Source organism: Arthrobacter sp. R3-55 (assembly GCF_054161505.1).
The window spans coordinates 2,458,896-2,516,043 of record NZ_CP096423.1 but is presented as its reverse complement, the minus strand read 5'-3'; the positions used below and the strand labels follow the sequence as shown (position 1 = coordinate 2,516,043).

The 57,148-nt window shown below is 62.1% G+C and carries 52 protein-coding genes (2 of these 52 only partly in view); 25 read left to right on the top strand and 27 right to left on the bottom strand.

Annotated elements, in window-relative coordinates; translation table 11 throughout:
• The 6 genes in view from M1D51_RS11675 to M1D51_RS11650 are tightly spaced (at most 13 nt apart) and all read right to left on the bottom strand, a layout consistent with a single transcriptional unit that may run on beyond the window.
• Positions 1-1,246, bottom strand: partial view of a glycoside hydrolase family 2 protein gene (locus M1D51_RS11675; RefSeq protein WP_458106586.1) — the start only. Its footprint begins 1,301 nt before the window's first position; 1,246 of the gene's 2,547 nt are visible here — the first part of the coding sequence; its start codon is at positions 1,244-1,246; its stop codon lies beyond the left edge, outside the window.
• Positions 1,247-1,254: 8 nt separating this feature from the next.
• The gene (locus M1D51_RS11670) at positions 1,255-2,169 is read right to left on the bottom strand and encodes an ABC transporter ATP-binding protein (RefSeq protein ID WP_458106585.1); all 915 of its coding nucleotides are present in this window, start codon (positions 2,167-2,169) and stop codon (positions 1,255-1,257) included.
• A complete protein-coding gene (locus M1D51_RS11665; RefSeq protein WP_458106584.1) occupies positions 2,166-3,065 on the bottom strand; it encodes an ABC transporter ATP-binding protein in 900 nt (299 codons plus the stop codon). Before M1D51_RS11665 ends, M1D51_RS11670 begins: the two co-directional genes overlap by 4 nt.
• A complete protein-coding gene (locus M1D51_RS11660; RefSeq protein ID WP_458106583.1) occupies positions 3,062-4,057 on the bottom strand; it encodes an ABC transporter permease in 996 nt (331 codons plus the stop codon). The genes M1D51_RS11665 and M1D51_RS11660 overlap by 4 nt, the downstream gene beginning before the upstream one ends.
• 13 nt (positions 4,058-4,070) lie before the next feature.
• The gene (locus M1D51_RS11655) at positions 4,071-5,060 is read right to left on the bottom strand and encodes an ABC transporter permease (RefSeq protein WP_091551603.1); all 990 of its coding nucleotides are present in this window, start codon (positions 5,058-5,060) and stop codon (positions 4,071-4,073) included.
• Positions 5,061-5,063: 3 nt separating this feature from the next.
• Positions 5,064-6,764, bottom strand: coding sequence for an ABC transporter substrate-binding protein (locus tag M1D51_RS11650; protein WP_458106582.1), 1,701 nt, complete (start codon positions 6,762-6,764; stop codon positions 5,064-5,066).
• 150 nt (positions 6,765-6,914) lie between these two features.
• On the opposite strand from M1D51_RS11650, the gene M1D51_RS11645 reads away from it, so the two are divergent.
• Positions 6,915-8,186: an ROK family protein gene (locus tag M1D51_RS11645; protein WP_458106581.1), complete on the top strand. Its 1,272-nt coding sequence runs from the start codon at positions 6,915-6,917 to the stop codon at positions 8,184-8,186.
• 17 nt (positions 8,187-8,203) lie between these two features.
• Complete coding sequence (locus tag M1D51_RS11640) at positions 8,204-10,375, top strand: alpha-galactosidase (RefSeq protein WP_458106580.1); 2,172 nt, start codon at positions 8,204-8,206, stop codon at positions 10,373-10,375.
• A gap of 11 nt (positions 10,376-10,386) precedes the next feature.
• Here the strand turns inward: M1D51_RS11640 and M1D51_RS11635 are convergent, their stop codons facing one another.
• The gene (locus M1D51_RS11635; protein WP_458106579.1) at positions 10,387-11,259 is read right to left on the bottom strand and encodes a LacI family DNA-binding transcriptional regulator; all 873 of its coding nucleotides are present in this window, start codon (positions 11,257-11,259) and stop codon (positions 10,387-10,389) included.
• A gap of 59 nt (positions 11,260-11,318) precedes the next feature.
• Between M1D51_RS11635 and M1D51_RS11630 the strand changes: the two genes are divergently transcribed.
• Entirely contained in the window at positions 11,319-12,542 is a 1,224-nt protein-coding gene (locus tag M1D51_RS11630; RefSeq protein ID WP_458106578.1) for an ROK family protein, read from the top strand.
• Here the strand turns inward: M1D51_RS11630 and M1D51_RS11625 are convergent.
• From M1D51_RS11625 to M1D51_RS11595, 7 genes are all read right to left on the bottom strand, one after another.
• Entirely contained in the window at positions 12,539-14,608 is a 2,070-nt protein-coding gene (locus tag M1D51_RS11625; protein ID WP_458106577.1) for a glycosyl hydrolase, read from the bottom strand. The genes M1D51_RS11630 and M1D51_RS11625 overlap by 4 nt on opposite strands.
• 140 nt (positions 14,609-14,748) lie before the next feature.
• Entirely contained in the window at positions 14,749-15,129 is a 381-nt protein-coding gene (locus tag M1D51_RS11620) for a DMT family transporter (RefSeq protein ID WP_172323820.1), read from the bottom strand.
• The gene (locus M1D51_RS11615) at positions 15,129-15,443 is read right to left on the bottom strand and encodes a DMT family transporter (RefSeq protein ID WP_458106576.1); all 315 of its coding nucleotides are present in this window, start codon (positions 15,441-15,443) and stop codon (positions 15,129-15,131) included. The genes M1D51_RS11620 and M1D51_RS11615 overlap by 1 nt, the downstream gene beginning before the upstream one ends.
• Before the next feature lie 182 nt (positions 15,444-15,625).
• Positions 15,626-16,843, bottom strand: coding sequence for a trans-sulfuration enzyme family protein (locus tag M1D51_RS11610; protein WP_458106575.1), 1,218 nt, complete (start codon positions 16,841-16,843; stop codon positions 15,626-15,628).
• Positions 16,844-16,873: 30 nt separating this feature from the next.
• Positions 16,874-17,344, bottom strand: a complete 471-nt coding sequence (locus M1D51_RS11605; protein WP_458106574.1) for an Lrp/AsnC family transcriptional regulator — start codon at positions 17,342-17,344, stop codon at positions 16,874-16,876.
• 4 nt (positions 17,345-17,348) lie between these two features.
• Positions 17,349-18,098, bottom strand: a complete 750-nt coding sequence (locus tag M1D51_RS11600) for a B3/B4 domain-containing protein (RefSeq protein ID WP_458106573.1) — start codon at positions 18,096-18,098, stop codon at positions 17,349-17,351.
• A complete protein-coding gene (locus M1D51_RS11595; protein WP_458106572.1) occupies positions 18,091-18,693 on the bottom strand; it encodes a helix-turn-helix domain-containing protein in 603 nt (200 codons plus the stop codon). Before M1D51_RS11595 ends, M1D51_RS11600 begins: the two co-directional genes overlap by 8 nt.
• Positions 18,694-18,772: 79 nt before the next feature.
• Between M1D51_RS11595 and M1D51_RS11590 the strand changes: the two genes are divergently transcribed.
• Positions 18,773-19,720, top strand: coding sequence for a LysR family transcriptional regulator (locus tag M1D51_RS11590; RefSeq protein ID WP_458106571.1), 948 nt, complete (start codon positions 18,773-18,775; stop codon positions 19,718-19,720).
• On the opposite strand, the gene M1D51_RS11585 is transcribed toward M1D51_RS11590, so the two are convergent.
• The 6 genes from M1D51_RS11585 to M1D51_RS11560 all read right to left on the bottom strand — a co-directional run bounded on the left by M1D51_RS11585 (position 19,696) and on the right by M1D51_RS11560 (position 25,263).
• A complete protein-coding gene (locus M1D51_RS11585; RefSeq protein ID WP_458106570.1) occupies positions 19,696-20,628 on the bottom strand; it encodes an EamA family transporter in 933 nt (310 codons plus the stop codon). The two genes, M1D51_RS11590 and M1D51_RS11585, sit on opposite strands and share 25 nt — an antisense overlap.
• Before the next feature lie 55 nt (positions 20,629-20,683).
• A complete protein-coding gene (locus tag M1D51_RS11580; RefSeq protein ID WP_458106569.1) occupies positions 20,684-21,412 on the bottom strand; it encodes a B3/B4 domain-containing protein in 729 nt (242 codons plus the stop codon).
• A 77-nt stretch (positions 21,413-21,489) separates the two neighbouring features.
• Positions 21,490-22,362 carry a LysR family transcriptional regulator ArgP gene (locus M1D51_RS11575; RefSeq protein ID WP_458106568.1) on the bottom strand — a complete coding sequence of 291 codons (873 nt, stop codon included), beginning with the start codon at positions 22,360-22,362 and terminating at the stop codon, positions 21,490-21,492.
• 95 nt (positions 22,363-22,457) lie between these two features.
• Entirely contained in the window at positions 22,458-23,267 is an 810-nt protein-coding gene (locus tag M1D51_RS11570) for an amino acid ABC transporter ATP-binding protein (protein WP_458106567.1), read from the bottom strand.
• Positions 23,264-24,253, bottom strand: coding sequence for an amino acid ABC transporter permease (locus M1D51_RS11565; RefSeq protein ID WP_458106566.1), 990 nt, complete (start codon positions 24,251-24,253; stop codon positions 23,264-23,266). Before M1D51_RS11565 ends, M1D51_RS11570 begins: the two co-directional genes overlap by 4 nt.
• Positions 24,250-25,263, bottom strand: coding sequence for an ABC transporter substrate-binding protein (locus M1D51_RS11560; protein WP_172323832.1), 1,014 nt, complete (start codon positions 25,261-25,263; stop codon positions 24,250-24,252). Before M1D51_RS11560 ends, M1D51_RS11565 begins: the two co-directional genes overlap by 4 nt.
• A 627-nt stretch (positions 25,264-25,890) precedes the next feature.
• On the opposite strand from M1D51_RS11560, the gene M1D51_RS11555 reads away from it, so the two are divergent.
• Positions 25,891-26,991, top strand: coding sequence for a ferredoxin reductase (locus tag M1D51_RS11555; protein WP_458106565.1), 1,101 nt, complete (start codon positions 25,891-25,893; stop codon positions 26,989-26,991).
• Positions 26,992-27,004: 13 nt separating this feature from the next.
• On the top strand, positions 27,005-28,165 hold the full coding sequence (locus tag M1D51_RS11550; protein ID WP_458106564.1) for a fatty acid desaturase family protein: 1,161 nt from the start codon (positions 27,005-27,007) through the stop codon (positions 28,163-28,165).
• Between the two features lie 33 nt (positions 28,166-28,198).
• On the opposite strand, the gene M1D51_RS11545 is transcribed toward M1D51_RS11550, so the two are convergent.
• Entirely contained in the window at positions 28,199-29,491 is a 1,293-nt protein-coding gene (locus M1D51_RS11545) for a GAF domain-containing protein (protein ID WP_458106563.1), read from the bottom strand.
• Between the two features lie 173 nt (positions 29,492-29,664).
• On the opposite strand from M1D51_RS11545, the gene M1D51_RS11540 reads away from it, so the two are divergent.
• Together M1D51_RS11540 and M1D51_RS11535 are read left to right on the top strand one after the other, a co-directional pair.
• Positions 29,665-31,455 (top strand): NAD(P)-binding domain-containing protein, encoded by a 1,791-nt coding sequence (locus M1D51_RS11540; RefSeq protein ID WP_458106562.1) that lies wholly within the window; start codon positions 29,665-29,667, stop codon positions 31,453-31,455.
• Between the two features lie 81 nt (positions 31,456-31,536).
• Positions 31,537-32,592 carry a 2,3-butanediol dehydrogenase gene (locus M1D51_RS11535; protein ID WP_172324024.1) on the top strand — a complete coding sequence of 352 codons (1,056 nt, stop codon included), beginning with the start codon at positions 31,537-31,539 and terminating at the stop codon, positions 32,590-32,592.
• Positions 32,593-32,617: 25 nt separating this feature from the next.
• Here M1D51_RS11535 and mtr read toward each other — a convergent pair whose 3' ends face one another.
• Positions 32,618-34,027: a mycothione reductase gene (mtr, locus tag M1D51_RS11530; protein ID WP_458106561.1), complete on the bottom strand. Its 1,410-nt coding sequence runs from the start codon at positions 34,025-34,027 to the stop codon at positions 32,618-32,620.
• Between the two features lie 175 nt (positions 34,028-34,202).
• On the opposite strand from mtr, the gene M1D51_RS11525 reads away from it, so the two are divergent.
• From M1D51_RS11525 to M1D51_RS11500, 6 genes are all read left to right on the top strand, one after another.
• Positions 34,203-34,988: an ATP-binding cassette domain-containing protein gene (locus tag M1D51_RS11525; protein ID WP_458106560.1), complete on the top strand. Its 786-nt coding sequence runs from the start codon at positions 34,203-34,205 to the stop codon at positions 34,986-34,988.
• The gene (locus tag M1D51_RS11520; RefSeq protein ID WP_458106559.1) at positions 34,985-35,863 is read left to right on the top strand and encodes an ABC transporter ATP-binding protein; all 879 of its coding nucleotides are present in this window, start codon (positions 34,985-34,987) and stop codon (positions 35,861-35,863) included. The genes M1D51_RS11525 and M1D51_RS11520 overlap by 4 nt, the downstream gene beginning before the upstream one ends.
• Positions 35,864-35,898: 35 nt before the next feature.
• Positions 35,899-37,425 carry an ABC transporter substrate-binding protein gene (locus M1D51_RS11515; protein ID WP_458106558.1) on the top strand — a complete coding sequence of 509 codons (1,527 nt, stop codon included), beginning with the start codon at positions 35,899-35,901 and terminating at the stop codon, positions 37,423-37,425.
• Positions 37,425-39,191, top strand: a complete 1,767-nt coding sequence (locus tag M1D51_RS11510) for an ABC transporter permease subunit (protein WP_458106557.1) — start codon at positions 37,425-37,427, stop codon at positions 39,189-39,191. The genes M1D51_RS11515 and M1D51_RS11510 overlap by 1 nt, the downstream gene beginning before the upstream one ends.
• 97 nt (positions 39,192-39,288) lie before the next feature.
• Positions 39,289-39,654 (top strand): ArsR/SmtB family transcription factor, encoded by a 366-nt coding sequence (locus M1D51_RS11505; RefSeq protein ID WP_458106556.1) that lies wholly within the window; start codon positions 39,289-39,291, stop codon positions 39,652-39,654.
• On the top strand, positions 39,651-40,709 hold the full coding sequence (locus M1D51_RS11500) for a cation diffusion facilitator family transporter (RefSeq protein WP_458106555.1): 1,059 nt from the start codon (positions 39,651-39,653) through the stop codon (positions 40,707-40,709). The genes M1D51_RS11505 and M1D51_RS11500 overlap by 4 nt, the downstream gene beginning before the upstream one ends.
• Here the strand turns inward: M1D51_RS11500 and M1D51_RS11495 are convergent.
• Positions 40,703-42,430 carry a prolyl oligopeptidase family serine peptidase gene (locus M1D51_RS11495; protein ID WP_458106554.1) on the bottom strand — a complete coding sequence of 576 codons (1,728 nt, stop codon included), beginning with the start codon at positions 42,428-42,430 and terminating at the stop codon, positions 40,703-40,705. The genes M1D51_RS11500 and M1D51_RS11495 overlap by 7 nt on opposite strands.
• The gene (locus tag M1D51_RS11490; protein WP_458106553.1) at positions 42,427-43,647 is read right to left on the bottom strand and encodes a hypothetical protein; all 1,221 of its coding nucleotides are present in this window, start codon (positions 43,645-43,647) and stop codon (positions 42,427-42,429) included. The genes M1D51_RS11495 and M1D51_RS11490 overlap by 4 nt, the downstream gene beginning before the upstream one ends.
• A 105-nt stretch (positions 43,648-43,752) precedes the next feature.
• On the opposite strand from M1D51_RS11490, the gene amiA reads away from it, so the two are divergent.
• From amiA to M1D51_RS11455, 7 genes are all read left to right on the top strand, one after another.
• Positions 43,753-43,854, top strand: coding sequence for a streptamidine family RiPP (gene amiA, locus M1D51_RS11485; protein WP_242703463.1), 102 nt, complete (start codon positions 43,753-43,755; stop codon positions 43,852-43,854).
• A gap of 82 nt (positions 43,855-43,936) precedes the next feature.
• Positions 43,937-44,671 (top strand): hypothetical protein, encoded by a 735-nt coding sequence (locus M1D51_RS11480; RefSeq protein ID WP_458106552.1) that lies wholly within the window; start codon positions 43,937-43,939, stop codon positions 44,669-44,671.
• Positions 44,671-45,771 carry a CocE/NonD family hydrolase gene (locus tag M1D51_RS11475; protein ID WP_458106551.1) on the top strand — a complete coding sequence of 367 codons (1,101 nt, stop codon included), beginning with the start codon at positions 44,671-44,673 and terminating at the stop codon, positions 45,769-45,771. The genes M1D51_RS11480 and M1D51_RS11475 overlap by 1 nt, the downstream gene beginning before the upstream one ends.
• A gap of 16 nt (positions 45,772-45,787) precedes the next feature.
• Entirely contained in the window at positions 45,788-47,179 is a 1,392-nt protein-coding gene (locus M1D51_RS11470) for a YcaO-like family protein (RefSeq protein ID WP_458106550.1), read from the top strand.
• Positions 47,179-48,348, top strand: coding sequence for a hypothetical protein (locus M1D51_RS11465; protein WP_458106549.1), 1,170 nt, complete (start codon positions 47,179-47,181; stop codon positions 48,346-48,348). Before M1D51_RS11470 ends, M1D51_RS11465 begins: the two co-directional genes overlap by 1 nt.
• Positions 48,335-50,113: an ATP-binding cassette domain-containing protein gene (locus M1D51_RS11460; protein WP_458106548.1), complete on the top strand. Its 1,779-nt coding sequence runs from the start codon at positions 48,335-48,337 to the stop codon at positions 50,111-50,113. The genes M1D51_RS11465 and M1D51_RS11460 overlap by 14 nt, the downstream gene beginning before the upstream one ends.
• On the top strand, positions 50,110-51,774 hold the full coding sequence (locus tag M1D51_RS11455; protein ID WP_458106547.1) for an amino acid ABC transporter ATP-binding/permease protein: 1,665 nt from the start codon (positions 50,110-50,112) through the stop codon (positions 51,772-51,774). The genes M1D51_RS11460 and M1D51_RS11455 overlap by 4 nt, the downstream gene beginning before the upstream one ends.
• Before the next feature lie 108 nt (positions 51,775-51,882).
• Here M1D51_RS11455 and M1D51_RS11450 read toward each other — a convergent pair whose 3' ends face one another.
• Genes M1D51_RS11450 through M1D51_RS11440 form a run of 3 tightly spaced genes read right to left on the bottom strand, consistent with a single transcriptional unit; the run spans position 51,883 to position 54,894 of the window.
• Positions 51,883-52,902, bottom strand: coding sequence for an ABC transporter substrate-binding protein (locus tag M1D51_RS11450; RefSeq protein WP_458106546.1), 1,020 nt, complete (start codon positions 52,900-52,902; stop codon positions 51,883-51,885).
• A 37-nt stretch (positions 52,903-52,939) separates the two neighbouring features.
• Complete coding sequence (locus tag M1D51_RS11445) at positions 52,940-53,779, bottom strand: ABC transporter ATP-binding protein (protein ID WP_458106545.1); 840 nt, start codon at positions 53,777-53,779, stop codon at positions 52,940-52,942.
• Positions 53,776-54,894: a FecCD family ABC transporter permease gene (locus M1D51_RS11440; protein WP_458106544.1), complete on the bottom strand. Its 1,119-nt coding sequence runs from the start codon at positions 54,892-54,894 to the stop codon at positions 53,776-53,778. The genes M1D51_RS11445 and M1D51_RS11440 overlap by 4 nt, the downstream gene beginning before the upstream one ends.
• A 154-nt stretch (positions 54,895-55,048) precedes the next feature.
• Between M1D51_RS11440 and M1D51_RS11435 the strand changes: the two genes are divergently transcribed.
• From M1D51_RS11435 to M1D51_RS11420, 4 genes are all read left to right on the top strand, one after another.
• Positions 55,049-55,453: a VOC family protein gene (locus M1D51_RS11435; protein WP_172326114.1), complete on the top strand. Its 405-nt coding sequence runs from the start codon at positions 55,049-55,051 to the stop codon at positions 55,451-55,453.
• The gene (locus tag M1D51_RS11430; protein ID WP_458106543.1) at positions 55,450-55,734 is read left to right on the top strand and encodes a winged helix-turn-helix transcriptional regulator; all 285 of its coding nucleotides are present in this window, start codon (positions 55,450-55,452) and stop codon (positions 55,732-55,734) included. Before M1D51_RS11435 ends, M1D51_RS11430 begins: the two co-directional genes overlap by 4 nt.
• A 103-nt stretch (positions 55,735-55,837) precedes the next feature.
• Positions 55,838-56,218: an STAS/SEC14 domain-containing protein gene (locus tag M1D51_RS11425; protein ID WP_458106542.1), complete on the top strand. Its 381-nt coding sequence runs from the start codon at positions 55,838-55,840 to the stop codon at positions 56,216-56,218.
• 55 nt (positions 56,219-56,273) lie between these two features.
• Positions 56,274-57,148: the 5' portion of an alpha/beta fold hydrolase gene (locus tag M1D51_RS11420; RefSeq protein WP_458106541.1), read on the top strand. It continues 19 nt past the right edge of the window; the window shows 875 of its 894 coding nt (coding positions 1-875); the start codon lies at positions 56,274-56,276; its stop codon lies beyond the right edge, outside the window.

Here is a 57,148-nt window from a genome sequence, read left to right as displayed (position 1 = left end):
CGTTTTCGCGGGCTTCAGCCTCGATCTCCTCCCACAGCGGTGACTCCTCCGGGTACGCGGCGCAGGCGAGCAGGAAGTCCTGCCATACCAGGATTCCCCGCTCATCACAGGCCGAGTAGAAGTCCTCGGTTTCGTAGATGCCGCCACCCCACACGCGAAGGAGGTTCATGTTGGCACCGAGGGCCTGATCCAGCCGGCGGTTGATCCGGTCCCGGGTGATCCTGGTCAGCAGGTGGTCATCTGGAATCCAGTTGGCACCCTTAACAAAAACAGCTTGCCCGTTGACCAGGAGCGTGAACGCCGTGCCGTTCTCGTCCTCGCTGGTGTCCACCTGCACCGTGCGGAAACCAATCCGCCGTTCCCACGCATCCAGTTCTTCGCCGTCAGGTCCTTGCAGGGAGAGTTGCAGGGGGGCCAGTGGCTGCTCGCCGTAACCGGCAGGCCACCAGAGCGGAGCGTTCGGCACGTCCAAGGTAATGACCGTTGCCTCACTGTCGGCAGGGAGCTGCGCTGTGACTGCCTGACCCAGCACAGTGGCTGTCAGGGTGAGCTCGCCTGCTTGGCCCAAGCCTGAGCGTTCAACGGAAACTCGAAGCTCCACGTGTCCCGTACCGTCCGAGCCAACCCTCACCAGGGGGATGACCTGGGCGAGCCGCGCCACGGACCACCGCTCGATCCTGGCTTCCTTCCACAGTCCTGCGGTCCTCAGGTCCGGGCCCCAGTCCCAGCCGAAGCTGCACGCCATTTTCCTGACGAAGTTGAAGGGAACAGGGTGGTAAGCGCTCGGCCGATCACCCAGGCTGGAGCGGAGTTCCTCTGCATAGGCAGTTGCTGACCACAGGGTAACGGCCAGTGTTTGCTCACTGCCATCGAGGAGGGTGCCATCGGCGGCGGCACGGCAGTCGAACCTGTAGGAGCGGTGCATGTTGGCCGTGCGGCCCAACTCGTGTGCTCCCAAGGCAATGCTGCTGACGGTGTCCACGCCGTCGAACACCAGGTCAACGCGCTCCTCAGCGCCTGGCGCAGGCAGCGTCAGGGGGAGTTCGTAGCGCCAGTCGACGTGGTGCATCCACTGCAGCTTCTTCTCGTTCCCATCCAGATACGGATCCGGGATGAGCCCGGCACGGAGCAGGTCAGTGTGTGCTGAACCGGGGACTTCGGCAGGGATGCTTGCCGGAATGTTGGCCGGTACCGGACCGGCAACGGGGGATACTGTCCATCCGGCGTTCAAGGGTGTGGAGATCATTGTGTGTCCTAGCGGTGTTCGAGAGTTGAAAGATCTGCGCTGATTTCATCCATGTGTACCCACCGTTTGCTGAAGTGGTTGAAACACACAGTGTTGTCTATGGCCTCACGGTCCGGAGGAAGCTCGCTTGCGGCAACCTTTCCGAGTCGTTCCGGATCAGGGGCAGCTTGGGCCAGAAGCTGTGTATAGGGGTGCTGTGGGTTCAGGATGACATCATCCGCCGGCCCGCGCTCCACTACCCGCCCCCGGTACAGGACCAGGATTTCGTCCGAGAAGTGCCGGGCCGTGGCAAGGTCATGCGTGATGTAGAGAACTGCGAGATTGTCCTCACGCTGCAGGCGGCCCAGCAGGTTCAACACGCCCAGACGAATGGACACATCCAGCATGGAAACCGGCTCATCCGCGATCAGCACCTGGGCTCCCGGGGCCAGCGCCCGGGCAATGGCGACGCGCTGGCGTTGTCCCCCCGAAAGCTCGTGCGGACGTTTGGCCGCGATGATTTCGGCGGGGGTCAGATTGACGCGTTCCAGCATTTCCAGCACACGCTGATGTGTTTCGGCCGGCGTGCGTGTCCTGCCGTGGATCCTCAAAGGACGGGCAATGTGGTGCTCTATGGAATGGAACGGGTTCAATGACGCGAACGGGTCCTGGAACACCATCTGGACGTGCCGGCGGTAAACAGACCCCAGCACGGGAGTCTTGTCATCCAGCCGCACCGAGACCGAGCCGGAGGACGGTTTCTCCATTTTTGTCAGGAGCTTGGCGATGGTCGATTTACCCGATCCTGATTCGCCTACGAGCGCCACCGTTTTGCCCGGCAGCAGATCGAAGCTGACGCGATCCACCGCCCGCAGGTTCCGCCGTCGGATGCCTTCACGAAGTGTGTAGTCCTTGGTCAGGTTGGTCACCGAGACAGATGTCATGGCTGCTCCTCAAAATCTGATACCTCGCCGGAACGGATGAACGCCCCTCTGCCGCCGCTCAGGCTGGGAAATGAGGCGAGCAGTTTACGGGTGTAGGGGTGTGAGGCGGAACGGTATAGGGCCTCGGCCGTGTCCAGTTCCACAATTTCTCCGCGAAGCATTACGGCAATGCGGTCGCTGATTTCCAAGAGCAGAGGGAGGTCATGGGTGATGAAGATGACGGCGAAGTTCAGTTCCTCCTTCAGCCGCACGATTTCCCGCAGGATGTCCCGCTGAACCACTACGTCCAAAGCCGTGGTGGGTTCGTCCATGATCATGACCTGTGGTTCCAGCAGCATGGCCATGGCGATCATCACCCGTTGGCGCATTCCACCGGATAACTCATGCGGGTATGAACGCAGGCGCTTGGGGTCTACGCCCACCAACGTCAGGACCTCTGCGCACCGGTCCTGGCGGGCTGCCTTCCGGAGGCTTGGGTTGTGGGCCCGCAACGTGTCATCCAGCTGATTTCCAATGGTGCGCACGGGGTTCAGGGCGTTCATGGCGCCTTGGAAGACCATGGACAGTTTGGACCACCGGAAACGGCGGAGTGCCTCGTCCTCCAAAGCAAGGAGATCGATGTCCTGGCCATCGCGGTCGTGGAAAGTCACCTGGCCGGACGAGATCCTGGCCGGCGGCTGGTGCAGGCGGTTGATGGCATAGGCGAGGGTGGTTTTACCGCAGCCCGATTCCCCGGCGAGGCCCAGGATCTCGCCGCGGCCAAGCTCAAAGCTTGCGTTCTTGACGGCCGGGACAGGATGTTCCGATTCATAGACCACGCTCAAGTCCCTGACCGAGAGGACAGGCCCGCGGTTTGTCAGCCCGGGCGCGTGCTCCAGGGAGAGATCTGCGCTCATGATGTGACTGCTTTCTTCTGGATCCTGGCTGTTTGGCGTGCGCGTTTACGTACCAGCCGGGCGTTCTTGAGCTTGGGATTGATGATCTCGTCAATGGAGAAGTTGATCAGGGAGAGCCCCATGCCGAACAAGGCGATCATCAGGCCCGGCGGCAGGAACCACCACCACGCGCCCAGCGGCAGGGCGAAGCCGTTCTGGGCGTAGAACAACATGGTTCCCAAGGTCGATGAGCTGGACGCCCCAAGCCCAAGGAATGACAACCCGGCTTCGCCGAGAATCGCCGCGATCACCGCGAAGACGAACTGGGAAGCCAGCACAGGCAGGAGATTGGGCAGGATTTCGACGGCGATCACCCGCCAGGCGCGCTCGCCGGAGACCTTGGAAGCTGCAACGTAGTCCCTGTTCCTCACGGACAGTGTTTGCGCCCGAAGAACACGGGCCGAGGCTGCCCAACTGGTCAACGCCAGAACCACGGCGATGGTCCACAAGCCGCGGCTTTCGCGCGGAACGAAACCGGAGATGACGATGACCAGCGGAAGGCCGGGGATCACCAGGAATACGTTGGAAAGCAGGGAGAAGGCTTCATCCGCGAATCCGCCGATGTAGGCGCCGTAAATGCCGAAGAATGCCGACAGGACTGTGGCAAGGACGCCTACGAGGAACCCGATCTGAAGTGAGCCGCGGGTGGCGTGCGCAAGCTGGGCCAGGACGTCCTGGCCGGTTTGGGTGGTGCCCAGCCAGTGTTCGGCGGAGGGACCGCTGAGCCCCACGTTGCTGATGGCTGCGGGGTCGCCCACCAACAGCGGACCTATGGCTCCGAACACGATGATGGATCCGATGAGAACCAAGCCCGTGATCAACCAGGGAGTAGGGGTGGGGAGCATGAGGCGCCAAGCCGGCTTGGGGCGCTGGCCGCGGCCCCGCGAAATGGTGGCCGGCTCGTCCGTGGGATCGGCCGGCGCCTGTCCCGTCATGGATTGAATGTTGGTCATGTGAATCTGCTCCTTAGCCCCTGGCCCGTGTGCGGGGATCGACCAGGCTGTAGAGGAGGTCGACCAGGAGGTTCGCCGCCAGGACAGCGATGGTGATGTAGAGGAACACGCCCTGCATGAGTGCGTAATCGTTGTTGGTTACTGCTGCCAGCAACCGGGATCCGATTCCCGGGTAGGAAAAGACCTGTTCGGTCACCACGGATCCCGAGACGACGAACCCCAATGAGATGGCAAATCCAGCTACGGATGGGAGAACTGCATTGCGGGCTGCGTAGTTACGGAGGATCCAGCGATCCGGAAGTCCTTTGGCCCGGGCCGTCAGCACGTAGTCTTCGGACAACGTGGAAACCATCATGTTGCGCATCCCCAGAAGCCATCCGCCGAGGGAGGCGATGACAATGGTGAGCGCCGGCAGGATCGCGTGTTCTATTGCCGAGAGGATGAAGGGCCCGTTGAAGCCGGGGTCCAGCACCACGTTGTAGCCGCCTTGTCCCGGGAACAATCCCAGTCCACGGGACAGGATGTACACCAGGACCAAAGCCAGCCAGAAGTAGGGAACAGCTGCAAGGAGCGTGGTTGCCGGAACCAATGAGTCCAACCACGTGCCCGGCCTCCAGCCCACAAAGGCGCCGAGCAGGATCCCAAGGAGGGCTGCGATGATGGTGGAAACGCCCACCAGGATCACCGTCCAGGGCATGGATGCTCCGATGACGTCTGTTACCTTGGCCGGGAAGTAGCTGATGGACACCCCGAGGTCGCCCTGGAAGATGTTGACCAGGTAGGTCCAGTACTGGGCGAGGATGGGCTGCGTGTCATCGCCGCCCAGGAGGATGGCGTAGGACTTTCGAGTCTCCTCGGTGATGCTTCCTCCCCGCTGTTGAAGCTTGGCCAGCAGGATGTCTACGGGGTTGCCGGGAAGCAGCCGGGGAATGATGAAGTTCAGGGTCAGTGCCGCCCACAGAGCTGCGGCGTAGAAGCCCAATTTTCGGATGACGTAGTTCACGGTTTAGCCTTCGGCGGGCTTGAGGGACTTGTAGATCTGTGCCGCGTCCAAGCGGGACCACACTGCGGGGAAGGCGTACATGTTGTCCTCGCTGGGCCAGCCACTGAACTTGGCCTTGTTCCAGATGCTGGTGGTGCCGCCTGTGACAACCGGGATGTAGGGCATGTCCTCAACGATGGCTGACTGGATGATGTCGAACTGCTGCTGCCGTTCCGACTTCTTGTCGAAGGGCAGATTCTTGACTGTTTCCAAAGCCGCATCGACTACGGGGTTCGAGTACCGCGCATAGTTTGTTCCTGCCGACTGCCCCACAGGGGCGGAAGTGGCGGAGGAGAAGAAGTAGTTATAGACGTAGTACGGGTCAGCGGCCGGCCCTTGGTAGAGGGAGTCAATGGCCAGCTGGAACTTGCCCTTGGTCCGCTTGTCCGTCCACTCGTTCCAGGAAGATTGTGAAGCCTGAACGTCGATGCCTGCCGCCTTGGCCTGCTCTGAAATGGTTTGAATCGCCGTGATGTAGTCGGTCCAGCCAGTGACGACTTCAACGGTCAGGGTCAGCTTTTGGCCGTCCTTGGCATAGATTCCATCGCTGCCCTTGGCCCAACCGGCGGCCTCCAGGGTCTTTTGCGCGGAGGAGGCGTCTGCCGTTTCGGGGGCAACGGCGGGCTTGACCGCCGTCGAGATCCATTCGGACTGCGTGTCTGTCAGGGCGAACGACGGCGAGATGGGTGAGGCCGTGTTTTCGTAGGCCAGCTTGTTGAGCTGGGTTCGGTCAATAGCAAGGTAGAGGGCCTTGCGGACGGCAGGATCCGTCTGTGGTCCCGTGCAGCCCAGCTGGACATTGGCGCAGGCGGCGAGGACCTGCTGGCTCTGGGCGACTGTTTGCTTTTCATATTTGGGGAAGTTCTTGGACACGTTTTGGATGTCCGGAACAGGCCCCGTCTGCCAGTCGATGGTGCCCGAGGCGATAGCGTCGGCGCCGGCGGTGTTGCCCGAAAGTGCGATGTACCGGACGTTCTTGACGGCTGGTTCGCCGCCCCAGTAGGTGGGGTTGGCTTTAAGGGTGAACGCTTGGGGCTTGAAGTCGGCCAGCTGGTACGCGCCGGTACCCACAGGCTTTTCCACGACGTCGGTTTCAGGGTTGATCTTTGACCAGATGTGTTCGGGAACGATCACGGCCTGGGTGAGGATGTCCGGTCCGGTGACGAAGGCCGGAGTGTCCCAAACGAACGTGATGTGGTTCTGGTCCACCACGTTCACCGTGCCCTTGAAGCCCAAGCTGTTCAGGGCCGGATGCTGCTTGAGGAGATTGAACGTGAAGGCTACGTCATCTGCCGTGAAAGCTTCGCCATCGCTCCACTTCACACCCTCCCTGAGGGTCACGGACAGCTCTGTACCGGCCGCATTCCAGGCGTATTCCGTGCCCAGCAACGGCTCGGGCTTGGCATCGGCCGAAGCCTTGTTTTGGTAGAAGAGCGGTTCGAAGATTGCTCCCGGCCCAGCAACTTGCGAGGGGGAGAAAGGGTTGAAGTTGATTTGGTAATCGCCGGCCTGACCGGTGTAGGCGATCAGCGTGGAGTCGTTTGCTTCAGAGTTTCCGCCGCCTGAGCAACCACTGAGGAGGAGGCCCAGTGCCGTTGCACCGGCAGCCAAAGCGAGGGTACTGCGCCGGAAGCCGGCAGCCCGGTTTCGAGAGGTGAGGAGCATCTCTGGTCCCTTTCATCTAGCCGGACCGCTGTGACCGGCTGGGGTTTTTATGTGCCGTGGATCACGACCTATGAAAAAGTTAGGTGATTAAATTAAGTCAGTCAAGTTATTATGGAAACGAATCTCAGGCATCCGACCGAAAAGGAAAGAGTGACTACCATCACCACGCATCCACCCCCGGCCGCCTCAACCAAGGCCAGGCTGCTGGACATCATGCGCACCCGCGGAACTGTCAGCAGGGTCGAGCTTGTGGGCGCTACCGGCCTCACCCCCGGAACCATCACCAATGTGATCCGCGAACTGCTCGACGACGGCCTGGTGCAGGAAGTGGGACAGGCACGCTCAACCGGCGGGCAACCGCGGCGCCTCCTCCAGCTCTGCGCCCAAGCCCATTACGCAGTGGGCGTCCAGATGGATCGATGCACCAGTTCCATAGTCCTGGCCGACTTCACCGGCCGTCTCGTGGCACAGAAAACCCTTCAAGGCTCAGGCAGTCACGCTCCCGGAGAGATGCTCGACATCATCGCCGTACAGATCCATCAGCTGCTTGAAGCCCAGGAAGTACCGTTCCACAATGTCCTCGGAATCAGCCTGGTCACCCACGGACCACAAAACCGGGCTGAGGGAACTCTCCTCGCGCCACGTCCCACTCCCCGGTGGTACGGCTTTCCGCTGGTGCCCACGCTCTCACGGCTGACGGGCCTGCCAGTCATTCTGGAAAACGACGCCACGGCCGCGGCCATGGGCGAGCAGTGGCTGGGGGACGTGTCCGCGGAGTCCTTTGGAGTGATCTACATGGCCAGCGGCTTAGGCGGCGGAGCCATAGTGAACAGGGAGGTTTACCGGGGCGGAGGATCCAACACAGTGGAACTCGGACACATCACCCTGGATGCCTCCGGACCGCCGTGCGAATGCGGCAACAGGGGCTGTGTGGAGAACATCTGCGGTACGGCGGCAGTGGTGGCCCGCGCAGTCCGGGATCCCGCTCTATTCAGGAGGTTGGAACTCAAAGACAATCCAGCGGAGACGCTCAATGATTTTGATCGAATCTCCTTTGCCGCAGTGGCAGGTGACCTGCCGGCCCGACGCCTTCTCGAGGACGCGGCACGTGGTCTCGGGCACGCCGCAGTGACCTTGGTGAACTTGTTCGACCTCAGCACAGTGGTGCTGGCCGGCCCTGCCTTCTCCACTGCGGGCACGCTCCTGCGGGACCACATCTCAGCCACGGTCAACGCAGCAGCCTTCAACCGTGAACTGCAACCCATCAGCGTCGTCCTGTCCTCACATGGTTCGCTCGCAGCAGCGATTGGAGGGTCTTTACAAGTACTTCGCACCGCCAGCGACCCAAAAGAACGCCGGGCCGTGCCGCCGTCGTTCGCTACCGGGCGCAAGCAACCCCGATTTGCCAACCTCAACCCCTGAAAGATCTGGAGAACAGCATGTCCCAGTCCCTACAGCCCTCACCCACCATCGAGCACGTGCAGCAGTTCACCATGCTGCGCCGCGACGGTGTCAGTGTCGTCCTGCGCCACCTGACCGCTGGCCTTCCTTCCGTGTTGCACTGGGGCGCAGACCTCGGCCCCTTGTCCACGGACGACCTCAACGCAATGGTCCTCGCCGGTGGCAGACAAACGGCGCCCGGAACGCTCGACGCCGCATGGCAGCTGAGCGTCCTTCCTCAGGAAGGTGACGGCTGGGCAGGGCGACCGGGGCTCGCCGTGACGCGGGAGGGAAGGCCGGTCTTTCCGCGATGGACCGTCAAGGAGGTCACCGCCGTCGAACACGAGGCTTTCATCACTGGCTCCGATGCCAACAACGGCCTGGAAATCCACAGCTCTTTCGCGCTGACGCCCGGCGGTGTCCTCACGGTGGTGCATCGTGTGATCAACCGGGGAACAACTCCATTGGACGTCCATTGGGTTGAAGCCACCTTGCCGCTGCCCAAGACCGCGGACCATCTGACATCGTTCACCGGCCGATGGACCAGGGAAAAAGCTCCGTCCACCACACAAATGCCGCGCGGGGCAGTCAGCCGCGAAACGCGGCGCGGCAGGGGCGGACACGATGCACCCCACCTGGAAATTGCCAGCATCGGCAAGCCCCGGAACCGTGTCGGGGAAATGTGGTCCGTCCACTTGGGCTGGAGTGCCGACTGCACCTACCGTACAGACCGGATGACGGACACCGTAACGCTGTTGGGAGCCGGCGAGCTGCTGCGGGCGGGCGAAATCAGGCTCGCTCCAGAGGAAAGTTACAGCACCCCTAAAGCCTGGTTCGCTTGGTCGGACGCGGGGCTTGACGGTCTCTCCGCACGATTCCATGAGGCACTGCGCTCACGCGATCAACATCCGCGGAGCCCCAGGCCGTTGGTGCTCAACACCTGGGAAGCCGTCTATTTCGATCATGATCCGGCCACCCTGACGCGCTTGGCAGAACGTGCAGCCGAGGTGGGAGTTGAGCGCTTCGTCCTGGACGACGGCTGGTTCATGGCCCGCCGCGACGATACCAAGGGGCTGGGGGACTGGACTGTGGATCCCGCCGTGTGGCCGGAGGGTTTGGGGCCGTTGGCGCACCGCGTTCATGAGCTGGGAATGCAGTTCGGCCTATGGTTCGAGCCCGAGATGGTGAACTTGGATTCCGATCTGGCAAGGGCGCATCCGGACTGGCTGCTGCACAACCCTGACCACGTTTGGTCATCCCCGGATGAGCTGTCCTGGCGGACGCAGTACGTCCTGGACCTTGCGAACGCCGGTGCCTATGAGCACGTCCGAAGCCAGATGAGCTCACTCATCTACGAGCTCGGCATCGACTTCATCAAATGGGACCACAACCGGGACCTGGTGGAATCCGTGCATTCCGGACTTCCCGGCATCCACGAACACACCCTGGCCACCTACCGGTTGATCCGTGAACTCAAGGAAAGCCACCCGCGACTGGAAATCGAGTCATGCTCCAGCGGAGGAGCGAGGACAGATCTGGGGATCCTGGAGTTTGCGGACAGGGTGTGGGCGTCGGATTCCAACGATGCCGTGGAGCGGCAGGATATCCAGCGATGGACACAGCTGTTGCTTCCTCCCGAGATGGTGGGAGGACACATTGGACCAACGACGTCCCACAGCTCGGGCCGGACCGTGGACTTGTCCTACAGGGCAGCCACCAGCCTGATGGGTTCCGCCGGCTTCGAATGGAACCTGCTGGAATGCGGCCCCGATGAGCTGGAAGCGGTGCGCGCTTTTGGTGCCCTCTACAAAGAGCTGCGCCACGTCCTGCATACCGGCGTCCCAGTGCACGCAGATGTCCTGGATCCGGCATTGCGGGTCACAGGTGCCGTACTTCAGGATCAGAGCGAGGGCGTTTGGACCATTGCATCCGTTGCCACTTTGGAAGATGCACTGCCGGAGCGGGTCAGGTTGCACGGCCTGGATGTGTCCCGCCGTTATCGGGTAAGGGTCCGGAAGGAACTGGGCGAGGCCCGCCATGGGTGGATCACTCCGCCGTGGGTTTCAGCCGGTGAAATCACCCTTCCCGGGAGCGTCCTGGTGCGGGACGGGCTGCAGATTCCGCTGCTGTGGCCTGCGCAGGCTCTGGTGCTCCACGTCCAAGGGGTGTAGGGCATTGCGCGTCAGGAGGTGCGAACGTGCGCGGGATCTGCCGTGCTGCCCCGTTGCACGATTCGTCCTGTGGGGACGTGAACCACGGTCTGGACCGCGCCCGAGTACGTCTCCATCAGGACATCGGCAACGGTTCGTCCGAGTTCATGGACGTCCAAACTAAGGACGGAAAGGGGTGGGGAGGCGAGCCGGCAAGCCGGCCCGTCATCCCAAGCCAGCAAGGAAACATCGGAGGGAACTTCCAAGCCCAGATCCTTGGCTGCGCCCAATCCAGCTACAGCCATCATGCTGTTGTCATAAATCACTGCGGTAGGGGGAGTGGCAACCGACAGGATCTCCCGGGTCCGCAAATCCCCGGAAGCGGCAGAGTAGTCACCTTCCACCGACAGCCCTGTGACGCCGCGACGCTCAAGGGCCTGGTCGAAGGCCATGCTCCTGGACTTTGTGTGGTGAAGGTGCTTTGGTCCGGAGACCCGTCCGATGACCTTATGCCCAAGACCGGAGAGGTAATTGACGGCCATTTCCATGCCGCCGGAATTATCAACATCAACCAAGGAGGCGCCATCCACGGGCGGCCCGCCCAGGATGACTACGGGCAGGCCAAGCTCAAGGCAAATCTTCGCCCGGGAATCGTCCTCTTGGGAATCGGCAATGACTACGGCGTCCACATCTCCGCTTTCGGCCCATCGTGGATATGCCTCCAACTCCTCGCCATAGGAGGTGAACTGCCGCAGGAACGCGCTGGCACCTGCCAGGTCCAGGGCTTCTTCCATTCCTGCCAGTAGATCTTCAAAGAACGGGTCTGTTCCGTGGGGTCCGTTCTTACTCTGAACGCCCAGACCAAAACGAGGTGGCCGGTTTCTCATCACTGCGGCATTGTCCATGTGCTAAGTATGGCTTCGACCGGCAATACTTAGCACATGAGCCGAGCCCCGAAGCGTCCATGACTGTCCTGCATTCCTCGTCCATTACACCCACCAGCAGGGCCTTGATCCTTGACCGCGTCAGGGCGGAAGGCCCGGTCAGCCGTGTCCAGTTGGCTGAACGAACCGGTCTGACGCAGGCATCTATTTCCAACCTGGTCCGCGCTCTCCTGAGTGAAGGTTTGCTCGTGGAGACGGGAGAGCGGACGTTCACCGGGGCAAAGGGTAAACCCCGTGTTCTTCTTGGGCTCAATCCCCGTGCACGCTGCAGCGTGGGTGTGCAGTTGGGCGCCGACTGGATTGTTATTCTCGTGACGGATGCGGCCGGGTCGGTCCTTGCCAGGACACGAATACGGGGTGCCCGCTCGCGGAATCCCCAGGAAGTCGTTCAGGACGTTGCCGGGCACGTGGAGGTATTGCTCGGAGTTGCAGGCCAAGAGCGGAGCATCGTGTCGGGCATCGGCCTGGTGGCGCCCGGCGCATTGGACCTCGACGCCGGTTCCATTCTGTCCTCGCCCAGCATGCCTCTGTGGGAGGGCTTCCCTGTGAGGGACTCTATGAGTGAAGCAGCTTCCTTGCCCACCTTATTGGACAATGTTGCCACTGCTGCTGCCATGGGAGATTTCTGGAGCGGTGCCATCCCGGACGCCACAGCTCATTGCACCGTGTACATGGGTGCCAGCATCAGTGCGGGTTTACTCATTTCCGGGTCGCTGTATCGTGGTGCCAGCTCCAACGCCGGTCCCCTGGGAAGTGTGCGCTTCCGAGGGGACCGGCGGTCAGGGCTGACGCTGGATGAAGTGGCCGGACCACGCGCTGTTGCCGAGCGCGCCTGGGAGGCCATGTCAGCTGGCAAGACCACCATGGTCAGGCTCTCCAGTGACAGGGATCCGTTCCGGGATTTTGCGTTAATTGCAACAGCAGCCGTCCATGGCGATCCGTTGTCAGCGGCGCTCATCAAGGAATCCGCAGACTATGTGGCCGATGCCGTTCTGGCCTTGGTCAACATCCTGGATCTGGATTCGGTGACCTTCGCCGGACCCTCATTCACCACAGCTGGTTCGTTGTACTTGCCAGTGGTGGAGCAGCGACTCCGTGAGGAGGCTTTTGCCTCACTGAAGCACGGCGTCACAGTGCGGCTGGCAACACAGGTAACGGACGCGGCGTCGGTGGGCGCCGCAGCCTTGATGCTTCAACAGAGCATCAACCAGCCGGCGGCCAACGTATCGGGACAGTACAACTAGCCGGCTTTTAGTTCATCCAGATATATCGTTCCCGTTGTTGTTTGTCCGTCGGGAACCTGGTTGATAAAGATGTTGAATTGGGAGAGATCCTTAAGATCCTCGCTCGTGATCCGCCGCTCGGCGTTGGCCGTGTCCCAAGGAGCTGGCCGGAAATCGGCAAAGGGGATGCTGATGTTCCCGCCTTCCGTTCCGCTGAGGGAGGGATACGCCTCGTATGCCACCCCACCGCAGACCAGCTGGAGAACCAGTTTCTGCTGTGATCCGTCCGCTTTCAGCCACAGGGAAAGCGCGTCGAACCCGGACCAGTCGCCTTCTATCCGGCGGGTAATCCCGGTGTAATTCTGAAGGCGGAAGTCGTAGTCGAAACGCAACGCGCGTTCACCACTTCCCACAGGGCTGCTGGAAAGCGAGATGCTGTTAGCCCCTACCGCGCTGTATGTAGCCCGGAGCTCACTGTCGTCGGCGTATGTCTCGAAGTCGTCCACCACGCCAGGAGCCGCAGCAGGCTTTGCGCCAAGGACCAATTGTTGCTGCGCGGTGAGTTGGGCTTTCCCGGTCAGCGCGGCAGTCACGGTGAGGTTGGTCCGGGTGTTGACCAAGTCAGCCTCCGGCACGGTCAAGGCGCCGGTGAAATACCCGGAAGCAGCGTCATAAGTCAGCTGCTGCCTCGTCCCGTCGTCACCCACGGTGAACCATGCTTCTTTGACCTTTGCATCGCTGACGCGGACGCGGACCGTGGTACTGGTCTCCGTAATCCGTGCTCCATCAACCGGTGACACTACATGCAGGGCGGGTGCATGGTCCGCGGCCTTCACCTTCCGCTGCCAAACCTCACTCCTGGACAATCCTCCGCTGAACACTGTGAACTCATCGGCCGCGAAGGCACGGAAGTCCGGGAGCATTTCGTGCTCGGCCAACTCACCGGTTGCCGGGTAGGGAACAAAGAACTGACCGGTTCCGTAGTTGGTCCATGTCAACATCCAAGCCATGCGTCGGGCATCAGGGTCCGCTTTGAGTGCAGCCAGCACATGGCTGTACCAGGCAGTGTCCGCGTTCTGGCCGTTCTCCTTGAGGGCACCGCTGACACCAACTTCCGTCAGTGCCGCTACCTTGCCCCGCTCCTCTGCCAGACGCGAGATCATGCCCAGATCCGCTACAAGTCCGTCCAGCCACTGCTGCGAGCCGCCGGAACTGTCATAGTTGTCATAGCCAAGCACGTCCACAAAATCGTCGCCGGGATAGGTGCGCATGAACACCTCACTGGTCCCGCTGAAGCCGCCGCCCGGAGAGTAGGAGTAGAGGAAATTGTGGACGTCTTTGGTGTCGCGGAGATATTCCACGGTGTAACGGAAAAGTTCAACGTACTGGGAAGAGGAGGCATGGGCTGCTCCCCACCAAAACCAGGACCCCGCATTTTCGTGGAACGGCCGGAACACCATGGGGATGGGGGCGCCGTTTTCATCTACAGCGGCTTTAGCGATGCGGGCTACGCGGTCGAGGTAATCAGTGAAAGCCTTATTCTTATCTCCGCCGGGCATGATCCGGGGGACCACGCCGCCATCTGTGTCGTCAAAGGCTCCACCTGTAGCGAAGTTGTCCATGTGGGCTGAGAAGGTTTGGATCCCTCCAATCTTGTCTGCGGCTTTGACCAGGCTGACGGTGTGTTGGAAGTTCTCCTCCGGTGTGGGGCTGCCGGGCGCGGATCCGTACCCATCGTGGCCAAAATCCCAGCCGAAGACGGCGGGATGTTCTCCGGTGGCTGCTTTGACGTCAGACTGGAAGCCGTCGGCGCTTTCCGCTGGGAACGTTACGCCAAACTCCGTGTCCTGCTGGTGGCCGAAGAGGATGCCTTTACCCTGCTGGGATTGCAGGTAGGCGAACAGCGATGCTGTCCGGGGCGTCGCTTCGGGATCCACGATTGATACGCGCTCAGGAGGGCCGGAGCTGCCCGGCGCCGGGAGTGGCGCTGCCGAGGCCGTCGTTGCGGTTGAGGACGCCAAAGCGGCGATGAGTACGGTCAGGCCGCATGTCTTAAGGCGGCGAAGAAACTCACTTGATGATTTCAAGGTGGTCCTGTCTTCTCGGGGGATGCAACGGCGCATCGCCTTCGGACCACAGTAAGGGATTAACTTAAGTAGGTAAAGTAATTCTTTGCGAGTTGTAGCTGTTCGGGCGGCGGCCCGTTGGGCGGGGAGGTTTCGTCACCTCAGTAGTTGCCGGCACCGCGGCGTGGAGATTTCCCTGTCGTGTTCGGCGGGGCCTCGACGGTCTTGGCGGGGACAAGTTTCAAGCCGATCACGCAGGCGACGATGCCCGAGAGGAAGAGAATCCGCAGTGCGGTGGGTGTCTCGTTTCCTTCGAGCATTGCCCAGGTAACCGTCAATGCCGCTCCGGTGCCGGTCCACACGGCGTATGCGGTGCTCATCGGAATCCGCTTTGCTGCGTATCCCAAGCCGAGCATGCTGAGGGTGAGGCCCGCAGCGAACACGCTCGTTGCCGCAGGGTTGGTGAATCCCTGGCTTTGGCCTAAAGCTGTGGCCCATACTGCTTCCAGGACGGCGCTGGCAATGAGAACTATCCAGTGCATCAGCTGATCACCTTCAGCCCGACGACGCACCCAATCAGAGTTGTGAGCAGTGCGGCGCGCGACAGGGAAAGCCTCTCCTGCTTGCGGACGACGGCGAGCGCTGCGGTCAGTACAGCGCCGATCCCCACCCAGACGGCGTAGGACGTGCCGGTTGCCAGATCGGTCATCGCATATGCCAGGCCGGCCATGCTAACGGCCATCGAGACGATGAAGATCAGGGTTGGGAGTTTGCGCTTGAAGCCATCCGAGGCCCCGAGCGCTGTAGCCCAGACTGCTTCGAGTACACCGGAAAGTATGAGAACGAGCCACGCCATGAACTTTTCCTTGCTGGAGAGAGAAACGTTATCTGCACCGTGATGCGATGGGATGAGTGAACAATTCGATGCGCCTTGTTACGCACTGTTGGGCAGAAACTGCCCTAGGTTTTAGGCTGCTTTGTCGCCAGGCGCAACCTGGGACGGACGCTGCTTCCAGCGTCCGTCCCAGGCTGTGGTGGCTACTTGTCCCCGAAGGTCTTGTCCAGGGCGCTGAGGATGTCGTCGATGATGTCCTCGGGGTCTTCGAGCCCGATGGACAGGCGCAGGTGGCCGTATTTGTGGAACGAAGCAGGGTAGTTCTCTGAGCCGCCGCGTGCATCCGGGCCAACGTGGACGATCAGCGTTTCATCGTGGCCGAGCGAGACTGCCGAGGTGATGACCTGGAGGTTTTTCACGAAGGTGTTCTGGGTGTTCGAGTCACCTTCCACAGCGAATGCGAGAACACCCCCGAACCCTCGACCTCCAAATTGTTTACCGGCGAGTTCGTGCTGGGGATGCGAGGCAAGGCCCGGGTAGAGCACGTAAGCGATCCGCCAGTCGGCTTCAAGGACCGCGGCTACCTTCTCCGCGCTCGAGAATTGCTGTTTCAGACGCAGCGGGAGCGTTACGGAACCGCGCATGATCATCCATGCGTTGAACGGAGAAATGACACCGCCGGCATCGACTATGGCGTCGTGTCGGATGTGCTGGATAAGTTCCCGCCGCCCAATGACGACACCGCCCATCGCGTCACCGTGGCCGTTGATGTACTTGGTCAGCGAGTGGATGACCAAGTCTGCGCCGTCGTCGAGTGCTCGGTAGAAGGGTGCGGGAGTAAAGGTGGCATCAACGGTCAGCAGGACGCCGGCGTCCTTGGCGATCCTGGCCAGGGCGGCGACGTTGGCCACCTTGGTAGTGGGGTTGGCGATCGTTTCGGCGTGAATCAGTTTGGTGTTCGGACGAACGGCTGCCCGGACTGCTTCCAGGTCGTCGGCATCAACGAAGGTGGCCTTAATGCCATATTTTTCCGGAAGGAGCTCCCCGAACAGGCGGTAGACAGCTTCGTAGGTGACGTTTGAAACCACCACGTGATCGCCGGACTTCAGGAGGGCGAAGAAGACTCCATGAAGGGCGGCGACGCCAGTGGCGAAGGCCGCTGCTGCTTCTGCGCCTTCCATGGCGGCGAGTTTTGTTTCGAGGGCGACCTGGTTTGCGCCGGCGTTTCGGGTGTAGACCAGCCCGTCGTCAACGCTCGACCAGTCCATCTCGGAGGGGTCTTCGGGGAGAACGTAGGAGTTGGCCATGATCAGGGGAGTGCGGAGGGCGCCGGTGCCCTTGTCAATGCTGTTTCCTCCATGGACAGCCCAGGTGCTGTCATGGACGGATGCCCGGTTGTGCTTGTCAGGTGTGCGATTCATTGCAGGTTTCCTTTCGGAGGATAGGCCCCGTTAGCGGGCAAGAACCCGTGGTGCTGGACGGCGGCTGAAGAGGGGTTGTGTTGTGGAGACTTCGAGGGATAGCACGGCCAACTGAGCCCGAAAGAAACGGGTAATGGCTTTTAGGCGATCCCGGCTATGGACCAGAAGTCTGACCAGGACCGTATGATCGCCGTCTAGCAGCTCGGCGGTGGTGATCTCCGCGATGGATTCCATGCTGCGGTACAGGTCGTCGCCGGTGCGTCCCGGCGCCATGACGATCCGGATGCAGGCTGACAGGGGACCCAGTGCTGGATCTGGAAATTTGCGGATGATGGTGTACCCGCCTATGTGGCCGTGCAGCTCCAGGCCTATGACGCGTTCCTCGCATTCACGTTCGGTAAGCCCGGTGCGCGCGGCCAGAACTGTTGTGGGTACCCTGCCCTCATCTTCCAGAATGCCCAGGATGAGGAGGTCAACGACATCCGGTTCGCGGGTGGGCATGTTGCTACCCCTTCGTCATGTCCCTTCCGGGGGCGGGAGGGAGGCCGATAAGCCGCTGGACGCTGATGACCTCTGAACCCAACGTGGACAGGTGGCTCGTAAGGTCGGCCCCTGCGGCAAGCAGGGACTCGTTGCTCATGGGTGCCAGTGCGTCGAGGATGAACAAAGCTGAGGTGGTCTCGTCCCTCAGTTGTGTACGGCGGCCTTGGCGCCAATTCCAGCGGCGGCAAGTGACGCCGTCGTCGTCGCACCAGAGCACCTCGCCGGCATCTGGGTATTCGACGATTTGTTCTCCGCTCGCTACCGTGTCGAAGGGCTCTTGGCCCGTTGCGCGGATGAGCCGTGGTGCTCCGCTGTAGCGGGCGAGGTCTTCGCCGCCTAGCGGAATTTGGTGGAGGACGGAGATTGCGTTGTAAATGTCCGTGAGTTTGTTGACTCTGGGGAGGCCGGCCTCCGCCCGGCGGATCAGCGCTTCAAGGCTGTTGCGTGTGCGGTTGGGCTTGGCGCCGAACGCCTGGTAAGCCTCCCGCCATGCGGCTATATGCGGAAGGTGTTCGGCCTTTCGCTCGCTCAACGCAGTCCGCGCAACCATCTCAGCTTGCTCCAACAACGCATTGCTCGCTGCATCGCTTGCACCGGGGATGAGGCCATCCACTGCGATCAGGAGGGCTCTGTAATCGGGCCGAAGCTCGAAAACGGCGGGCTCCACGTAAGCGGAGTCAACGGTTTCCTGGAGGGCTTGGATGCTAAGCATTCCTTGCCTCCCGATGCCCTGATCCCACGCCGCGTTCAAAGACTGCGAGGGAGAACCGCGCCGGCTCGGAGGTGCTGTTGCTGTAGGAGTGGGCCAGGTCCCCGGGGAATGTGACAGAGTCGCCAACGTCAAGGACGAATATCTGCTCTGCTACACCAACGGTGACGGTGCCCTGCTGAACCTGCAGAAGTTCCTTGGTGCCCGGCGTGTGGGCTTCGCTTGAGTGTTTGTCGCCCGGCCCCAGGATCCAGTCCCACAATTCCACCACTTCCGGCGGTTCCGTTCCGCCAACCAGCACGCCGCGTCCACCGGCTTCGCTGCTCCAGAGCACTGCACCTTCACCCTTACGAGTAACTTGGACGGCCTTGGGTTCGGGTGACTGGACCAGGTCCGGCAGCCCGACGCCAAGCGCGTCGCTGATCCTCAGTAGAGTACCGACGCTCGGATTCATGGTGGCCTGTTCAACGTTGATCAGCATTCTGCGGCTCACGCCCGCCACTTCCGCCAATTGGTCCAGCGTCATGCGCCGGGATAGCCGCTCCTGCTTCACCCGTGCGCCGATAGCCGAGGCCAAAGTTGCGATATTATCGTCCATAGATGCAGCATACTGCACCATGAGTGCACTTTCAATGCTCCACCGGAATATGTTCGTATCAACGATTAAGGGAAGCCTCATGGATCCATATCAACTCAGTGTGTTGCGTGAGCTGGGCGACCACGGCAGTGTGGCCGCTACTGCCCGTGCTCTCGGCGTGAGTCCCTCGGCAGTCTCGCAGTCGCTTGCCGCGCTTCAACGCAAGTTCAAGGCGCCCCTGACTCAAAAGCGGGGGAGATCCGTTGAACTCACTGATGCGGGCCAAGCCCTCGCCGTGGCAGCCATTGCTGTTGCCGAGGCGATCACCCGTGCCGAAGCTACGGTTGATGAGTTCGTCGGCGGCATTGACCGGACGGTGCGTGTCAGTGCTTTCCATAGCGCGGCCATGTCGTTCTTCCCCGGGCTGGCCGCCTTGGAACATACGGAGGGATTTCCGGTTGTTGAATGTGTTGATGAGGACGTCGACCGTGTCTCCTTCCCGGCCCTGACCGCCAACTATGACATCGTGATCGCCCACAGAATGAGCCATACGCCCCCTTGGCCCAGGGACAGGCTTGCCGTGTTGTCCTTGCTGAGGGAGCCCATGGACGTGGCCATGCATTCATCCCATGATCTGGCCATGAAGAAGACTCTGAAACCGGTAGATCTGGTGGGGACGACGTGGGTTTCCACGCATGCCGGTTTCTCGCCGGCGGACATGCTTGACGCCGTAGCTGCTGCGGCCGGGTATCCAATGCGGGTGGTGCACAGAATCAATGACTTCAGTACAGCCGCTGCCATGGTGTCCGAAGGTGGGCACCTGGCGTTGCTGCCCCGGCATACCGTCAGGATTCCCGCATCGCAGGATGTGGTCCTGCGCCCGCTTGAAGGCGTACAAACAGTTCGTCACGTGGACATGCTGGTCCGACCCGAACGGGTGGTTCACCGGGCTGTATCCGTTGTTATTGATGCCTTGCGTGGAATCGCCCGGACACACGTACAAATCCCATCACCCAAGAACGCCTACGCCAAAGAATCCCCGCGATGAGATGGACGTGCAGGTTCTTGCCTGGCTTCAGCCGAACGCCCGCATTGGATGGCCCCACCCGGCTGTTGGCGGCGCCCTCCACGTTGTGCTGCTGCGCCGGCGAAAACCACGACCACAATTCCCAGGAGTTGGAGAGCCGAAGGTGACTGTGCCAGAACGATCATGCCGAGCAGGAGGCCGATGGCCGGTTCCAGCGCCAAGAGGGTGCCGAACGCTGTGTGCGTCATTCGACGTAGCGCCCTCATTTCCAAGATGTAGGGCAGTACGGGAATCAGCACAGCAAGGGCGGCGGCGACGCCAACGAGTTCCCATGTGATGTGCCCGAAAGCCTGCGGCAGTCCGAAGGGTGTCACAACCAGGGCAGCAATAGGGATGGTCAGCGCCAGGGCGCCGATTCCGGTGAAGCGGTCGCCTACCTTTTGGGTCAACAGAACGTAGGCTGCCCACCCGATCGCGCCCATGGCGGCGAAGCCGACACCCAGGAGGTCCACCTGGCCGGACCAGGGCTCGGTGAGCAGGAGGACTCCTGCCAGAGCGGTTGCCGGCAGGACCAACGAGCGGACTCCTTGCCCTCGAAGGGCAGCGACGCTGAGCGGGCCAAGGAACTCAATGGCTACAGCAGTGCCCAGTGGAAGACGTTCCATGGCGGCGAGGAACGTCACCGACATGATCCCGACGGAGATACCGAGACCGAGAATGGCCGGGGTATCGCTAAGGCGCAGGGACTTCAATGGTGGTCGGGCCAGAAGGAGCAGGATGATCGCGCCCATGCTGAGTCTGAGCCAGGCCGTACCGATTGGTCCTAGCGCCGGCATCAACCCTGCGGACAGGGCCGAGCCGAGTTGGATGGAGAACATGGCTGCTATGGTCAGCGCCCACGGTGGGATTGCGGGTTGGGTGGTGCTCATTGCTGGTTCCCCTTGGTCTGGCATCCATCGCTTGCACGCGACCTTGGAGGCCTGGTCACGGCAGGATGGTTTTGTCGATGAGTCGGTTGGTGATGGTGATGTCGGGCCCAAGTTGGCTGAGGTGGGTTGCGAGGTCTTCGGCAGCTGCCCGGAGGGCATCGGTAGTGACCGGGTCAAGGACATCCAGGATGAACAACGCGGTGGTGGTTTCATCCCGTAGTTGTGTCCGTCTGCCCTGTCGCCAGTTCCAGCGCCGGCAGGTGACACCTAGGTCATCGCACCAGATGACTTCACCTGGTTCGGGATACTCGACGACGGCCTCTCCGTTGGCTGCCGTGTCGAAGGGTTCCTCTCCAGTGGCCCGGATGAGTCGAGGCGGGCCGCTGTAGTTGGAGAGGTCTTCTCCGCCGAGCGGGATTTGGTGAAGCACGGAGATGGCGTTGTAGATGTCTGTCAGTCGGTTCACCCGTGGCAATCCTGTGGCGGCGCGCCTCAGGAGTGCCTCAAGGCTGTTGCGTGTCCGGTTCGGTTTGGCACCGAAGCCCTGATAGGCCGTTCGCCACGCGGCGACGTGGGGGAGGGCCTCGACTTTTTGCTCCTGGAGCGCCAGCCGAGCGGAGGCTTCGGCCTTTTGGAGCAGCGCCTCGCTAGCGTCGTTGCTCGCCCCCGGAACGAGCCCATCGACGGCCAGCAGGAGAGCTTGGTAGTCGGGGCGAAGTTCAAGGACGGCGGGATCGATGTAGCCGGCGTCGAGGAGTTGCTGGGGGTGGGCGGTCTTAGGCATCAGCAAAACCGTTGTTTACACTCAATGATGATTTCTCCATAGAGGCATCATACTGCACTTTTAGTGCATAGTGTTCGTCAGCTTTGGCGCAGCTCGCTACCGGCCCTGCGGACGGCTGCAGTGATTCGCTCAAGCCGTGGCGTGGTCATCGACCAGCATTGCCAATAAAGCGTTACATCGTGTGGAGCACCGCCAGGAAGAGGGACCAATCCGTTGCGGGTGAGGTCGGGTTGAATTTGCTGCTCAGGAATCATGCCCCAACCGAGCCCGGCCCTGGCGGCTTCCAAAAATGCTTCGGAGGAAGGGATGGTGTGGGTCGGGGGGAAGTGCTCAACGCCTTTGGACCGGAGGATTCGGTGCTGCATGTCATCATTGGCGCTGAAGCGAAGCATCGGCATCTCGGACCAGTTCACTCCATCAGGGGTTTTGTGGCGTTGAACCAGTTCGGCTGAGGCCGCCGGTACGTAGCGCATCACGCCGAGCAACTCCACCCGGCATCCGCCTACGGCTTTGGGCTCTGTGGTGACGGCCCCGAGAACGTCTCCTTGGCGTAGCAGCCGGGTGCTGTGATCCTGGTCTTCGATGTGAAGATCCAGCACTGTGTCCGGCCAGGTAGCTGCCTGGTGCAGCACGGGCGTGAACCAGGTCGCCAGCGAATCGGCATTTACGGCCACGGCAACGGTGGCTCGTCCTTCAGGGCCCTGGCCCAAGGAATGCAGGGCGTCTACCTCCAGCGCCTGAATTTGTCGGACTGTGCGCAAAAGTATGGCGCCGGCTTCGGTGGGGCTGCTCGGCAGGCTGCGACGAACCAGTATTTGCCCGACTGAGGTTTCCAAGGCTTTGATGCGCTGGCTGACGGCCGATGGCGTGATGCCGAGCAGGTTTGCGGCAGCGTCGAAGGAGCCGGTCTCAACGATGGCGCTCAGTGCCTTCAGATGTTCGAAGTTCATGGTGTAAAAGTAAAGTACCTTGGCTGGTTTGGATCCTGCCTCTGTACGGGCCGCTTTCACTGTCGGCCCGTACCGGGCATGAATTGACACTCGTTCTACAGGACTTTGCTGAAAAAGCTCTTGGTGCGCTCCTGCCGGGGGTTGGCTATGAGCTCACGGGGATTGCCCGACTCCACAACAACCCCACCGTCCATGAACGTCAGAGTGTCTCCCACCTCCCGGGCGAAACCGATCTCGTGCGTTACCACGATCATGGTCATACCCGATTTAGCGAGGTCTTTCATGACATCCAGAACGTCTCCCACCAGTTCGGGGTCCAGTGCGGAGGTTGGTTCATCGAAAAGCATGAGTTCAGGATCCATGGCCAGAGCGCGGGCGATGGCAACCCGCTGTTGCTGGCCGCCGGAGAGCTGCGCCGGGTAATAGCTGGCACGGTGAGCGAGTCCAACCCGATCGAGAAGATCCTGGGCCCGCCGTTTGGCTGGAACTTTTTCAAGACCTCGGACCTGGACCGGAGCCTCGATGATGTTCTCCAAGGCTGTTTTGTGGCCGAAAAGGTTGAAACGCTGGAAGACCATGCCGATGTTTCGGCGTTGACGGGCGATGTCCTTCAGATGCAGTTCGTGCAGTTTTCCGTCCCTTTCCCTGTATCCGATGAGTTCGCCGTTGACGCGGATCCGGCCGGCACTAATGCTCTCCAGGTGGTTGATGCACCGCAGAAGCGTGGACTTTCCCGACCCTGAGGGGCCAATCAGGACTGCAACCTCACCTTCTTTGACGGTCATGTCGATGCCGCTAAGGACGTGGTGGTCACCAAAGTACTTATGTACCCCTTCAATCCTGACAACGTCGTTCGCAGGAGCGGATGCTGGTGGGCTGGTCAGGGGATGGACGGAAGCGCTCATCGCACGTCCTCCTCACTGTTTGTTGATGCATTCTGGATAGGGGCTGGCGTTGGGTTGACGCTTGCGCCGGCTGCCTGAAGGGCTGCTGGATTGACGGTGATGCGAGTGGAAATGTCGACACCCTTTCCGTAATGCTTCTCGATAAAGTGCTGGCCTACCATCAGGATGCTGGTGACTACCAGGTACCAGAACGCTGCAACGATGAGCAACGGAATGGGGAGGTAGCTTCTATTGGCAAGGGTGTTGGTGACGAAGGTCAGATCCAAGGTGAACGGCACCGCAAGCACCAGGGAGGTTGTTTTGAGCATCCCGATGGTTTCGTTGCCGGTTGGTGGGACGATGATGCGCATGGCTTGGGGAAGCACAATCCTCCACATGATTTTCGAGCCCCGCATGCCCAAGGCTTCAGCGGCTTCGATCTGTCCCTTGTCCACGGATTTAAGTCCGGCCCGGAAGATCTCGGCCAAGTAGGCCGACTCATTGAGGGCGAGGCCCAGGACGGCAGCCCAGAACGCGTTGAGCAGGTCTTGGGTTGTCAGGCTGAGCAGTTCCGGGCCGAAAGGGACGCCAATGGTGATCCTGGGGTAAAGGACGGCAACCAATCCCCAAAAGATCAGCTGGGTGTAGACAGGAGTGCCCCGGAAGAACCAGACCCAGAACCAGCTTGACCATCGGAAGATCGGGTTCTCTGATTGGCGCATGAAGGCCAACAAGATAGCCAGGGTAACTGCTATTGCCATCGAGAGAACGGTGAGCAACAGCGTCCAACCGACACCCCGGATCACATTTTCGTCCAGGACATACAGGCCGAATGTGTCCCAGTGGAAGTTGGGGTTGGTGGCCAGGCTTTGGATGCCGACGGCGGCCGCGAGGACAATGATGGCAGCTCCCACCCAGCGGCCGGGGTGGCGGACGGGAACTGCTTTGATCAGTTCCGGTGAGGGGCTGGATTGTGTGGTGGCCTGTTCGTTGGTAGCGAGGCTCATGACTTAACTGCAGGGTTGACTTCGGGGTCGGTAATGGCGCCGTCGGAGTTGTTCCACGAATCGAGGATGTGCTGATAGGTGCCCTCGGCGATCAGCTTGGCAACCACCTTTTGGATGAGTTCGGCCAAGGCCGTGTCATTCTTCGGAACAGCGATGCCCACCGGGGAGGTGTTGTAGACGCCTCCGGCTTTTTCTACGGCCCCGTTGGTCTGCTGGATGGCGTAACCGATCAAGGTTGACTCGGCGATCATGGCGTCAATGCTTCCGTTGACCAAGCGGGTAGTGACATCCGTCTGGTTCTTCAGCGTGACGATGTCGATGGGTTGCTTTCCGGCTTTGAGGCATTCATCGTTGCGGTTCTTGAGGTCAGGATCTTCCTGGGTAGTTCCGGTCTGGACTCCCACGGATTTTCCGCAGACGTCATCGGGGGAGAACTTCTTGGGGTTGCCCTTCTGGACCGCCCAGGTGGTCCCGGCGTTGAGGTAGCTGACGAAGTTGACGGCTTTGAGCCTCTCATTGGTAATGCTGAAGGAACTGATGCCGAGATCGTATTTGGGACCGAGGGCTGGAAGAATGCCCGTGAATTCGGCGGTTTGTACGTCCACTTTCAGATCCAGGGTCGCTCCAATAGCCTTCGCCAAATCGACGCCGTATCCCATGGGAGTGCGGTTGTCCGCGCCGCCGAGGAATTCAGCCGGAGCGTACGTTGTATCGGAGCCGATGACCAAGGTGCCTTTGGACTTGATCGTTGCCGGTACCTGGGACGCGAGCGATTGATCCGGGGTGATGCTTACCGGGTCGAACGTGGAAATGGACGAACCGGACGGAGCTGGTCCGGACGCAGACCCGGAAGCATTCGTGCACCCAGACAAAGCGAGTACACAAGTGGTCAGGACTGCCACGCCTTTGGCGAATGTTTTCAAGCGGCGCCCGACCGGGCTGTCGATGGAGCCCGGATCCGGTATCGGGCCAACCTGATGGTGGTTGGAGGTGTTCAGTGCTTCGGACATAATGTCTCCTGATATTGATGATGCGCCGATGCGGGCGAAAGATGTGGGTGCTGCGCATGTCGGGTCTGCAGCGCTGCAGGGCTCGTCATGGGCTTGCTGGAGGGCTCTCTGGGAAGGAAGGCCGGGCCTGGCCATAAAATATGCAGAAGATTCGGGGAGGGTCTGCTCTCCGGTTTGATCTCCGGGTTGCACTGACCTCGTGCGGTAAGTGCGATGGCTCAATGCTATGGATCACAACACCAGAGACCAACGGTCTATATTCGAATCGACGGTTAAGGCAACACTTACGGAAGCGGCAGATGAATGCTGCCCTAAGGCGTGGGTGGTGCGTCTCGGGATCACCGGCTTCGGGTTTGCGTGGAATCCAGTGGACGTATTACTGTCTTGCTACTGATACCGGCATGGGCCACCGAAGCCCGGAGAGGAGGAGCGCATCACCGCTGACCAATCCAAGCATCACGTCCCATTGTCGTTGAAGGCCCCTCCCGAGGGGCTTTCCCTATGCTTGGCGGCCATTCAGGCGTCAGGGTGAGGGTATCGTAAGCATGCTTGCGATAGTTGGTAGTGTGGATGTCCCGACGGATTCAGTCGGGGTTCTCGTTCTCCGTCGTTGTGAGGAGTAGCCCGATGGTCAGCTTTCGGCCCTTGGCCCGTATAGCTTCAGTTTTGACCAGCCCGCTTGCGCCGGAGGACGTTCTGGCGCTGTTCAATCCGGTCTATTCGTCTCGTCAGTTACGTGGAGTCGTCACTAAGGTAGTCCAGGAAACAGCCCAATCGGCCACTATCTTCTTCCGTCCCGGCCGTGGCTGGCATGCCCACCTCGCCGGCCAATGGGCGCGGATCGGGGTTGAACTCAACGGCGTCCGCCAATGGCGGTCCTATTCGCTGAGCGCAAAGGCAGGTAAGGATCCGGCCATCACGGTCACTGACGTTGGATCCGTGTCCGGGACCTTGGTCCGGAACACCAAAGTGGGAGACGTCCTTTTCCTGGCGCCACCTCAGGGCGACTTTGTCCTCCCTGAGCATCCACGGTCACTTCTGATGCTCACTGCGGGAAGCGGCATCACCCCCGTCATGTCAATGATTCGGACGCTGGTCCCAAGCCGCCCCGACGCAGATGTTGTCCTGATCCACTCCTCCCGCGAAGAGGGCGACACCATCTTTCGTGAAGAACTGGCTGAACTTGCTGATCAGTTTCCCAACTTCCGCTTGGTGCAGTGGCACACCAGCGGTCGCGGCCGCCTGAACTTTACCTCCACGGCCGCCCTGGAAGAGGTCTGCCCGGACTGGCGGGACAGGGCAGCATATGCGTGCGGCCCGGAATCGTTCCTGAACGACGCCGAAGATATGTGGAACCGGGCTGCGTTGCCTGCACCCGCCTCAGCAGTGAAGGAATCCGATGCTGGAAGCGGACACGGCTCACTCACTATCGAACGATTCAGCACCGAACTCTTGGGAGGCGACGGGAGTGAAGGTGGTTTGGTCACCTTCGAAGCTTCTGACCGCGAGGTCATGGCCGACGGCGGGGTCCCCATTCTCGACGTCGGGGAGGACGCAGGGGTGCTGATGCCCAGCGGCTGCCGCATGGGTATTTGTCACAGCTGCCTGACTCCGCTGCTCGCCGGAAGGGTCCGCGACCTTCGTACCGGCGAGATCCATGGAGCGCCCGGGGAACTCATCCAAACCTGCGTCTCGGCAGCCGCCGGGCCAGTCAACCTCGAAATCTGAGGAGCACAACCGCATGTCAGTAGTTTCAACCAAAAGGTCCGCCGCCGCCGTCGAACCCAAGACACGTCCTGGTGCCCTTGCCGACGAGGGCAGGCCCACCGTGCGACCTCCGGCAGCCGCACACCTCAGCGATGAGCAAGTAGCCGAACTGGGCCGTGAGCTCGACGCGCTTCGCGACGAAATCCTCGCCAAACGGGGTTCAAGCGACGCCGCGTACATCAGGCGGATGATCAAGATCCAACGTGGGTTGGAGATCTCCGGTCGTGCCGCGCTGCTGGTCGGCAAGAACAGGGCGGCCTGGTTCACCGGCACAACACTGCTCAGCGTGGCCAAAATCCTGGAGAACATGGAACTTGGCCACAACATCCTCCACGGCCAGTGGGATTGGATGCGCGACCCGGATATTCACTCCACCACTTGGGAATGGGACTTCGTTACCCCGTCGCGGTCGTGGCAACACACGCACAACGATCTTCACCACCGCTGGACCAACGTGGTGGGCAAGGACCGCGACGTCGGCTACAACCTTCTGCGCATGGATCCCGACCAGGAGTGGAAGCCGTTCAACCTGGGCAATCCGCTGTACAACGCCCTGCTCGCGCCAGTGTTCGAATGGGGCATAGCCATCTACGATCTGGAGATCCCCGAGTACAAGGAAGGCCTGAAGTCCAAGGAGGCCATGAACAAGGACCTCAAGGCGCTGGGTCGGAAGGCGATCAAACAGTTCGCCAAGGACTATGCAGCCACCCCGGCCTTGGCCATGCTGTCGGGTTCAGGGAAACAAGCCCTCTACGGCACACTCGCTGCCAATGCCATCCGCAATGTCTGGGCCCATGCGGTCATTTTCTGCGGCCACTTCCCTGAGGGCACGGACACGTTCACCGAAGAAATGGTGGAAGGCGAAACCCGCGGGGACTGGTACGTCCGCCAGATGATCGGCTCCGCCAACATCTCCGGCCCACGGTTCATGCACCTCATGACGGGGAACTTGTCGCACCAGATTGAGCACCACCTTTTCCCCGACCTTCCCTCCAACCGGTACGCCGAGATCGCACCCAAGGTCCGGGACATCTGCGAACGCTACGGCTTGAAGTACACCACGGGACCGCTGCCGAAGCAGGTCGGCTCCGCGTGGGCTAAAGTCTTCAAACTCGCCCTGCCCCCAAAGCGATAGGCCGGCCGTGGTGTGAGCGCGGACACCTGGTGCCTACGCCCGGAGCTCCCGATCAATTCGTGCCATTCGAGCACGCACCAGCTGAAATCTTGTGTCCCCGGGACTTACCAGGCTGGTCAAGGCGGCAGCGGCTTCGATATCGCGTGAACCCATATCGCTGGCGCACCACCGGGAAATGATGTCGGGGTCTCCGCTGGAACGTACTGCGGCTGCAACAGCCTCATTGAGTTCATCCCGCATGAGTTCCACGGCCAGGTTGGTGGAGCGGTTCAACAAGCGGGCGGGGTAGGCTGCCAAAGCTTCCCTCAGGCGGCCGGCCTGCAAGCAGCCTGCCACGACGGCTGCGTCGGACAGCACGCGTATGCCGGCCGAAAAGCGGTATGGATTGGGCTCAACTACCGCACCCAGTGCTGAGCGGATCCGGTGCATTTCGGTCCGGATGGTCGCTGCTGCACCGTCCTCCCCGTGGAGTTGGTAGGCCAGCTCTTCAGCGCTCCAGCCTTGCGTTCTGGACGCCAGCAAGGCCAGGATTTCGGCTCTGCGCAGGGTGATGGGAACCGGGGAGGAACCTTCCAGCTCTGCAGTCGGTTTGTCGCCGAGGAGCCGCAGAAAGAGTGTCGAGGTGGCGCCGGTATTGGAAGCTCCGGCAGCCGTCGTCGTCGGGCCTGCTGTCCTCAGTAGCTCCTCGGCCAGCCGAACGCCGCAGCGCACCATTCGGAGGCTGTCCGGCGTTACCGTATCAATCGGCCCGGACACATCCAGCACGCCGACGATTTCCCCCGTGAAGGGGTCACGGATCGGGGCTGCAGTGCAAGCCCAGTCGTGATGTGTCCTCACCAGGTGCTCGGCCGAGAACAACTGGGCCGGGCCACCTGTAATGAGCGCTTCGCTGATCGCGTTCGTGCCGATACCTGCCTCGGACCAATCGGCACCTTCGACGAATTCCAGCGAATCGGCCAGCCGCAGTGCCGCCCCGCTGCCAACCCGCCACAGCACCTCGCCGTGACGGTCGGTAACAATGAGCAGGTGCCTCCCCGCGGCGGACTCGTCGCCAAGCATCTGGGATAAAGGCGGAATTACCGAGGCCAGGCGGTGTCCGGCACTGAGGGAGCGGGCTTCTGAGACGTCATGTAGGTGTACGGGGCTGTGCCCTTCGGGATTGATTCCCAAAGCCAGGGAGCGGCGCCAGGACTCAAGCAGCGATGAAGAGAAGGCAGGGTCCGGCGAGCCGGCCAACGTGGCCGCCTGCGCGCTCCGCAGCCTCATGGCGTACTCCCGGGGGGACGAGAAACGCAGCCCGGGATCGGGCGCCAAGGCGTGCCGCATGTTTCTACTCCAACTCGCCGTTGAATCGATGAGCCCATGCCCCGCAGTAAAACGTGGTGGGGCTGGTGTAACCCGATTGTAACCCCCACTGGAATGTACTTGTGATGCGGGTCACCGTCCGGGCATGTGTTGCAGGTCCCGGTGACTCATCGCTAGCAACGGAAAGAGGAGACATGCCTGAAACCGCAAACGGCATAGCCCGGAGGTGGCTGACGCAGTTCGACGAGGCGCTGCGCAGCCGCAATACCGAGGCCGCACTGAATTTGTTCGAGGACGAATCCTATTGGCGCGACTTCGTATCCTTCACATGGAACCTGAAGACCCTTGAGGGCAAGGACCAGATCAGAAACATGCTGGACGCCACGCTTGAGGACGTTCAACCCCATCACTGGGCCCTGGCCGAGGAAGCCACAGGCGACGCCGCCAACACCGAAGCATGGGTCAACTTCGAGACAGCCCAAGCTCGTGGATACGCACACCTGCGTCTACGGGAAGGGAAATGTTGGACGTTGCTCACCACGATGCAGGAGCTGAAGGGCTTCGAAGAGAAGAAGGGGCCAAACCGCGAGAAGGGCGTGGCCCACCACATCAGTAAGGGCCGTAAGTCCTGGCTTGAGCTTAAAGAAGAAGAAGAGTCCAAACTTGGCTACGAGGACCAGCCATACACGGTGATCATCGGCGGCGGACAGGGCGGCATCGGCTTGGGCGCCCGGCTCCGCCGGCTGGGCGTGCCCACCATCATCATCGATAAAAACGAAAAGCCCGGCGACTCCTGGCGCAACCGGTACAAATCCCTGCACCTGCACGACCCTGTCTGGTACGACCACTTGCCATACCTGAAGTTCCCGGATGACTGGCCGGTCTTCGCAGCCAAGGATAAGATCGGCGACTGGCTGGAGCAGTACACCCGCATCATGGAGTTGAACTACTGGTCCAGCACCGAATGCACCAAGGCCCGCTTCGACGAAAACGCCGGGGAATGGATTGTCCAAGTCATCCGCGACGGCGTACCGGTCACCTTGCGTCCCAAGCAACTCGTCTTCGCGCTGGGCGTCTCCGGCTACCCCCACGTGCCACAGTTTGAGGGTGCCGACAGCTTCCTGGGGGAGCAGTACCACTCCTCCCAGCATCCGGGCGGCGGAGACTGGACAGGTAAGAGAGCGGTGGTGATCGGGTCCAACAATTCGGCTCACGATATCTGTGCCGACCTCTGGGAGCACGGTGCCGAGGTCACCATGGTCCAGCGCTCGTCTACGCACATTGCCCGTAGCGAATCCCTCATGGACTTAGCTCTGGGCGACCTATATTCCGAGCAGGCGCTGGCCAACGGCAATACGACAGAGAAGGCCGACCTTCTCTTCGCTTCGCTGCCGTACCGCGTCCTTCCGGAGGCCCAGATTCCGGTCTACCAGGAGATGGCAAAACGCGACGCCGGCTTCTACTCGCAGCTTGAAGCTGCCGGTTTCGAACTGGATTTTGGAGTGGACGGCTCCGGGTTGTTCCTCAAGTACCTGCGGCGCGGATCCGGCTACTACATCGACGTCGGTGCCTCCCAGCTGATCATCGACGGCCGCGTGAAGCTCGCCAATGGCCAAGTCAGCAAGATCACCGGCAGCGCTGTGGTGATGGGCGACGGAACCGAGCTGGAAGCGGACGTGATCATCTATGCCACCGGCTACGGATCCATGAACGGCTGGCTCGCAGACCTCATCTCACCCGAGATCGCAGACAGGGTAGGGAAGTGTTGGGGCTATGGATCCGAAACTCCCAAGGACCCTGGCCCATGGGAGGGTGAGCTGCGGAATATGTGGAAGCCCACCAACGTGGAGAACCTCTGGATCCATGGCGGCAACCTGCACCAAAGCCGACACTATTCCAACTACCTGGCCCTGCAACTGAAGGCCCGGATGGAGGGATTGCCCACGCCGGTGTTTGAGCTTCAGGCAACCCACCACACCCGCTGATCAACCGGCCTGGCGCTGCGGCTGCGCTGACGGTGCGCAGCCGCAGTCGCTGCCATGCCTACGACAAAGGAAGAAGGACAAATGAAAGCAGCACGTTTCCATGCACGCCATGATGTACGAATCGAGGATGTACCGGAGGAGCAGGTGCGGGCAGGGATGGTGAAAATCAAGGTTGCCTGGTGCGGAATCTGCGGGACCGATCTCCATGAATTCCTTGAAGGGCCCATCTTCGTTCCCGCACCCGGACATCCCCATCCTCTGTCCGGAGAACAATCCCCGGTCATCATGGGACATGAATTCTCCGGGACAATCGTGGAGGTAGGGCAGGGTGTTGGCGAGCTGGCAATCGGTGACAACGTCGTCGTCGAACCCTATTTTGTATGCGACAAATGTCCGCCCTGCGAAGCAGGCAACTATCATCTGTGCACCAAGATGGGCTTCATTGGCCTGTCCGGTGGCGGTGGCGGACTTAGCGGGAAGATTGTTGTGGATAAGAGGTGGGTCCATAAGATCGGGGACATCCCGCTGGATGAGGCGGCGTTGATCGAACCGTTATCGGTTGCCCACCACGCTGTAACCCGAAGCGGCGCCAAGGCAGGGGACGTCGCGCTCATTGGCGGTTCAGGTCCGATCGGGCTGCTCACGGCCGCCGTGCTGAAAAGCATGGACGTCACCACCATCATCAGCGAACTCAGCGCAGCGCGTAAGGAAAAGGCCCACTCCAGCGGAGTGGCCGATTATGTGATCGACCCAAGCCAGGAAGACCTTCAACAACGAATTCAGGAGATAACGGACAACGTGGGCGCAGATGTCGCCTTTGAGTGTGCCGGTGTGAACGCCGTGCTCGATTCCCTGCTTGAAGCTGTCAAGCCGACGGCAGTGGTGGTCAATGTGTCCATTTGGGGTCGACCGGCAACCGTTGACATGCAAAAAATCGTGCTGAAAGAGATCGATTTACGCGGCACCATCGCCTATGTGCGTGATCACCCCAAGACCATAAAACTGGTCCAGGATGGCAAAGTGAACCTCAAGCCCTTCATCACCGGAAGGATCGCGTTGGAAGACCTGGTGGAGAAGGGTTTCAATACTTTGATCAACCACAATGACACTGCCGTGAAAATACTCGTCCACCCATAACCGACGCTCAGCTGGCAGGACCCGGTTAGTTGAATGTGAGCCCGAGCAACGCGTTTTCTGTGACTTCGGGAAGTCCCGGGTGAATCCAGTATTGGTTTTCAGCGAACCGGCGCACGTCGAGGTCGAAGGCCAGGACGGTGATCATTTGCTGGATCAGGGTTGATGCTTGTGGGCCCATGTAGTGTGCGCCGAGGAGTTTGCCGGTGTCCTGATCGGCGATGAGTTTGCAGATACCGGTGGTGTCTTCCATAGCCCAGCCGAAGGCGACGTCCCCGTAGCCCTGGATTTTGACGGTGACGTTGTGGCCGTGTTTGCGGGCCTGGGCCTCGGTCATGCCGACCGTGGCAATCTGCGGATGGGTGAAGACGGCGGCGGGAACATGGTGGTGCGGCATTTTCTTCAGCTTTTCCGGGTTCAGCAGGTTGTGCCGCACGGCCCGCATCTCGGCGTTGGCCACGTGTTTGAGCATGTAGGGCGAGGAGACGTCGCCCAAGGCCCAAACGCCTGCAGCCGAGGTTGACCGGCCGAACTGATCGACCTTGACCCGCCCGTGGCCTATCGTTTCGATCCCGCCGGAGGGCAGGTCCAACAGGTCTCCGTTGGGTATGCGCCCTGCGGCTACCAGCAGTACCTCCCCGGTGGCGGTGGAGCCGTCGTCGAGCCTGACGTTGATCCCCTCATCCGTGTGATCGGCACCGATAGTGGTCCGGCCGAACCGGACGTCGAAGCGTTCGGCGGCCAGGGCGTTGAAGCGATCATGGAGGTCTTGGTCGAGGTTCCGCAGCAGCGTTGAGCGGGCGATGATAGTGACGTCCGTGCCGAGGGCGTCGAAGACGTGGGCGAACTCCATGGCGATGTACCCGCCGCCGATGATCACCAGGGATTTGGGCAGCCGTGGCAGCCGCATGATGTCCTCGTTGGTGTGGTACCGCACGCCGGAGCCAGCGATGGCCTCAGGTATGACTGGCCGGGAACCGGCGGCGACGACGATCTGGTCGCCGGAGATGGTTCGCTGGCGGGCCCCTTGGCCGGTCCGCAAAGTGCGTTCCCCGACGAAAACGGCGTGCTGGTCATAGACGTCGATGTTCGGGGTCTTTGGTCCGCGGCGATATTCTTCACCGGCAGCGGCGATGGGGTCGACGCGGTTCTCGAAGATGCGGGACACCATACCCTGCCAGTCAACGGAGTTGACCTCGGCGACCAGCCCCAGCTTTCCGGACCCGGCGGTCTGCAGCGCGACATCGGCGGCGTGAACGTACATTTTGGTCGGTATGCAGCCTGCGTTCAGGCAGGTCCCGCCGAAGGATGCCTTCTCGATGATCGCGATCGATTGGTCCTCGAACCCAGGCCCGGGAATGGAGTTCCCGGAACCTGTGCCGATGATGACCAGGTCGTAGTGCCGATCCACGGCAGTCTTGCTGGCAGGGGTGTTCATGGGGGCGGTCCTCATTCCGGGGTCACCCTAACCCTACTGAAAGTCGGGTCCCGCGTCTGGGCATCTATGCGGGAACTGTGCGAACACTCCATCGCGATTGGTCTCATAATGCGAATGATTATTGATAGCCTTTAGGCGCGGGCTTACCGCGATTGCACCGTAGAAAGAAACGATCATGTCCGCTGCCCTCGTCGTCCGGGATCTGTCTGTGTCCCTCCGGGGGCAAAGCCTGCTGACCGGCGTTTCCTTCTTCGTGGGTGTTGGAGAACGTGTTGCCCTCCTGGGAGCCTCGGGCTCCGGTAAGTCCCTCACCGCTGCGGCCATATTGGGACAGCTTCACCCTGACATGACGGTATCCGGCTCCATGGCCATTAATGGCCGGGACCTGCCTGTGGGTCCGCGCGCGCTCGGCGAGCCAGGAGAATTCGCAATGGTCCACCAGGACCCCTCCACTGCCTTGAATCCCATGGTCCGCATCGGGAGGCAGCTGGCCTTTCCGCTGCTGAAAACCGGCCTGTCACGTTCGCAGGCGCGCACAAAAGCAGTGGAGTTGCTGGCGAATGTGGGCATGACGGACCCTGCGGGGATGCTATCCCGCTTCAGTGGGGAGCTTTCCGGCGGCCAGTTGCAGCGGGTAACCATCGCCCTGGCGCTGGCCTGCCGCGCCACGGTGTTGATTGCCGATGAGCCCACTACCGCCCTGGACGTCATCAGTCAGAGCCTGGTGATACAGGCCATCAGGGATGAGGCGGAGGACCACGGAGCGCTGCTGTTCATTACCCATGACTTGTCAGTTGCAGCATCCCTATGCACGCGCGCCGTGGTGATGGACGCGGGAAGGGTTGTTGAACAGGCACCCATGGAGCAACTTTTGGCGGCACCGGAACACGGCTATACCCGGGAACTTGTCAACGCGGCGCAAATCAGCAGCCGGGCCATCAGGCAAGGAATCGGAGCATGAGCACCGAGCTTCGGGGCCTGAACCTCAGCTACCGCTACAGCGGAGGGAAGCCGTGGCAGGCAAAACCTGCAACGGCAGCGCTGACCGACGTCTCACTCTCCGTCGGCGCAGGCCAGAGCATCGCCCTGGTGGGAAGCTCCGGCTCAGGGAAGTCAACGTTGCTGCGTACTTTGCTTGCCCTGCACAAGCCGCATGCCGGCGTCGTAGAGCTGGACGACAGGCCAGCCAGGGCAGGTTCGGTTGCGTCCTTGCGCTGGTACCGCCGAATCGTTCAGTACGTTCCACAGAACCCGGCAGGCAGCCTTGACCCGCGCATGACCATCCAGCAGCTGTTGCAGGAACCCCTTCATCAACTCCGGGTACGCGGCGATCACCGCAGAATGATCCAAGAGGCCTTGGAGCGGGTTGAGCTGGACCCTGCCCACGTCCGCCGCCGCCCCGGCGAACTCTCCGGAGGCCAGAACCAGCGGGTGGCTATAGCCCGTGCCTTGGTTACCTCGCCGAAGATTCTGCTCGCCGATGAGCCAGTCAGTGGCTTGGACCTGCCGCTACGGAATACGGTCCTGGATCTGCTGGGCCGGCTGGTCACCAGGGATCGGATGGGATTGCTGTTTGTTTCACACGATCTGGCAGCCGTCGCCCAACTCTGCCTGCGCACGGTTGTCCTTTCCTCAGGACGAATCGTCGAGGACGGGGAGACGGCGAGGCTGCTGAAAGAGGCTTCCCATCCGGTGACGCGGCAACTCATCGCGGCTGTTCCCGGACTGCCTGCGATGTCCGAATCTGCCAAGGACACCGTGATGGCAGATTCGCAATCTTCGGACAACTGTTCCGGCCTGCATGGTCGCAACGGGACCATGCTGCTCCAGCCATAAACACAAAGCACCCACAAAATAGACAGGTAACAACCATGGCAACCTCACGCCTAAAAACAGGCGCCGCATTCCTTCTGGCAGCAACGGTGTCCTTCAGCCTCAGCGGATGCTTCGCCGCCGCCGAAACGGCAGCGACAGGCAGTGCCGACGCCCGGATCAAGATAGCGATGTTGCAGCCGCCGCGGTCCGGCCTCACGCCCCTGAGTGATGATGCTTTCAAGCTTTCCCGGTGGAAGACCGCCGAAACCCTGGTGGTTCTTGACTCCATGGGGGAGGCCCAGCCGGCCCTCGCCACCGCCTGGGAGCAGCTGGATAGCAAGAACTGGCGCTTTGAACTTCGAACAGGCGTCACCTTCCATGATGGGACTGCCCTCACCGCTGAGCAGGTCGCTTCGTCCTTGACCGCAGCGGCCACCGCCAGCCCCAAGCCGCGCATACTCGACGGCGTCAAACTCACCGCCACGCCTGAGGGCACCAACGCTGTCCGCATCACTACCGAAGCCGATGATCCGTTGGTCCCGCAACGCCTTTCGAGCCCGCAGCTGTCCATCCTGGCAGCTTCGGCCTATAAGCCCGGGGGCATCGTCAGCCCCATCAATGCAGGCACCGGCCCTTACGTACTGGCAAAGGTTGATGGAACGACGTCGGCAACCCTGAACCGCTATGACGGGTACTGGGGAGAAAAAGCGGCCAGCAGCGGGCTGGACGTCCAATTTGTTCCTGACGGGACTGCGCGGGCAGCGGCCCTGCGAACCGGCACCGCCGACGTCGTCGAAGCAGTTCCTGTTGGCCAGGCAGGTCAGATCGATCCCGTGTTGATCCATGAGGTTCCGATGCCCCGGACCAACACGGTCTACCTCAATAACACCTCAGGGCCGTTTGCAGACCCGGCAGTCCGGGCCGCTGCGAGGGAAGCGATCGATCGCGCCAGCATTGTTGAGCGCGTGTATGAGGGGCGGGCCGATGCCGCCAATGGCCTGCTTGGTCCTGCGCTGCCTTGGGCGGCAAAAGAACGTGAAGGTGCTCCCTACGCCGAGACCTTGGCCAAGCGAGTCCCCGCAGCACCGGTCAACGGGGTGCGGATCAGCCTTGGTACCTTCACGGACCGGGCCGAACTTCCGGAGGTAGCTGTCCAGATCGAACAGCAACTCGAAGCGGCCGGGTTCGTCGTGGAGCAGGACGTCCGCGAATACCAGCACATAGAGTCCGATGCGCTGGAAGGAAAGTTTGATGCGTTCATCCTTTCCCGGGCGACAATCCTGGATTCCGGTGACCCTGTGGCCTACCTCTACAGTGACTTCTCATGCAACGGGTCCTTCAACATCTCCCAATTCTGCAACCCGGAGGTTGACGCTGCCCTGGTCAAAGCTGCCGCCATCCCGGCAGGGCCGGAACGCCGTACCGCAATAGCCGCGGCCGAAGCCCTGATCCTGTCGCAGGACGCCGCCATACCCCTGCTGCACGAACGGGTCATCCAAGGCGAATCTGCCTCAGTGCGGGACGTTGAACGGGACCCGCGGGAGCGGGCACTGATCACCGGCCGGACGGGAATCAGGGAATAATGCTTCGCTGCCCGGCCTTCATCAAAATTACGGCTTCCCGCACGCTGGCCTTCGGGGGACTGATCCTGCTGATCGGCCTGCTGCCTTGGCTGTCTGCTCAAAGTCCGGAATACACCGTTCTGCGTGCCAGATACGCGGACCGGGAAGCAACCGATGAAGCGCTGGGCGCGATCCGGGCAGAACTGGGGCTCGACCAAGGGCCGTTCCATATCTTCCTGGGGTGGCTGGTTGGCCTGCTTCGCGGCGACCTTGGGACGTCCTGGATCTCCAATACGCCGGTTGGTCCGGGAACGATGACAGCCTTGGGTGTTTCCCTCACCCTCATGGCCTGCGCCCTTGTGGTGGCAGCCTCGGTGGCTGTGTTGTTGTGCATCCCTGCCATGGTGCGCGGTCTTGCTGGAAAACCTGCGCGGGATTCGGGGGCCGTGGCTGCGGCCCTGACGTCCCTTCCTGAATTTCTGCTCGCATCCATGCTGTTGGTCATCGGAGCGGTGTGGCTGGGCTGGTTTCCCCCTTATGGCTGGCAGGGAATCCACTACGCGGTACTACCGGCCCTCGCCCTGGGCGTACCAGCCGGCGGGTTGGCAGGACGGCTGTTGTCGGAGGCCATCAGTGCAGCCTTTGCGGAAAAATGGACCGCCACCTGGCGTACTGCCGGGGCGGGTTCCGCGGCCGTTGGCGCGGCCGTTGTGCGTCGGGCTTTGCCGTCCGTTCTGAACCAAATTGCCCTCATCATCATCGGCCTTACCGGCGGTGCAGTAGCGGTGGAGAAGGTTTTCGCCATCCCTGGACTGGGAAGGACCATCCTGGGTGCTGCCAGTGCCCAGGATATCCCCGCGTTGCAGGCCGGCATGCTGGCCCTGCTCGCGACGGCCCTCATTGTTGGTTCCCTCGCAACGGCGGCACGGTACGCCCTGCTGGGTCCTGCACTCCGATCCGGCACCATGCCCATGGCGCCCCCTGTTCGCGGTGCCAGGCGATGGGACGCCGTGGTGCCCCTGACCTGCGCAGGAGCCCTGGCCGCCATTATGGCCGGTGGACTTATGCGTGACCCTTACACTTCCAGCCATGCCCGGCTTGCGGCACCATCGCTCTTGCTGCCCTTTGGCGCGGATGCGAGCGGACGCGATTTGTTGGCTCGCGTCGGTCACGGATCCATGGCGACGTTGGGTACCTCCCTGTTGGTGGTTTTGGCCTGCTTGGCGATCGGCCTCGTGATCGGGATGTTCCCGTTGGCCGCCACCGGCCCCGTGGAAGTAGCCAACGCAGCCCCACCCATCCTCGTAGGACTGATTGTGGCTGCGATCATCGGCCCCTCGGCCCACGGCGCGGCGATCGCGGTGACGCTGGTCGGTTGGGCGCCGCTGGCCGCTCACACAGCATCCCTTGTCCAGGAAGCCAGAGCCCGGCCATACGTGGGAATTCTCCCGGTCCTTGGGGTCGGGCGGGTCAGAACCTTGTGGCGCTATATTCTCCCAGCCGTTCTCCCTTCGGTGTTCAGGCACGCCATGCTCCGGATTCCAGGCACTGCCCTGGCACTGGCCGCCCTCGGGTTCCTGGGCTTGGGACCGCAACAACCAGCACCGGAATGGGGGCTGATTCTGGCAGAAGGCATCAATTATGTGGAACGCGCACCCTGGGCCATCCTTGCCCCGGCTCTCGCCCTGGCACTGTCATCCATCCTTGCTGTCTCAACTGCAAGCCTGGGCAAGTCCCCTTTGCGGACCCGACGATATCCTGCCCCGGCGCGCGTCAAAGCCAGGTGATTCCATGCGTTCCCGGGATCGTCTCATCTCCCTGGACAGTGCATTGGAAGTTGTCACAGGGTAGCGTCGTAGCCGTCATTTATGTAAGTATGTGCGTATGAATGCAGATAACAGAATGTGCTCCTTGGGGGTCGATAGCCAGTACGTGGAACTGGCTGTTGAAGTGTTCTCCATGCTTGCCGACGCAACACGGGTTCGGATCATCCTGGCCCTCAGGGACGGCGAGATGGCAGTAGGGGCATTGGCTGAGCTGCTTGGAAAATCCCCGGCGGCTGTATCCCAGCATCTGGCCAAAATGCGCTTGGCGCGAATGGTTTCCACGCGTCAGGATGGCACCAGGGTCCTGTATCGCTTGGAGAACGAGCATGCCCGGCAGCTGGTGGCAGATGCCATCTTCCAGGCCGAGCACGCTCTTGGCGGAGAACCGGCACATCACCGAAATGAAAAGCAGGCTGCGACATGACCAACCCCGGACCGGTCCGTGATCATCACTCCGCGCATGACCACCACCACAGCCATGGCTCAGGGGAGCAGCACGAGCATCATCACCACTCCGGTTTCAAAGGTTGGCTGGTGGAACTCTTTGTTCCGCACACGCACGATGCCGCCGATTCGATCGACGATGCGGTGCAGGCCAGTGCCGAGGGCATAAAAGCCCTGAAAATCAGTCTGATCCTCCTGCTGGCAACCACGGTGCTGCAGTTTTTTGTGGTTCTCATCAGCGGTTCGGTGGCCCTGTTGGCCGACACAATCCACAACTTTTCCGATGCCTTGACCGCAGTCCCGCTCTGGATCGCCTTCATCCTGGGGCGGCGAGCGGCGACCCGTCGGTACACGTTCGGGTTCGGGCGGGCGGAAGACCTCGCCGGGTTGTTCATCGTTGCGGTGGTCGCTTTGTCCGCGGTCGTGGCAGCCTGGCAGTCCGTTGACCGCCTTGTGAATCCTCAACCCTTGACCAACCTTTGGTGGGTATTCGCGGCAGGCCTTATTGGGTTCGCCGGAAACGAGGCCGTGGCGATCTACCGTATCCGCGTTGGCCGCCGCATCGGCTCAGCGGCGTTGGTAGCTGACGGGGTCCACGCCCGCACGGATGGCTTCACGTCCTTGGCTGTGGTCCTCGGCGCCATCGGTGTCATGCTGGGCTTTCCGTTGGCTGATCCGATCGTGGGCCTTTTGATATCAGCGGCCATCCTCATCTTGCTATGGGGCACTGTCAGAAGCATTGGACGGCGTTTGATGGACGGCATCGAACCGGATCTGGTTGAAACGGCCAAGCGGGCTTTGGGGGAAACCCCGGGGGTCCTCGGTGTTCCCCGGCTTCAACTGCGCTGGTCCGGGCATCGGCTCCAGGGCACGGCGGCGCTGACGGTCAATGCCGGGCTTGATCTCCTCAGCGCTGAAGAGATCACCCATGATGCCGAACATCGTCTCAAGCATGCGCTGCCGAAGATAGATGACATGCTCCTCACCGCGGTCACCCCCGGCAAGGAGCACCAGAGCAGGTTCCCCGCTCACTGAAGCGTGGCTGCCGACACCGAGGCAGCAAATGCCAATACGGCTGAAGAGAAGGCCAGCACATCCGCAGAAGCACGCTGGCCGTGCCCGCCGTCGTTCTCATTGAACAGCCATGCGCGCCCGCCGCGGCGGCGGATGCCGGCGACAAACTCGACGGCGGCGCTGTTGTCTACGCGTTCGTCATGGCCCAACAGGCAGCAAAGCATGGGCGGTAACCCGGCGGCGGAGGTTTTCATCCGTCTCAGCAGGTGAAGGGGGGAGTAGTCTGCGCGCTGCTCGTCGGTAGTTTGACCATCGGTGCCGAACTCGTGCGCCCATTGCCTGCCCAAGCCATGGCGGTACAGGTTGACCGTGTCCAGCAGGGGTGCAACGGCCACGACTGCGCCGAAAGAAGCTGGTGAGCAAAGTGCTGCCGCGGTAACAACCATGCCGCCATGGGAGGCTCCAAAGGCCACGATCTGCTCCGGCGAACTCCAGCCTTCGCCCACCAGATAGGAGGCAACGTCGACGAGGTCCTGGACGGTGCGCATCTTTTTGGACGCGCGCCCCGCTTCATGCCACGTCCCGCCCTGCTCTCCGCCACCCCGCAGTTGCGCAGCCACATAAACGCCTCCGCTTTCCAGCCAGGCCGGCACGCTCGGTTCGGCTTCAGTCTTGTGCTTCACGCCGAAACCTCCGTAACAGGTGAGGATCAGCGGCAGCGGCCGGAGCGGATTCGCGTCAGGACCGAGATCTTCGGCTCGAACGGAAACGATCAGGGGGATGTCGACGCCGTCACCTGCCCGGGCTTTCACCTTTCGATGAATGATGGAGGCCGGCGAGGAATCACTGCCGTGCGGAGCACTGGTCCGTGAAGGGATCTCCAGGCAGAGGACACCTGACGGCCGCTCCGGGGAGGCTGTTTGAAGCCACAGAAGCGTGGAGTCTCCCCGGTCATGGACGTTGAACGATTGCAGGTGCTCCGCTGGAGACAGCCGATGGACAGGGAAACCATCCAATGCGAGGCTGGTGCCGTCCTCATCCTCCATCACAGCAAGGCGGGCGGCAGGTGCCGTCGGCACGGCAGAGGGATGCCAGGCACCTGAGGTCAGCTCCCACATCCGGGTATCGCTCCCGGGGCGCTTGGCTTTCAGGTGAAGAGCCCCGTCAGCACGTGTGAGGGAGAGTCGGCATCCCGACAGTGGGCCCAGGTCGTCAGGGAAGGGGACGTCCACAGCGAGCCCGGAGTCCAGGCCGTAGTGGGTGAGGCTCTGCTGCGGCGGCTTGCCATTCAGGATCCAGAGGCCGCTCCCGTGTGCATCCCATTGCGTGGCGGCGTACCAGACGGTTGCGCCGGGGACGTTGAGGGGAGCCTCCCCGGGGGCGAGGACATAGACCTCTGCGAGTTCACTGTGCCGCGTGCTCAATAAGGCCGCGACCCGCGTTCCGTCCGGGGCGAGGGTGAAGCCGCGCACCACGGTGCCCGGGGGCATGGGAATCCGGCTGCCAGGCGGCTCGGCAGCGGTAGAACGGCGCTGGTGGATACCCCACGCGTCGCGGAGTTCCTCTTCTGAGGCCAGGAACAGGGAAGCGAAAGCATCATCTGGCCCGCGCCAGAGGAAGGCCGCCTGTCCACCTGCGAGCTGGGGAAGCCCTTGGCGGGGCGTGGCGTCCCAGCGTTCCAGCAGAGCACGGAAATATGGGCGCATTTCCTTGCCGGGAATCGTGGTGTCCATGTCAGTCATCGGCCCACGGTGTCGCCCGGAGCGGCGTCCGCAGACGATACCCAGGCGAGGTGGCCGCCGTCGTGCAGTGGCGTGTCCAGGGTGATGGTCCGCAGCGGGCTTCCGGGCACTGAGGTCTCAACCACATGGACCTCACCGTGCCCGCCGCGGGTCACGGCGACGAGTTCGGATGAAGGCGAGGCGGCAATTGCCCGCCGCTCTGCGTTGTCCCACGGCTCATGCCCGGGCCGCGGAGCCCCCTCCATGGAAGGAAGCTCCCACGTGCCGCGGAGTTTGAGGCCATGCCCGGCTGGTCCCAGGTGGTGCACGGCGAGTTGGTCGCCGTCGGGGTGTACCCGGGCGGTGCTGATGCCAGTGGCCGTGAGTGCGAAGCGAAAGACCAAACCTTTCCCCAGTGGCGCTGTTTCGGTCCGGTTGCTGTCCACGTGGTGGACCCACAGCGTGTTGTTCCACGTAGCCCAGTTTCGTGGTTCCGCTCCGCCCTCGCGCAGGACAGCTACCAGAACGCGGCGCCGTGGGCAGAATCGTAGGAAATATGCCCGGCCAGGGACGCCCCAATCAAGGGAGGGGAGGGCTTCCGGCCGGGATTTTCGGACATCGAAGCGCTCCAAGCCTCCGCCCGTGGCTACGAACATGATGCCTGTGGTGGGGTCGAGGGCGTCGCCATGGCCGTCGGGAGAAGCGCTGAGTTGTTGCCCGCGAATCTGAGGGCAGTGCACGCCCTCCTCCAGGATTCTTTTGATGCTGAAGGACTCGATGCCTCCGGGCTCCCGGTGACGGACGACGGCGGCGGGTCCGTTGGGCGTCTCACTCACCACCACGCCCGGTTCCCCCGCGCGGGTGCGGATCCGGCGCGAGGTGGGTCCGCCGTCGGATTTCAGGTCCACAACGGTGAGGAGATCGCTCCATGGTTCCCAGGAGAGGCCAAGCCCCGTGGTGACCGCGATGAACCGGCCTTTCGGGTCACACGCCAGGTGTTCTCCGGGTATGGCAACGGGGACGGTGAGGGGTGGCTCTTCTCCGAAAGCGTCGACGATGATCAGGGCACCAGCGGCGTCGTCGATGAAGGCAGATTTTCCTCCACCTAACAGTAGGAAACCCGCGTGTTCGGCCAGGACCACGGAGTTGAGCCGCCGTCTGACGTGGCCGGTGTGCGGGTTCAGGAACTGCACATTGCCGGCTTTTTGGTCCGCCACGATCAGTACTTCCTCAGTCATTGAGCCTCCTGGAATTGTTAATTTGAGAATGATTCTCATTAACTATAGTGTGAAGTTGTCGCAGCAAAAGCCGCGATAAACACCACCACCGAAAGGAGACCAACCATGGAGAAGACCACGGTTTTGGTTGAAGTAGAAGAGACCGAGCAGCTGGCGCACCTGTCCGCGACTCACTCGAACGCACTGGTCGAAAACCCGTTCGACTAGTCACTAAGCCAGGGGGCGGGTGCGCCGGCGCGCCCGCCCTCTTAGCTTGGCCGACATCCTCACGAACATCCGGAAGGAAACCATGGGCACCGCAGCAGTAGACACCTTTGACATCGCGGGAAAAACGACGATCCGCAGCGCTGACGGTGCTTTCTTTCATCTCGCAGCCCCGGCGAAGACCGGTGCGCCTCTCGCCGCCCGGCTCAGCCAGGAACTTCTTCAACGCCGCCAGTCCGCTGTTCGTCCCCGTGCTGGACGCGAACGGATTGACATAAAAGCCTCCGCTGCCGAAGCAGCCGGGCTCCTCTGCTTCCTGGCAGATTCCGGCGTTGCCGCAACCGTGGTCAAGGACGACGCCGGCCACGCACCAGGAGGTCTGCTGCTTCATGTCGTGGGCTCGCCGGCAGGGCGCAGTGTCTACGACGAGCTCCCCGGCAAGGGGACCGCGGTGCTGCGCTGCTACCGTGAAGGCGAACTTGTCTTCATCGATCCGTTGGCCGTCTCTGCCGAGGATCCCACCGGGTCCCAGGTGCTCCGGCGCAGACTTGCCGCCTCACCGGCCGCCGCTGAATTGAAGGCTTGGCTGGATACGCCCGCAGCATCAACGGACCTTGATCTGCAAGGCACGGCACTGGGACTGGTGAAGGCCCGGTTGCTCATGAGCATCGCGGCGTGGCAACAGGATTCCCCTGCACTTCCTGGCCTCCGACGCACCCTCTGGCGCCTCGACACCGCAACGATGGTAGCTACTGAGCACCCGGTGCTGCCTTTCCCGGAGCCTGCAACCCTGGATGAAAACCGGCAGGGAATGCGGTGATGATTCCCGCAACAGCCCCGCATTCCGTTCCGATTCACGCTGACGACGGCATCCGCCTGGCCACCGACCACTATCGTTCTTCCATCAGGGAAGAGCCCATGGGTACGGTCCTGATCCGGACGCCCTACGGCCGCAGTCAGTACGCCGGCCAGGCCGGGGCATGGATGCGGGCAGGATATGACGTGGTGGTCCAGGATGTCCGGGGCCGTTACGGTTCCGAGGGCGAGTGGCGCCCCTACGTCAGCGAGGGGCGGGACGGAGCTGAAACTGCGGAAAAACTCGCCGCCCTGGACCTGCTCCGCGGACCGCTGATCCTGGCCGGCGCATCCTACGACGCCCACTGCGCTGTGGAAGCAGCCCGTGTACTGGAACTGGAACTGGAACGGATACCTGCATCAACAGCGGGCCAGGCCTCCAAGGTCATTCCCTTCGCCATAGTAGCCATGGTGCCGGCCCTGGGACTCCACGAAACGGCGCGTCATCCTGACGGCACACCTCGGCTGCGGGACAGGATCGGATGGTGGCACCAGCATGGATTCGGCAGCACCTCCAAGGAACCACTCCATCCCGCAGAGCTCCACTACAGGACCACACAGGCAAAGATCCGCGGCAGGAACCTGGCGCTCCAAGGCCTGTTCCAGGATGACGAGTATGGTCCTGGTGCCAGCGATACTTGGCGGCAGCTGTGGGACGCCCCGTCCCTTGACCTCCATGCGCTCTACAGCAAGCTCAGCACACCGCTCCTGATGATTTCGGGGCGGGACGATTTCTTTGTTGCAGAAGCATTGGCGTTGGCGCAGGTCTGGGGCAGCGCGGTGCCGGGAACCGTGGTGCAAACCCTGTGGGGGCCGTGGGGGCACGGACTGACCAGGGACCTCGACGACGAAACCACCGCCGCCCTCCGCGAACAGGGCGGCCTGATGGCACGGATCAAGGACTTCCTGGCCACGGCCAACGGGAATGAACCTGCAGCAAACGCCGACAACGGAGCCGGCACTGCAGGCCTCGCCCGGCCGCCGGTCCTGCACTGGCAGCACCATGATCTGGCCGGAAGCTGGGGCTGGGCCCCCTGCACTATCGACTCGCTTCAGCATCAATGAACAACCACGGAGAATCATGACCACAACAGCCGAAGCCCTTGGCCTACTGCCCCTGCACACCCTGGTGGACGAGCAGACAGGGATTATCCGCAGGGTGCGCACAGTCATGACCCCGGACAACGCACCACCGGCGTACACCTCCATGACTGCTGAAGTGTCCAATGCCCGGTGGCTGGGTGACTGGCCAGCCGACCGGGTATCGCTGGGCACCACCTTCGGGGACAGCAGGCAGGCCTGGATCGCCGCTGTTGCAGAAGGCATGGAACGCTACTGCGGCAATTTCATTCCCGGGGAGCTCCCTGACCAGCACTACTTCACCGGAACGGCCCGAGAGCTCGAAGCGTCAGGCCGCACCGCCGTCGGACTTCAGGAACTGCCGCAATTCGCCGGCTGGCAGCTGGAGCAGGAGGCATTTCCCTACCGGAACCTCGAGCACGATACTCCAACCCTGTGGACAGCCTGCACGCGGGAACCGGACAAGGCGGAGGTCTGGCTTCCGGCGAGCCTTACACTGCTGAACTGGCGGCAGCGGCGATTCCGGGACCTGCCGCGGATTCATCATCTGAACTATGCCGGGATCGCCACGGGACAAGGTCCGGCCGACGCCGCCAACCGGGCCGTGCTGGAAACCGTGGAACGCGATGCCCTTGAACTGTGGTGGCACCTTGGCGGTCCCACGCGAGGCATCAGAACGGCAAGTGTTCCAGGGCTGGTGGAGGCCATGGAAGGCTGCCGCCTGCAGTACTGGGTGGTGGAAATGCCCAGCGAATTCGCCCCGTGCATGGCAGCACTGGTGTTCGATCCGGACACCGGACTGTATGCCGCGGGATTCTCATGCAAGAACGATCCCGCCGAGGCCGCACGCAAAGCAGTACTGGAAGCTGTCCACACCTGGATCTACTCCCAAGGCGCCACCGACGCCGACGGGTGGGTGTTCCAAGCCGTGGAAGCAGGGCTCATGGCTAAAGGCCTGTACCTGGAACACCGTGCGGACCGCCGGTACCTCGATGACGTTGGCCCCCACTTCAGCGCAGTCCATGACCTTGGAGCGCACGTGCAGGTGTGGCTGGACCCGCGCACACACCACCTCGCGGACAGGTTCACCCATCCCGCAGGTGGCGTGGTGGATATCCGCGCCGTGGACTACGTGTCCATGCCGGCACTCCATGAGCGCCTCAAGGCAGGCGGCCACACCGTGTATACCCGTGAACTGACAACCCCCGATGTCCGCGGCACCGGCCTGAGCGTAGTCCGCGCCGTGGTGGGAGGGTTGGTACCCAACGCCCCGGCCGCCTTCTCATATCTGGGCTGTCCCAGATTCGGGGAAGCGGCACTCCAACGCGGCTGGAGGGAAACCGTGCCATCGCGCCCCCAGGATTTCACCCTCACCCCGCCTCCCCATATGTAATGGAAATACCGGACGTGTTCCTCCCCGAAGGCCTTGCCCGCGCCTGGACTTCCGAAATGCCCGGGCCCGTGCAGCCACCTGGTCCCCGGAACGCCCCGGCCCGAGGCTCTGCCCAACCCCCGGGCCCGGCGGGCATTCCTGTCACCGCCATGCTGCGGGCCATCTGGTGGAGCGAGACATTCCACCTCAACCCGGCCACTGGACTGCCCGGAAAGGTCCGTCAACGCGCAGTACCGTCGGCCGGTGGGTGCTACCCGGTGCAACTGCGGGTCCTCTGCGGAGCCGGCTGCGACGTCCCGCCCGGAACGTACATGTTCCATCACGGCCACGCTGAGGGCACCAGTGACGGCGGGCTGCTGCGCTTGCACGGACAGGACGCCGTCGCTCACCTCACAGCCGGAGTGCGTGCCCCCGGCCGGGGAGCCGTCGTCGTACTGACTGTGCTGCCCCAACGCACCGCCTCGAAGTACCACCACCGGGCGGGACCCCTGTTGATCGCCGACACCGCGTATGCGGCCGTAGCGCTAGTGCACCATGCCGCAGCCCTTGAGGTGCCCGCCGGGTGGAGCGTCCTGGCACCACAACACTGGCCCGGGCCGATCCCGGAGTTCACGGTGGCTGCAGTGACACTCGGTGCTGCATCCGGGGGCATCGGGAACACGCGGGAGGACACTGCGGGTCCACGGATCGCCGGCGTGACCGAAGCGCAGCTGGCGACCCGGAGGAGTGCGGACGTAAGCGGTCCACGCGCCAGGGCAAGCTGCGCGAATGACTCGAACACGGCACTTCAGCGGCTGTTGGACAGTTCCTTGCCCACCTTCCCGGAGCCCGTTCCGTCGTCCTGCCGTATCCGGCTCCTCACCGGGCACTTGATGAAGTCACCACTGCTGCCCCAACGGTGCGCGGGCCAACACTGGGTACGCAATCTCCACGCCTTGGTGGTCTTCGAAACCTCCATCACGCCCACCCACGAGTCGATGTGGTGGTCTGCCGCGCTCGCAGCACACATCCTCTACACCGCCCTGGGGACGGACACGAGTCTCGATTTCAGACCCGTCGGCGGATGGACAGGGACGGACAACGGGTGGACGACGCTTCACGGACTCGGAATCGTCCTCCGGGAAACAGACCACAACACCCACGAAAGGCCCGCCCATGCTGGTCAATAAGAGGCTCCTTCAGATGACGTCCGGTCACCGCGGCCCACTGTTCGGCGTCACGGCGTTGCTGTGCGCCACCACCGCGAGCTATTGGCTGCAGGCCTGGCTCTTGGCCCAAGCGCTCGCGGCCCTGGTGCTGATGGCGCGGGAACCCGCAGCCCGCGATGACGGAACATACGGGCCGCTGGTTCCGTACCTTGCCGGTGTACTCGCCTGCGGGGTTGGCCGCCTGGTGCTCCAGCAACTCCACGCCCGGCTGGCGAGCTCCCTGGGATCCGGCGTTCGCCTCCATGTTCGGCGCTCCTTGGCCCACCGGTTGCTCCAGCCCGAGAGATTGAGGGACACCTCTGAACGGAGCGGAGCCCGGCGGCTGGCCCTCAGTGAAGGCGTTGATGGAGTGGACACCTACATCAGCCAGTACATCCCGCATGCCTTCCAACTTCAGATAGTGGTGCCGGCCCTCCTGCTATGGATCGCTTGGTTGAATCCCCTCCTGGCTCTGGCCCTGGCCCTCGCCGTGGCAGTAGCTGTGGGGGCCCCTAAACTCTGGAGCAAGAGGCTGGCCAAACGCGGACAGCACCACTGGGACAGTTACGAAGCCCTCAGTGCCGATTTTCTGGAAGCACTCCAGGGCATGCGCACGCTGAAGATCCTGCACGCCGTTCCCCGGACACGGGCCAGGCTCAACAACCGTTCGCAGCAGTTGCACCGGGCAACGGTGTCAACAATGCGCACCTCCCTGGTGGACACCGCCTTGGCAGATTTCGGAATCCAGGCAGGGTTGTTGGCTGCAGCGGCAATGGCCGCGATCGCAGCCATGGGACAAGGCCCGTTGGCCGGGCCCGAATCTGCAGGCATGACCTATTTCCTCCTGATGCTCTCTTCCGAGGTGTTCAGGCCGGTGCGGGACCTGGCCCGGCAATGGCACGCCGGGTATCTGGGGCTCTCTGCCTTGGGGAGCATTGATGCAGCGGGCGGTGCCGACGACGGCAAGCCCACCCCACGCTGGGAAGGACAGCAGGCAGACTCCGGGCTGGAGAAGGTGCATGAGCTGGCGACGATCCACAAGGCTCCCACGTCGCCTGATGATGCCAATGCCTTGGACCGTCCCGAAACTCTTACCTTGGACCGGGTGAGCTTCCGCTACTCCGACGCCGACCCCTGGGTCCTGCACCAGGCCTCAGCCCGGATCCGGCGCGGGGGCCTCACCGCGCTCGCAGGCGTGTCCGGGGCGGGCAAGAGCACGCTGTTCGATCTCCTGCTGGGATTCCTTCCCGTAGGGGAGAACCGGATTCGCTTGGATGGCCGGCCACTGAGGCCCAGTGATGTCAGCGTCGTTTCCCAGCGCAGCTACCTCTTTCCGGGGACCATCCGGGAGAACCTCCGAGTGGTAGCGCCTGCTGCCAGCGAGGCGCATTTTTGGAGTGTCCTCGACGCAGCCGGCCTGGGGGAGGAACTGCGGCAATGGCCTGAGGGCTTGGATACCGTGCTGTCCGAAGGCGGCGGTTCGGTATCAGGCGGTCAGCTCCAGAGACTCGCAATCGCCCGGGCACTCCTGGTCGAGAGGCCGGTTCTCCTGCTGGACGAGCCAACGTCTGCCCTCAATGCCGAGCTTGCCGGACTCGTCCTGGCAGGCCTTCGCCGGGTGTCCTTCCAGCGCATTGTCCTCATGATCGCTCATCGCCCCGAGGCCCTTGCCGCCGCAGACACCGTACTTCGTCTTAGCGAAGGTCATCTCCTGACAACCCGGCAACCGGAAGCAGCCACGCTATGAGTGCTACAGCCCAAACTCCACGTAACCCGCTGCTGGGCCTGATTCCGTATATGTCCGGTGAATGGGCGGCCATGGTGTGGACCGCGGCGGTGGGCATCCTGAACAACCTGGCGCTCATTGTCCTCGCAGTCACCGGTTCCTACGTGGTTGCCTTGGCCGTCATACGTCAGGAAACCGCCGCTCCGGCCTGGTGGATCCTCGGAATCACAGCAGTGATCCTCCGGGCCGTTCTCACCTGGCATGAGATGGATATTTCGCACAGCATCGCTTACAGGATTTTGGCGGCACTAAGGATCGCCCTCTTTAATGGTTTCGCCCGCGGAGTCCCGTCCCGCAAACCTGGTCAGCACACCGGCAAGCTTGCCGCAACGGCCATGGGAGATGTCGAAAAGCTCGAGTTCTTCTACGCCCACACTGTTGCCCAGCTTGTCGGAGCGGCAGTACTGTTCATCGCCGGCGTAGCGGTCCTCCTGCCGCTCGGCCCGGAGATTGCCGGGGCGCTGCTACTGGGGTTCGCCGCGTTGATGGCGGTGACGCTGCCGGGTCTGCGAAGGGGTGCCGTGCTGGGGGCGAGGGTTCAGGAAGCCCGGACTGCGGTCTCGGTCCTGGCTGTGGACCTGTTGGCGGGGACCCGTGAGATCCTGGGCTTTGGTCTCCAGGAGCATGCACAGCGTCAGTTGGCGGAACAGAGCCTCGTGGTGGACGCCGGGCAACGCAAACTTAGCTCTTTCCTCGCTTTGGCGGCCTCGCTGCGGGAGCTATGCGTTGTGGGCACCGTGGTAGCGGTGTTCCTGGCCGCAATTTCCACGCCGGGGCTGGATGCGGTGTGGTTGCCTGCATTGGTTGCGGGGACCTTGACCTTACTGGCCCCGATTTCTGAAGGCGTGGCCACTGTGACGCAACTTCAGCCGCACCGCGCCAGTGCGCACCGCGTTTCGGAGGGGATCAACTTGCCCTCGAACACGGGCCGGGCACCCGGGACCACGGAATTTGAACCCGACGGGCCGCTGGGTATCGAGATGAAGAACCTGCAGTTCACCTACGACGACGGCGAACCGGCTTTGCGGTCGACCTCACTGTCCGTGGCACCGGGGGAGCATCTGGGGATCAGCGGCCGGTCAGGTGCGGGGAAAACCACGCTGGCCCGGCTTTTAGTGCGTCTCTGGGCCCCGGATTCCGGGAGCATTTCGCTGGTATCGCGTGAGGGCAGGGCGGTTGATGCCTGGGCGGTGAATGAGGCTTCGTTCCGGCGCATGGTCACACTGGTGGAACAGGACTCGCCGGTATTTCACGGTTCCGTCCTGGAGAACATGCACTTGGCATGCCCCGCGGCAACCGGGCCCGAGGTCTTGGAGGCTTTGCAACGTGCGGGGCTTCCGCTCATCGGGGATCGCTGGGCCGGAGGGGTGGATACTGTGATCGGTGAGCAGGGGATGAGCCTGTCCGGCGGCGAAATGGCGCGCTTTTGTTTGGCGAGGGCGTTGCTGATGAGGCCCAAGGTTCTGGTGCTGGATGAAACCACTGCAAGCCTGGATCCTGCCTCGGAAAATGCCTTGGTAGAGGCTCTTGCAGGGATCGCCGGGGAGACCACGGTCATCACGGTCTCGCACAGGGAGTCCACCCTTGCCGCCTGCGACCGCCGGGTGCATCTGGGGGAGTAGCTGTATCACCCCCAGTGCCCCCTCATTCCCCCTGCGAGACGGCAGTTGGCGCCCATATTTTTGAAAAACATGGGCGCCAACTGCCAAACTCGCGGAGGCTGGAAGGGGTTAGAACGCTTCCGGGTGCAGGCCCTTCGCGATCTGCTCCACGGCACGGAGGTTGCCCCACGTGCCGGGCATGACGTCGTCCGAGCTGATGGCAACCAGGCGGTTGTTCTTCACTGCGGCTACCTCGGGAAACTTCTCTTTGAGGAACGTACGGGTGGCGTCCTCGTGGGCTTTATCCAAGGTGGTGAACACGATCACCTCGGGGTTCTTCTCCACCAATGTCTCCGGGGAGATCATCGCCGAGAAGAATTTGGCGAATGCCTCGTCGGAGGGGCTGAAGAGATTCTTGCCGCCTGCGGTCTTGATCATGTCGTACTCAATGCCGGCTCCGATGGCCGCGATGGAGTTTCCTTCCACGAAAAGCTCCACCACGGTGGGCTTGTCCTTGCCGTCTACTGCCTTCTCCACCGAGGACAGCAGATCAGCGGCTTCCGTTCGCACGGCTGCGGTGTTGCCACCGGCGCCAACAATCGCACCAATGTTCTCTATATCAGTGAGGATGTCCTTGACCTCCGCCTTGCTCCGGCGTTCCATGCATCCTGCAGTGGCTATGTAGGACTCAGCCCCAGCGGCTTTGAGCTGTTCAATGCTCGCAAATCCTTGCTCGGCTGTGAATTCGTAGGCGGTGGGCGAGTAGACGAAGTCGGGATTGGCGCCAAGCAGGATTTCACGCGACGGCGGCATCTGATCGCTCAGTTGTTTGACCACACCGCGCTCCTTCAGCTCCGGCAGCAACTCGCGGCCCTTGGTTTGAGCCTCAGCGGCTAGCTTGTTCGCGGCGCCCAGCTTAACCAACAGCTCGGACTGTCCAGGTGTCATGGCCACGATGCGCTCCGGTACGGAGGTAAAGGTCAGCGTGCGTCCGCAGTTCTCGATGGTGCCGGCGGGTTTGACCGCACTGCCGGCCTTTTCCGTTGCAGGGCTTTGGCTGACAGCCTGTCCGCAGCCCGCGAGCAGCATTCCGCTGAGCGTCATCACGGACAATACTGCAGCCGTTTTGGGCAGGGTGGATTTCTTCATGGATGTGCCTCCAGGTTTGTGTTTGTGATGAGAAACTTCAGGGGCGGGACGCAGATAGCTCAGGGTCTTTATGTGGTGCCGTGGCTGCGTTCGGTGTTGTAGCTGCGTTCGGTGCTGCGGCTGCTATGGCGATCAGCGGCCTGCCGGTGAGTGGATGCTTTAGCTTCCGTGACTGAACCCCAAAGCAGTCCCGGATGAGCTCCGGGTCCAACAGCGATGCCGGCGGACCGAAGGCCTGCACCTTCCCGGACTGCAGGACCGCGATGTGGTCGCAGAATTCTGCTGCAAGGTTCATGTCGTGCAGGGCTGCCAGGACAGTCCGTCCCCGTGAGGTGACCAGCTGCATGAGTTCTAGCTGGAAAGCGACGTCGAGGTGGTTGGTGGGCTCGTCCAACACCAGTACCGGTGCTTCCTGGACAAGTGCGCGAGCCAGCAGCACTCGTTGTTTTTCGCCACCGGACAATCCGGCAAAGTATCGGTCCGTGAGTGAGGAGGCACCGACGTCGAGCAGTGCTTGGTGGACCAGGTGATGGTCCTGGGGGGAATCGGCACCGAAACCGTGCTGGTGGGGGGCGCGGCCCAGCATCACTACCTCTCGGGCCGTCATGGGGAAGTCCTGGCTTGATTCCTGGGCCATGACTGCCACTCTTAGCGCCATTTGCCGGGAGCTAAGACGGCGGACGTCCTCGCCATCAAGCAGGACACAGCCGGCTGATGGTTTATTCACCCGGTAGAGGGTGCGGAGAAGGGTTGATTTGCCGCAACCGTTGGGCCCCAATATCCCGATTACCGAGCCGCTGGGTGCCGGGAAACTGACATCGTGGACCACGCGCGTACTCCCCAAATCGACGCTCACGTTCTTGAATTCAACATTCATCGCTTGATACCTCCGCGGACAGCTCCGTTGCTGCGCATGAGCCACAGGAAGAACGGCGCCCCTACAGTAGCGGTGAGGATGCCCAAGGGGATCTCCGCCGGTTGGGCGATGGTGCGTGCCAGGAGGTCGGTGAACATGAGGAACAGGGCGCCGCCGAAGATCGTGACCGGGAGCATTTTTCGATGGTCCGAGCCAACCAGGATGCGCGCCGCATGCGGCACCACCAGGCCAACGAATCCGATTCCACCGCAGACCGCAACCGTAGTGGCGGTCAGCAGCGCGGTAGCCAGAAGAAGCGTTCGACGCATCGATTCCACATTTACTCCCAAAGCCGTGGCGGTTTCGTCACCGGCCAGGAAGGCGTTGAGGGCACGGGAGCGCAACATGGCGAAAACACCCACAGCCAGCAGAGCGAATCCGGGGAGCAGCAGTTGCGGGTATGTGGCCGCAGAGACGCTACCCAGCAGGAAGAACAGCACACTGTAGACGTTCTGCGCGTCAGTGGTGATGGTGAGGAAGTTCGTGATGGCAGCCAGCAGGGAGCCAAGGGCTACGCCGGCCAAAATCAAGCGGGAGGGCGCGATGACGCCATCCTGTTTTGCCAGCAGATACACCAGGGCCGTCGCTGCAGCAGCCCCTACGAAGGCCGAGGCGTTCAAGCCGATGCCTGCCACCGCCGTCGAACCCGCCACGATGGCAAGCACCGCGCCCACTCCGGCCCCGGCCGAAACGCCAAGAATGTAGGGCTCAGCGAGGGGGTTGCGGACATTTGCCTGCAGCAGTGCACCGGCTAATGCCAGGCTGGCACCGGCGATCCCTGCCAGCAGGGACCTCGGTACGCGAAAGCTCCACACAGCTTGGTCCTGGGAAACAGTGAGCGAGCCGTCGGTCATCCAAGGCATGCCCGGAATCAGGTGGCCGGTCATGATCTGCAGGGATTCGATGAAGGTGGTCTGAAGTGGTCCTGTGCTGCCCGAAACCACCAAAAGTACCAGAATGCCTAGTGCCAGGGAGGGCGTTATCAGCCGTTCAAGGGCCGTTCTGCGGGGGATCGGCGGTGGGGCAGTGGGGCGGATGCCGGAAGCAGCGGGGAGACGGGCGACGTCAGCGGTCATAGGAGTGTCCAATCACACCCGAAGCTTAGCTTAACTGAGAATCATTCGCATTTATGCGTGCTTGTCTCGTCGTATGAGGTCAACCCGGTGTGGGTAGAGTCCGCTTGCGCGGTCAAGCCCTTGACGTCGTACTTGCATTTTGCAAGTATGAGGCATGAGTCTTTTCATTACCTGCCCGGTTGAGAGTGTCGAGCGCGCGACCACCTTCTATGCCGCCCTCGGTTGGACCATGAACGCGGAGATGTCCGACCACAACGTCTCCTGCTTCATGATCGCGCCCGAGCAGTACGTCATGCTAGGAAGCCGGGAGATGTATGCAAGCGTCGGAGGTGCCGAGGAGTTGGTCGGCGGACCGGGCACACCCTCGAAGGTCACGGTCTCATTCGACCTGGGCAGTCGGGAGGCGGTCGATGAGCTCACCGAGCGCGCTGGCGCCGCCGGCGGGCGGATCGGTGACACCGACGACTATCCCTTCATGTACCAGCGCCAATTCGATGACCCGGACGGCTACCATTACTCGCCATTTTGGATGAAGCCGGACGCCGATCAGGGCGCGTGAGCAATCTCGCCGCAGCCCTCGACGTCGTCGGGTCGCGGTGGGCCCTCCTCATTGTGGAGCGACTGCTCGACGGGCCGCAGCGCTATGGCGATCTGCAACGCGATCTTGGAGTACCTACGAACATACTTGCGACCCGCCTGCGCGAGCTCGAGACAGCCGGTGTGTTATCCCGACTGCCGCTCCGGCACAACACCCGGGCCTACGCGCTGACTGATCGCGGGCTCGCCTTGCGTGAGGCGATCATCGCGCTGGCGCGATGGGGTGGCGAGGAACGGTCTTGATATGGCGGGAAGAGCGATGCCACCCAACAAGCTCACGGCAGATATGGAGCCACGACCGGATCACGGACTAGTCTTAGGACCAAACGATGTTGGGGGCGCGGGGATGAAGCCAATAACTGTTGATGGCGGCAAGGGAACGGTTGAACTGGATGCCGAGGGAGTTCTTCGCCTCGTCTGGAATCCGGGGACTGTCCTGACGGCAGACGACGTGCGCTCGGCGATGATGACAATCAACGACGTCGCCGACGGTTCCGAGTACCCGATGCTGATTGACATAACGAACACTAAGACCGTTACCCGCCAGGCCAAATCCGTTTTCAGCACCAAGTGCGCGGCTTCGCGGATTGCCTTGGTGGGTTCAAATCCTGTCAACCGCGTCATTGCCAATTTTGCCATGGCGCGGCGGACTCTTCCCTGTCCGACCCGGTTCTATCCCTCCCAGGATGAGGCCCTGGCCTGGCTCCTCACCGATCCGCATTCTTGACGGTATGAACTTTGAGAGGTTCCCGAGGCCGTAAGTGGTTCACTGGAGTATGACCATGGGCGAACTGCGGACTGTGATGACTGAGGACCTCGAGATTGCATACTACGACGACGGTCCGGCGGACGGGGCAGTTGCGGTGCTCCTCCACGGTTTCCCCTACGACGTCCTCAGCTTCCAGGCAGTTGCCCCGTTGTTGTCGGAGCGCGGAATTCGTTCCATCACTCCTTACCTCCGCGGGTACGGTGGGACACGGTTCCGGGAGGCCGCGACGCCTCGCTCCGGCCAGCAAGCGGCCGTCGGACAGGATCTGCTCGATCTCATCGATGTCCTGGAATTGCAGCGCCCAGTGGTCGCCGGGTATGACTGGGGCGGTCGGGCGGCCTGCATTGCCGCAGCCGTGCGCCCCGAACGCATTACCGGGCTTGTGACAGTCGGGGGCTACGCGATCCAGGACATCGCCTCGTCGGTGGAGCCGGCAGCCCCGATGGAGGAGTATCGGGACTGGTATCAGTGGTACTTCAACACCGATCGAGGTCGCGCGGGGCTTCAGGCCAACCGGGATGAATTGTGCGGCCTGCTCTGGCGATTGTGGTCACCGGAATGGGCTGGCGCCGGCGATGCCTACACCGCCAGCAGTCCCAGCCTGCACAACCCGGACTTCGTTGATGTCGCGGTGCACTCCTATCGCCATCGCCATCGGGCCGCGGATGGTGACGATCGTTTTGACGAGCTCGAGGCGTTTTTGGCGGAATCGCCTCCCATTTTGGTGCCAACGATTTCACTCGACGCACTGGCCGACGGGTTCGGGCCGGACGACTCTGAGCGGGATCGGAAGCACTTCGCCGGTCCGTTCGAAGTCCGCAGGCTAAAGGAAATAGGGCACAACGTGCCCCAAGAGGCCCCGCTGGCGTTCGCCAACGCTGTCGCCGA

Coding starts and splice junctions, on each gene's coding strand:
- M1D51_RS11495 (WP_458106554.1), bottom strand. CDS start 42,430: ATGACTGACATGGACACCACGATTCCCGGCAAGGAAATGCGCCCATAT.
- M1D51_RS11475 (WP_458106551.1), top strand. CDS start 44,671: ATGATTCCCGCAACAGCCCCGCATTCCGTTCCGATTCACGCTGACGAC.
- M1D51_RS11545 (WP_458106563.1), bottom strand. CDS start 29,491: ATGCGGCACGCCTTGGCGCCCGATCCCGGGCTGCGTTTCTCGTCCCCC.
- M1D51_RS11560 (WP_172323832.1), bottom strand. CDS start 25,263: ATGTCCGAAGCACTGAACACCTCCAACCACCATCAGGTTGGCCCGATA.
- M1D51_RS11640 (WP_458106580.1), top strand. CDS start 8,204: ATGTCCCAGTCCCTACAGCCCTCACCCACCATCGAGCACGTGCAGCAG.
- M1D51_RS11505 (WP_458106556.1), top strand. CDS start 39,289: ATGAATGCAGATAACAGAATGTGCTCCTTGGGGGTCGATAGCCAGTAC.
- M1D51_RS11635 (WP_458106579.1), bottom strand. CDS start 11,259: ATGGACAATGCCGCAGTGATGAGAAACCGGCCACCTCGTTTTGGTCTG.
- M1D51_RS11450 (WP_458106546.1), bottom strand. CDS start 52,902: ATGAAGAAATCCACCCTGCCCAAAACGGCTGCAGTATTGTCCGTGATG.
- M1D51_RS11570 (WP_458106567.1), bottom strand. CDS start 23,267: ATGAGCGCTTCCGTCCATCCCCTGACCAGCCCACCAGCATCCGCTCCT.
- M1D51_RS11580 (WP_458106569.1), bottom strand. CDS start 21,412: ATGCCTAAGACCGCCCACCCCCAGCAACTCCTCGACGCCGGCTACATC.
- M1D51_RS11605 (WP_458106574.1), bottom strand. CDS start 17,344: ATGCCCACCCGCGAACCGGATGTCGTTGACCTCCTCATCCTGGGCATT.
- M1D51_RS11470 (WP_458106550.1), top strand. CDS start 45,788: ATGACCACAACAGCCGAAGCCCTTGGCCTACTGCCCCTGCACACCCTG.
- M1D51_RS11615 (WP_458106576.1), bottom strand. CDS start 15,443: ATGGCGTGGCTCGTTCTCATACTTTCCGGTGTACTCGAAGCAGTCTGG.
- M1D51_RS11600 (WP_458106573.1), bottom strand. CDS start 18,098: ATGCTTAGCATCCAAGCCCTCCAGGAAACCGTTGACTCCGCTTACGTG.
- M1D51_RS11650 (WP_458106582.1), bottom strand. CDS start 6,764: ATGCTCCTCACCTCTCGAAACCGGGCTGCCGGCTTCCGGCGCAGTACC.
- M1D51_RS11555 (WP_458106565.1), top strand. CDS start 25,891: ATGGTCAGCTTTCGGCCCTTGGCCCGTATAGCTTCAGTTTTGACCAGC.
- M1D51_RS11660 (WP_458106583.1), bottom strand. CDS start 4,057: ATGACCAACATTCAATCCATGACGGGACAGGCGCCGGCCGATCCCACG.
- mtr (WP_458106561.1), bottom strand. CDS start 34,027: ATGAACACCCCTGCCAGCAAGACTGCCGTGGATCGGCACTACGACCTG.
- M1D51_RS11550 (WP_458106564.1), top strand. CDS start 27,005: ATGTCAGTAGTTTCAACCAAAAGGTCCGCCGCCGCCGTCGAACCCAAG.
- M1D51_RS11575 (WP_458106568.1), bottom strand. CDS start 22,362: ATGAACTTCGAACATCTGAAGGCACTGAGCGCCATCGTTGAGACCGGC.
- M1D51_RS11490 (WP_458106553.1), bottom strand. CDS start 43,647: ATGACTGAGGAAGTACTGATCGTGGCGGACCAAAAAGCCGGCAATGTG.
- M1D51_RS11435 (WP_172326114.1), top strand. CDS start 55,049: ATGAGTCTTTTCATTACCTGCCCGGTTGAGAGTGTCGAGCGCGCGACC.
- M1D51_RS11585 (WP_458106570.1), bottom strand. CDS start 20,628: ATGAGCACCACCCAACCCGCAATCCCACCGTGGGCGCTGACCATAGCA.
- M1D51_RS11590 (WP_458106571.1), top strand. CDS start 18,773: ATGGATCCATATCAACTCAGTGTGTTGCGTGAGCTGGGCGACCACGGC.
- M1D51_RS11515 (WP_458106558.1), top strand. CDS start 35,899: ATGGCAACCTCACGCCTAAAAACAGGCGCCGCATTCCTTCTGGCAGCA.
- M1D51_RS11445 (WP_458106545.1), bottom strand. CDS start 53,779: ATGAATGTTGAATTCAAGAACGTGAGCGTCGATTTGGGGAGTACGCGC.
- M1D51_RS11465 (WP_458106549.1), top strand. CDS start 47,179: ATGGAAATACCGGACGTGTTCCTCCCCGAAGGCCTTGCCCGCGCCTGG.
- M1D51_RS11460 (WP_458106548.1), top strand. CDS start 48,335: ATGCTGGTCAATAAGAGGCTCCTTCAGATGACGTCCGGTCACCGCGGC.
- amiA (WP_242703463.1), top strand. CDS start 43,753: ATGGAGAAGACCACGGTTTTGGTTGAAGTAGAAGAGACCGAGCAGCTG.
- M1D51_RS11480 (WP_458106552.1), top strand. CDS start 43,937: ATGGGCACCGCAGCAGTAGACACCTTTGACATCGCGGGAAAAACGACG.
- M1D51_RS11620 (WP_172323820.1), bottom strand. CDS start 15,129: ATGCACTGGATAGTTCTCATTGCCAGCGCCGTCCTGGAAGCAGTATGG.
- M1D51_RS11455 (WP_458106547.1), top strand. CDS start 50,110: ATGAGTGCTACAGCCCAAACTCCACGTAACCCGCTGCTGGGCCTGATT.
- M1D51_RS11525 (WP_458106560.1), top strand. CDS start 34,203: ATGTCCGCTGCCCTCGTCGTCCGGGATCTGTCTGTGTCCCTCCGGGGG.
- M1D51_RS11610 (WP_458106575.1), bottom strand. CDS start 16,843: ATGAATCGCACACCTGACAAGCACAACCGGGCATCCGTCCATGACAGC.
- M1D51_RS11665 (WP_458106584.1), bottom strand. CDS start 3,065: ATGAGCGCAGATCTCTCCCTGGAGCACGCGCCCGGGCTGACAAACCGC.
- M1D51_RS11535 (WP_172324024.1), top strand. CDS start 31,537: ATGAAAGCAGCACGTTTCCATGCACGCCATGATGTACGAATCGAGGAT.
- M1D51_RS11440 (WP_458106544.1), bottom strand. CDS start 54,894: ATGACCGCTGACGTCGCCCGTCTCCCCGCTGCTTCCGGCATCCGCCCC.
- M1D51_RS11670 (WP_458106585.1), bottom strand. CDS start 2,169: ATGACATCTGTCTCGGTGACCAACCTGACCAAGGACTACACACTTCGT.
- M1D51_RS11540 (WP_458106562.1), top strand. CDS start 29,665: ATGCCTGAAACCGCAAACGGCATAGCCCGGAGGTGGCTGACGCAGTTC.
- M1D51_RS11500 (WP_458106555.1), top strand. CDS start 39,651: ATGACCAACCCCGGACCGGTCCGTGATCATCACTCCGCGCATGACCAC.
- M1D51_RS11520 (WP_458106559.1), top strand. CDS start 34,985: ATGAGCACCGAGCTTCGGGGCCTGAACCTCAGCTACCGCTACAGCGGA.
- M1D51_RS11425 (WP_458106542.1), top strand. CDS start 55,838: ATGAAGCCAATAACTGTTGATGGCGGCAAGGGAACGGTTGAACTGGAT.
- M1D51_RS11510 (WP_458106557.1), top strand. CDS start 37,425: ATGCTTCGCTGCCCGGCCTTCATCAAAATTACGGCTTCCCGCACGCTG.
- M1D51_RS11565 (WP_458106566.1), bottom strand. CDS start 24,253: ATGAGCCTCGCTACCAACGAACAGGCCACCACACAATCCAGCCCCTCA.
- M1D51_RS11595 (WP_458106572.1), bottom strand. CDS start 18,693: ATGGACGATAATATCGCAACTTTGGCCTCGGCTATCGGCGCACGGGTG.
- M1D51_RS11630 (WP_458106578.1), top strand. CDS start 11,319: ATGACTGTCCTGCATTCCTCGTCCATTACACCCACCAGCAGGGCCTTG.